Here is a 57,671-nt window from a genome sequence, read left to right on the forward strand (position 1 = left end):
CTGTCTTGCCGGGTGATTTCCGCATTCCCGGCTTTTCCGGTCGCCACGACGATGAACGCGTCGTTGGTCGAGGTGTCACCGTCCACCGTGATGCGGTTGAACGAATGATCCGCTGCGTATTTCACCAACTCTTGCAACAAAGGCTGGCTGATGACCGCATCGGTCGCGACATACCCCAGCATCGTCGCCATATTTGGGTGGATCATGCCGGAGCCTTTGGCGATGCCGGTCACCGTGACCGTCTTGCCGCCGATCTGCACTTGCTTTGAGGCCGCCTTCGGCACGATGTCCGTGGTCATGATCGCGTGCGCGGCGTTAAACCAGTTATCCGCTTTGCAATTCGCCACTGCGGCGGGCAATCCTTGAACAATCTTATCGACCGGCAACGGCTCCATGATCACGCCGGTCGAAAACGGCAGCACCTGCTGTGTGGCGCAACCCAACAACCGGCCAGCTTCGGCACAGGTTGCCAGGGCATGCTGAATGCCTACCTCGCCGGTTCCGGCATTGGCGTTGCCGGTGTTGACCACCAAGACGCGGATGGCAGCGTGCGCCAAATGCTGCTTGGCCACGGTCACCGGCGCGGCGCAAAAACGGTTCTGCGTAAACACCCCGGCCGCTTGCGTGCCTTCGTCCAGCACCATCACCAGCAAATCCTTGCGGTTGGCCTTTTTGATCCCGGCCTCGGTGGTGCCGAGCTCGACACCCGCAACAGGCAGCAATTGTTCAGGGGTTAGAGGAGGAATATTGACAGGCATAGTTAGTAATCAGCTTGATTGAAAGCCGCTATGCTACCTCATCTGCTGTGATATTTGCCATAAATTGCGACATCATTTTTCCCGCAATGTACCCAATTTTCGCTATGACTAATTCAAGCATTTGGCACTAAAACTTCACATGGATAAAAATTTCGTGGACAGGATTTATCGAGCATGGCCGAACTGGGTGAGCAATACGGTAAGCTGCTGATAAAGGTGATGGCTTGGTTTTAAGCCGATACTAGCCGCGTAGCGAAGCAGGGATAACGATTTTAAGGAAAGAAATGTTTATTGGATTTCGGGATCTCGCCCATAAAAAACCCCGGATTACCGGGGCTTTTTATTTAAGCTTTAAGCTCGTTTACTGCGGCACAATGTTCGATGCTTGCTTGCCTTTAGGGCCTGTCGTTACATCGAAAGTAACACGTTGTGCTTCACGCAATGATTTGAAACCGTTACTGTTGATTGCAGAGAAGTGTGCAAACAAATCTTCTCCACCGTTATCTGGGGTAATAAAGCCAAAACCTTTAGCGTCATTGAACCATTTAACTACACCTGTTGCCATGTTTATTTCCTTAATAATTAATGAATTTACTTCTTCTACAGTGATCCGTAGTGGCCATCGAATATCAAGGAAAAAGCTCAACTATAAGCATCACATTTCACAACTTGAATCCAAAAGACTCTTCTAAGATACACGTTTCCTGACAAAGTTCAAGCATTTATTAATAATGCTGGAGTGATGATTCAAGAATTAAAAACTAACGGTGGCTCTAGCGGATTGATTCGATAGTTTAAAAATAAGCAGTAACTCAGATTGAAAATATTCCAGTTGATATGTTGTGGATTGCAACCATTTCGTTTTTTGCTCGAATCTTGCGCTCGTAAACATGCTACTGGGAAAATTTTTATCGCATTTGTAGCTTATTCTATTTCATCGCATTACTGCCTGTTTGTTCATGCCTAGAAGGAGAATGCCATGACTGATGAGAGGAAATTGAACGCGGCGCAGATGGTACCGGGCGTGATATCCGCAGCGTACCCAGACAACTCGGCAACTTTTGTAATTGAGTGCATTTTGCCCTTCATACTCGATTCAAGAAATGCCTTGAATTCCCGATTACCAATCCAGCCGGTTGCTGCGCATGGAAGGGTGTGCGCTACCCGGACTGAAAGAAACCGGATATCCAATATAATCAATCTTGTATAAATTCATCAGTCTATGCGTTTAGGAATACTTGAAGACGAGCCCACTCAGGTAGCCATCTATGAGCTACTGCTTTCGCCCGATCGCTACCAATGTGAATTTTTTGGAACCATAGCATCCTTTCTCGATGCGCTGCGGGATGAAAGATTTGATCTGCTCGTGATCGATTGGATATTGCCGGATGGTACTGCCGGGGAAGCGCTGAAATGGATCCGAGGAAATATGGATTGGCATATTCCGATTATTTGTGTGACTTCGCGTAACAGTGAATCGGATGTCGTTAATGTTTTGCATATGGGCGCGGATGATTATTTCGTGAAATCTTCCCGGCATTTTGAGTTGCTCGCCAGAATTGAGACGTTGGCGCGTCGTAGCCGCGAAAAGCCGCCCGCAATGTTGCAATTCGGTCCCTATAAGATTGATTCAGAAAATCAAGCAATCTGTGTCGATGGCAAAAATGCCGGACTTACCCAGAAAGAATTCGTGCTGGCCTGCTATCTGTTTCAGAATATGAATAAACTGCTGTCGAGAATTCACTTGTTGGAAAAAATATGGGGATTGTCGGCAGAAATCGATACCCGTACCGTGGACACGCACATCAGCCGGATCCGGAATAAGCTCAATCTCGCCACGCGAAGTGAATGGGATATTTTGACAATCTACGGTTATGGTTACCGCTTGCAACATGCCAAAACTGTTGAGCCGGTTAGATAACTGGCTTTATTCCGGCTGGTTGCCGGGTTTTTATCCGCACACAGTAAAACGGGAGCCTCGGCTCCCGTTTTCAATCCAGAATGAAGCGGAATTAAACAGCCACTGCTTTTCTACGGCGAATGGCAAAACCAACTAAACCTAAACCGGCTAGTAACATCGCATAAGTTTCGGGTTCCGGAACCGATGTGACATTAAACTCGACTTCGCTCAGGAAAACCCATGCATTACTTCTATGGATTGTCACAGCGAGATCGTTACCCGTGAACGATAAGCCATTTGCTACAAAAGCGAATGGCGCAGAACCGGCAGGATCCGAAATGGGGAAATTGATCCCGTTCACATCCACGCTTGCTGGCGCGCTGACGCCACCGGAGCCATTTGAATCATCAAAATGAAAAGTGACGGAGCTGATATTGACAGGCGCATTCCAGTGAAAGGTAATGGTCGGATCCAGAGTCCAGCCGACATAAGAGCCATTGCCGGCAGGTGCTTCAGTGACAAACCAGTTGTCAGTTGCAATGATTCCATCGGTCAGATCGCCACGGCCGCCCGTCAAAGCTGCGTTGTCACAGGTTACACAACCGGCTCCGCTGTAGGTTTCATCCCAGTAGTTATAACTGCCGGTATTGCCGTTCAGCATGTTGTAACTGTCCGGCGTGAGAGCGGCATATGCGCTGCTTGCCGCACCCAGAATCACCAGTGCGGTGATATTAGCCAATATTTTCTTGTTCATTTCACAATCTCCATCGTGTATAAAAAATTGTATCGTTTTGTTTTATTAAATTGTTCAGTTTTTACTTCTGCAATTTAAGACAGCAGGTCCTCTGAGTACATAGGTATCAACTCCTCTTTTTCTGGTACATCTGTACTAGAAATAAAGAGATGCTACGCTGATATTCTTATCCGCTGTTTTTGCTATCATGCGAGTGAGTACAGTATCCGTGGGAGCTTTTTTATGACTGATGCAGTTGCGGTTTCAAATAATAGAAAACAGGATCGACGTCAGGATATGCCATTCTTCTGCGCGTACCATGTAGGGATCAAAATGGGCAGGCGGATCGGGGAACGCAGAGTGTCGGAGAAAGGGAAACCGGTGTACGTCGATCGTTACACGGGAAATGTGCTGTTTTGCGTTATTGCTATTTTATTGCTGAGCGCGTTGGACGCTTACCTGACGCTCAACATCCTTGCCAATGGCGGAGAGGAGATCAACTGGTTTATGGCGGTGCTGATCGAGGAAAGTACAGAAAAGTTTGTTGCTGTAAAACTGGCGCTTACCGCGATGGCACTCATTCTGCTGGTAATTCATCATAACGTCCGGCTGATTGAGTCCCTGCGTGTCAGGCATCTCAAGTACGCAATCCTCGCTGGATATGGCACATTGATCGGATACGAATGCTATCTGTTGGGATTGGCGGCTGCGCTTTGAGCCGAGAGCTGTTCAAGCGGAAAAGAATGCGGTGACCTCATTGGCAAATGCACGATCACAGCAAAAACCTTTTTAACGCAAGCCAGTTTTGAAATAGCTGGCTATATTTCTTAAATCATCCAGTACCAGTGTGCCTGCTGCTAACTGCAAGCGCAGATAGGCCAGCAGATAATCAAATCGCGCCCGTGAAAGATCGCGTTGTGCGGTATATAGTTGTTGTTGCGCATCCAAAAGATTTAAATTGATGCGGATACCGCCACGGATACTTTTTTCTGTCGCATCGACGAGCAACTCAGCAGACTTGACTGCCAGCTCCAGCGATTCAATTTTTTTGACGCCGCTTTTTAGCAGATTGTATTGTTTTTTCAATTCGACGAGGACCTTATCGGTTACCGCATCGAGATCCGCTTCCGCGCGTGCGTGATTCGCTTTAGCCTGAGCCGTGAGGGCATTTACACGGCCACCGGCATACAGAGGGAAATTAACTTCAACCCCAATGGTGGCAAGTTCGGCATCCTGACTCCGTGTGATAAATGACCCTCTATTATTTTTAGAGAGACTGGCGACTAAATCGACGCGCGGTGTATGTCCGGCAAAACTCTTTCTGATTTCTTCCTTACCGGATGTTACTGCATGGCGTTGTGTTACCAGCTCGGCATTGCGTTCCAGCGCCAAGGAATACCAACTGTCATAATCTTGCAACTGAATGGCACGCGTATTAAACGCATCGGACAGTCGGTCTAGCTGGTTTGTTTTTTGTCCTATGATGGCTTCAAGTTTGAGCCGGGCTCCTTCCAGCTCATCATTGGCTTCAATAACACGTGCTTGTGCAATGGCGTGTTTCGATTGTGTTTCCAAGACATCGGTCGTTGTTCCCTCGCCCTTGATTAACATACGTTCATTGACACGTTTGAGTTCTTCAAGGGAAGTCAGTTGCGCTTCGGAGAGCTTGACGTGATCCTGTGCCAGTAAGGTTTCCACGTAAGCCTCTACCAGCCTTACAACCAGCTGTTGGCTGCGGCCGGTGAATTTTGCCCGGCTGGAATCGGCTTGCGCTTTTCCGATGCGGTAACTGGCTACCGCTTCCAAATTGATCAATGGCTGACGCAAAGTCAATGCGCTGATCTGGCTATCAAAATGCGTATTGTCTGAAACTTCGATGACCCTGTTTGGCGCGACTTGTTGCGGGGCTGTGATAGTTCCCGTGCTTCTGCTTTGATTATGCGTGAGCGAGAGATTGGGCAGTAAGCTAGCCAGGCCGATGGCCTCGGCTTGTTGCCCGGCTTCATTTTCATGATAAGCGGAACGATAAGTCGGGTCATGCAGCAATGCAGCTTCATAAGCCTCTAAGAGGCTCATTGCATGGCCATAGCTGATCGGGCTCAAGAAAAACCCGGCTAAGACTAAAATTTTACGGATATCTATCATTACCGTTATTCTTCACTCAAGGCCGAATGAACACGATCCAGGATCGGTTTGAAGAGGTAGCTCATCAACGAGCGTTCACCGGTTTTAATGAATATTTCCACCGGCATGCCGGCGCGTATTTGTTGATCGGTCAACTTTTTCATGCCTTCCGGTGTAACCTTGGCCTTGATATTATAAAACGGAAGCCCGCTGCGTTCATCCATAAGACGATCCGCCGATACCTGAGTGACGGTGCCCGGTATGTTAGGGGTTTGCTTTTGATTCAGCGCGGAAAAAATAAGATCGACAGGAAGGTCGACGTGCACCCGGTCAATCAGATGAACCGGCACTTGCCCGGTAATGATCAGCATATCATCGCTCGGAACGATATCCATGAGCTTAAATCCCGGGCTGATCACACCGCCTTCGGTAAAAACGTTCATACCGACCACAAAACCGTCCACAGGTGCTTTGACTTCCACGTTGGCCAGTTCAAAATCCTGTCCGCTCAGGCGGCTGCTTAAAGAATCAATTTCCCGTTTGATATCGGATAACTGTTGCCGCACTTCTTTCTGGTATTCCTGCTGGCGGTGGATGCGCCGTTGTTCCAGTTCGGCTATTTGGCGCTGGATGCGGCCGATATTGCCGGTTTCCGCAGAAATCTCCCCGGTCAATTGGGTATAGGTGCGTTCGAGTTCCAACACGCGATTGCGCGGGACGAAACCATCCTGTGCCAAGTCGCGCAGATTGACAAGCTGCTCTTCCAGAAACTTCAATTGCGCATTTTTACTGCTCCGCGAAGCTTCCAGTCCACGCAATTGCATTCTTGAGCCTGCAATATTTTCTTCCAGTGCCGCGATTTCATGATGCAAGGCTAACTGGCGCGATGTGAATAATTGGTTCTGAGTGATGATGTTATTGGCAATGCGCGGATCATGCTGGAATGTCAGCAAGTCTTGCGGAAAAGTGATTTCCTTGCTGCCATCGCGCTCCGCCAATAGACGCGCTTCCACTGCGCGCGCGGTATACAGTTGACTGCGGGTGATTTCAGCTTGCGCTTTGAGCTGAACATCATTCATCCGGACTAAAACTTGGCCAACCGCGACATGCTCTCCTTCCTTCACCAGAATGCTGTCGATAATGCCACCGATTTGATGCTGGACCGCTTGCAGATGACTGGCGACCGTGACTGTGCCAGGAACCGGCACGCCTTTATCCAATGGTGCGAAAGATGCCCATAGGATAAATCCGCCAAAGCCTGCCAAAACGATCCACCAGCCCAATTTGGTATGGAGCGTCTCATCGGTGTCAACCTGATGGGATAAATCGGCGGGAACATTTTCAATAACGGTCTTTTTTTCTTCAGCTGCAAGCTTCATTATTCTTCCTGTCCGGTAATCTGTATGTGCTCAAGGTAAGGTTGAAAGGCGCGGTAAAAATTAGCCGGTTTGAGAGTCGACCGCAGGAGTGGTTGGAGGTGCTGGGGGTGCTGGATTTTGCGCAGCTTGCTGCCCGGCTTTCTTTTGCGCCAGCTGTGCCTGATGCGCTTGTTGTTGTTTTGCGAGCGCCTCCACCACTTGATTGGTCGGCCCGAATATTTTTGCTGCGCCGTCCTGCAATAGCAGCAATTTAGTGGTTACACTGAGAATACTGGTGCGGTGTGTGATCAACACGATGGTTTTGCCGCGTATGCGCAGATCGGTGATGGCGGCCAGAAGTGCTTGTTCACCCACATCGTCCAGGTTTGAATTGGGTTCATCGAGAACAATCAGGGATGGATCGTCATACATGGCGCGCGCCAAACCGATGCGTTGTTTTTGTCCGCCGGAAAGACCGGCGCCACCTTCACCCAGATGCGTGTCGTAACCTTCCGGCATATTCAAGATCATGTCGTGAACCCCGGCACGTCTGGCTGCCAGAATAACTTTTTCCGCGTTGATTTCGCCAAAACGGGCGATATTTTCCGAAACCGTGCCAGCGAAGAGCTCGATATCCTGCGGCAGATAACCGATATGCGGGCCCAATTCATCCTTGTTCCACAGATAAACATCAGCGCCATCCAATCTGACTTTCCCCGCCGCTGCCGGCCACACGCCGACCAATAAGCGCGCCAGAGTTGATTTCCCCGATCCGCTCGGGCCAATAATACCGAGCACTTCACCGGCAGCGAGGGAAAAATTCAATCCCTTGATGACGGGAACTTTACTGCCGGGCGGCGCTGCCGTGACATTTTCCACCGCAATCACGCCGAGCGGTTTAGGCAGTGCCATGCCAGCCGTTCGTTCCGGATTCTGTTCAAGCAATTGCGTCAGACGCTCATAAGCGCTGCGGGTGCCGCCAATCTGCTTCCACACACTGATGAGTAACTGTACCGGTGCGATGGCTCTGCCCAACAGGATTGAACCGGCGATCATCATGCCCGGCGTGATGCTGTTATCCAGCACCAATAAAGCACCTAATCCCAGCATCAGCGACTGCAATGCGACGGTACAAGATTTTGACAGCGCGGTGACGATGCCGGATTTCTCGCTGGCCTCGGCTTGCAAATTGAGAAAACGGCGATGCAGCTTATACCAGCGTGCTTGGAGATTAGGCAGCATACCCATCGCTTCGATGACTTCGGCATTGCGCAAATTGTTGGAGGCGATATTGCTGGACGCAATCGACATCGAATTGGCTTCGGCTAGCGGTTTATGCGAGATTTTCTCATTGATGTACGCTAATGCAATCAGTATGACTGTGCCGCATAAAGCGAAAACCCCCAGAATGGGATGAAACATGAATATCACGAACAAATAAATCGGAAACCACGGCGCGTCAAAGAAAGCGAACAAGGCATTGCCGGTCAGGAATTGCCGTAGATTGGTCAGATCTTTTAAAGCTTGCCCGGCGTTGCTATCGCTTTTTTTGAGACTTTCCTCAAAGGCGGCGGTGTAAACGCGCTTGTTCAACTTCATGTCGAGTTGCGCGCCGACACGGATCAATACAAAGCTGCGGACGAATTCCAGCGCACCCATGAAAATGTAGGCGCCTAACATGATCAATGTCAGCATCAATAAAGTCATTTCATTGCGGCTGGTTAGCACGCTGTCATACAGTTGCAGCATGTAAATGGCCGGCATGAGCATCAGCATGTTGATGACTGCACTAAAAACACCAATGTTTCTAAAGGTCTTCTTAAAGCCGGTCAGTACCTGCGCAATTTCATTCTGAGGCGCTTTAAATTTAAACTTCATTGGGATATTAACGCCATGGTGTTGAATAATTCATCAGTGAATACGTGATCCATTGAAATGATTATAGTTGTCGATTGTGATTGTTAGTGTTGATCGGGTAAGTCTTGTACCGTCAGTTTGAATGATCGAGGGAGAAAATCTAACTCCCGTGTGGCTTCGGAACAGTCAAATTTCAAGTCCTGATTCATTCTTTCCGCCATTGCCGTGGTCCAATTGCGGTACTTCGGCAGCCATCGCAGTCCCCATGTTGCGATCCGGAAAAGCCATAGTGGCACTGTCAACATGCGTGGAGTACGGTGCATCGCCGCGAATACGCGCTCAACCATTGCGCGATAGGTCAAAGTTTCCTCGCCGCTGAGGTTGTAAGTCCGGTGGCTTAAATTTTCCCTGCTCAGCGCGGCATAGCATGCAGCGGCCACATCTTCCACATGGATAGGCTGCCGCAAACCGCTCGCTGAGCCGAACAAGGGAAAGAACCCAAACCGGCGGATAAATTGTGCAATTTCAGCAATATTTTTGTCACGCCCGTATCCATAAATCAGCGTCGGACGCAAAATGACGCATTCTACCTCATGTGCGGCAGCCCATGTTTGCAGTAACTCTTCGCTTTTAATCAATTGTTGTGCAATTTTCCTTTCGCCGGGATCGGATGAAGTATTTTTGGTGAAACGGCTGGTGGAGGATAATACGATGATTCGTCGAGCGCCATAAGCCGATAACAGATCGAAATGCCCGGGTAACACCCAAATGGGCGCCACACATAACCAAGCGCGGATTTTATCGCCTTCATTGCAAACCTTTGCGCTATCCATTGTAGCAAATTGCTGCCACGTGATCTGTGGGTGCAGTGTTTTGTTTGTGATGGAATGGCGAGAGAATGCGGTGACATGCCAGCCATACTCAATCAGTTTCCTGATTAAACATTCTCCTGTCAGGCTCGTTGCTCCCAGTAATCCGACGTGTTGCTCATTCATGCTTGAATTTTAACGTCCGGTAACAATTTTGTGCTGTATAGACTAGCACTGTGGCGCTGAAGCGCAGCCATACACCTAATGTAATCAATCCCATTAATATACCGGGATAGCGCTGACGGAAAAATTTCCGGTAGAAACGCAGCATGCCCTTATGTTTATGCCAAGAAACGAAGTACGGCCGGGCGCGGCTGCAGGTTCCCTGGAAATGAACAACCGGCGCATCCGGTACAAAAACAATTTTCCAGTTTTTTTGTTTGAACCGCATGCACCAATCCAAGTCCTCGCAATGCAGGAAATAGTGCTCGTCCCAGGGGCCGGCATCGTCGATGGCTTGACGCCTCACCAGCATCAATGCGCCGGATATCGCTTCAACTTCGATGGGGGCTTGGGGTAAAGGCTGTTTATCCAGATGAAAATCAAAAAACAACCGCGGCCAGTATTTTTCCAGACGATGCAAACCGAAGGCGCGCACGAAAGCCCGCCATGGCGTAGGTATGGCGCGCCGTCCGCCGCCTTGCTCGGAGCCATCCGGGTTAACGAGATAGCCGCCAATCATACCGATCCGGGGATCCGATTCCATTACGTGCAGCATACGCTGCAGTGAATTTTCCTGCAGAATGCAATCCGGATTCAAGAAAAGCATATAGGGTTGCGTTGCTGCGCTAAGGCCAGTGTTGCAACCGGCGGCAAAACCGGCATTACTATTGAGGCGGACTATCTGGAGGTGATTGTCTGCGGAAAAACTGGATTCAAGTTCTGACAGACTGGAATCAGATGAAGCATTGTCAATGACTAAGACTTGCTGAACTTGTTGCAAAACTGCCTGAACACACTGGGTTAATATTCGTCCGGCATTATAGTTGACGATTATTACCGTTATGGGTTGTGTGCACCGTTCTTTTATGTCGTGGCAGATTTGTTGTGGAGCGTGCATTGTCTATCTTCAAATAAAGCCGCTATGAGGTGAAATAACTGCTGCTCAGTATTATCGGTAATTATCTCACAGTGTCAATGGGTTGTATTTTCTAGTTTAGCCGGTGCTTTAATAGGAGCTCTACGCGGCAGCCAAGCCATCAATTGCAGCAAGCTTAAGCTAGAACAGACCCGCTTACTCTGAATTTTTTTTCTTTGCTTCAATAATGATCCGATATGCTTAAAGGCATCGATTTTAGCTTGCCAATAAAGCCTAAGACGGCCAGAAGCAGCATAAAAAAATCCCACGTAAAGAATCATGGCTAGATGAACCGGCAAGAGGATAAAAATGAGCGGACTGGGCATATTCTTGATAAATGTCCAAGTTAAGTTACGATGCCCATGATAAACAGAGAAGTCGCTCGAGCTTCCTGTGATACCTGAACCGACGTGATGAACTTTAGCATCGGGTAGTAACAAGCTTTTACCACCGGTAAGCCGCAGACGAAAACCAAGATCGACATCTTCAGAGTAAGCAAAATAAGCTTCATCGAAGCCGCCTAACCGGCGATATGTTTCGGTGCGGTATATTGCCGCGGCTGCACATGCTGAAAAAATCTCTACCGGCTGCTTGGGTGTGATATCGCAAGGGTATCCATGGCCGTTGCGCCAATGTAATCCGGATATGTGGTAAGCATCGCCCAGTCCATCCAAATGTGATGGTTTATTTGCGTCAATTAGTGCACAGGCAAAACAATCGACGTCCGTAATCCGATTAATATTTTTTACAATTACTTCTAGGCATTCCGGCTCAGGATAAGCATCGGGGTTCAGAAAAAAAATCCAATCACTGTGAATATAATCCGCCACAGCGAGGTTATTTGCAGCTGCGAAACCGGTATTTTCATTTAGGCGGACAAGGCGGCATGGGAAGTTTGTTTTCTCGGCCGCTTGCCAGGAATTATCCACGCTGTGGTTATCTATTACGATAACCTCGAAATTTGAGTAGGTTTGCTCCGCTAACGCAGACAAAGCTTTGGACAGCATCTCTCCGGAATTGTAATTGACGACGATGACAGAAATAAAAGGGTTCTGCGCGCGAGTCATTCGTTTTGCAGAGCATGATCAGGTTGCATGATTAAGTATGATTTACTCAAGCATTAATTGCTTGATTGGCCGTATTCTTGGAATTCCGGCCATCTTGCAGAATAGTGCGCAGTTGGCGTTCGGCAACAGCAAATGAGAAATGCTCCTCGATATTAACTTTCCCAGAATTGGACAAACTTGTCCATAATTGCTCATCATCGTAGACACGGACAATTTGCCTGGCGAAGTCTTCCGGAGTGTCTGCAACCAGGATGTCTTTGCCGTGCACGAGATTCATTCCTTCGGCTGCGATTGTGGTGGCAATTACCGGCACACCGTAAGTCATGCTGGTGTTGATTTTGCCTTTAACGCCAGCGCCATAACGAATGGGGGCGATAGATAGTCTGATACGATCAAAAATTGGTTTTATGTCTGATACAAAGCCTTTAATAATGATATGCGAGGAAGCGTGAGCAGCAATTTTGGGAGGAATATTGGAGCCGATAATCAAAAGTTTTAAATCCGTTTTTAATGAATGGAGTATCGGGAAAATTTCGTGAATAAAAAATTCCATTGCATCAACATTAGGCCGGTGTTCAAAGCCGCCGATAAACAGAATATCCTTTCTTTCTTGATATCCGTAAACGGTTTCCTGGTTTTGATGAATATTCGATAACAGCACTACCGGCACATCGGGAGCTTCTTGTTTAAATAATTCAATTTCTACCGGGCTGACTAATAATGTTTTATCCGCTTTACGTGCAGTGCTCAATTCCTGCAGTTTTAGCCTCTCGGCTGCAGCCAATTGCTGTTTGTCCTGATTGATCAATGCTTGCCGCTGTTCACGCAAGAAATGTAGATCCACGGTATCGAACAGTATCATTGCATTGGTGCAGTATTCTTTTGCGGTGTCTATGAATTGCTCGGCAACATTTACCCGGCTGAGTAATACAACATCATATAGATGCCCATGTGCCATCAAATGCGAATGAATCGAGTCCAGATAAGGCAAATAAAAGCATTCGATACCGATAGATTGCATTTTTCGCGTATAAACCGGATGGTATGCAAGCGTTTTTGCGATAAAACTGACTTTGTATCCTAGTTTTTTGAAAATATGCAACAAATTAAACATGCGTAATGAGCCGGAATCATTGTCGGGCATTAGAACCAGATCATCCAGGACCAGCACACGCTTGCTGACGTCGCGTTCTTTCTCAAGATGGGGCATATCTCCGTTGGTCCGGTGAGATTGCAGCGTTTCACGCCAGCGCCGGTAAAACTTTTCATGGTTAACCGTCTGATAACGTTTGGTGCCTTGCGTGACATCTGTTCCGGAAGACACGCCTTCAAAATGAATGACCGTAACGGCGGGCTGATAGTACACTTTCTTTCCAGCCTTCCTGACCCGGAAAGCGAGATCGGTGTCTTCATAATAAGCCGGGGTATAGTAGTCATCCAATAGTCCGAGATCGATAAGATCTTGCCGTTTAATCATTAAGCAAGCGCCTGAACAATAATCAACTGCTCTGCAATAGGAATATTCCGGCTTTTCCGGATCATCGCTGCGCCCATAATTCCAGGCTGAAGCATCCTGCCACACGATACCTCCGGCTTCTTGCAACTTGCCATCGGGATAAACCAGTTTGACTCCCACCAAGCCGGCATCGGGAAAATCCGAGAATGTGTTTGTTAACCCGTTCAACCAGCCGCGAGTGACAATAGTATCGTTGTTCAACAGTACGATAAAACGCCCTTTTGCGGCATTAACCCCGGCATTGCAAGAATAGATGAACCCCTTGTTCTCTATATTGTGGATGACTGTAATTCCTTTGATGTCATTGAGCATCTTGGCGGTTTCATCGGTTGATGCGTCATCCACGACAATCACTTCATAGGTGCTTTCTGCGCTGTTTTCATAAATCGATTTAAGGCAGGTGAAAGTGTACAAATGTTTGTTGTGAACCGGGATGATAATGGAAATATCGGGATGAGCGGTCTCTGGAAAACTAAGCGGGTGATAGCGGGTTGCTATTGCATAATCATTTTTCTGTGGAAGGGCTATCTGAGGCGTAGAAAAGCACTTTTTGTAGATTCGAGTGAGTAAGGCACGTAATCCTTGTGTTCTTAGAATGTTTATTGCGGCTGGAACGTATTTAAATAGATTGGTCATTTGTAGGCTTGCTTTTGTTGGTATTGATGTATTTCGAAAACCAATTGAAATACAAAGGTTTCTTATTGATATTTGGTGGAACGACAATTGGACGGCATTTTATAGCACGCGATGATCGTTTGTTAACGCACCAGACCGTGGCCATAATAATAATCATCCAATACTAATGTGCGCAGCAAATCAGTTTCTGATCCGGAGGGGTTTTTAATAAACTGCAAGAAAAGATCTTCTGCAACTTCTCCGGGGACTTCAAAATCAGTTAATAAGTTATCTCTGAGATGGATGGATTGGTTAACAAAATCCAGAATACCTCGGCGGATTTCCGCGCGTGTTGCCGCAGTTTGGCGTTCTTCATGTGATTGCTCGCGGAATTCGGGTGTTATATCGGTTGAATTGGTTTTTCTGTAGCACACTACTTGCGCGTCATCGGCGCTTAGAAATTTTTCAATTGTAAAACTTTTTCTATATATGATTGGTTCAGTAGCAGTCGGTTTAGCATAATGACAATAGTAACCCTGTGCAATGACTTGATGTTTCAAAGCAACCTGTTCTGCCGAGTCAAGTGTCATCAAATAATAGCCATGTATTTTTTGTCCCAGAAGCTGATTGAGGCGTTTTTGTGTTGTCGCCGCATAACCAATATCGACAATGGCGGCAGCCGAGTCTTTGTGTAATCCAAGATGATGCAAATAGGCCATTAATCCGGGGCGTTCTTGTTCAGCTTGATTCAGGATTCGCGCTTCGAGTGCTTGCAACAGCGGTTTCAGATGATCGATATTTTCTTCTTCAACCGCAACCATTTTTTTCATTGGCCATATTTTGCGGTGCGCCAATTCCTGATACTCCTCGTCTGATAGTCTTAATCCATACCGCTCAAAAATAAAATCCGGCATTGGGTTGGGCGCATAGTGAGTACACGCGATTTTGAAAATATCGTCCAGATTCGAAATCATCGGCACCGTGATTGCGCGGCGTGAGAGCAACAGATATTCAGATGTAACAGCATCCGCTTTGCCGGATACCCACAAATCGTAAACTATTTTGAGTATTTGACCTTCTCGTGCGAGAAAATATAACCGTTTCATGCCATCGGTTGCCGCTTTTTTAACTAACCATTGCACGAAAGAGAGTACCAGGGGACCCGCGATGGTGAATCCAATCGCCCAAGGTGAAGCGGGAACAAAGTTGGCCGGATCGAAGCGGGGATAGAACACGGGGTGGAAGTTGCCTTGTGTGATGACTCCGAGTGTAAGCTGCTTATTCAGATCATTTCGGGCATCCCGATAGAGAGCTCGTTCGATAACCGGTTCAAAACGCGGAGTTGCCCGCGCAAGTTCGACGGGGCGCATAATATGCATGGTTCTGAATCCCATATCGACCGGTATTTGCACATCAGAATGTTCGTTATCACCGATGACCAGGATTTCATGGGGCAATACATTTTCATCGGCCAGGAGTTGGCGGTAAAAATGACCGGTATCTTTTCTCAATCGATTGTCGGAAGATAGGTGAAACTTATGCCATCCCTCGATTCCACAGCGCGTCAGCATGGTTTCAATGACGGACCGGGGTAGATACATGTCGCTGGCAAGAACGACGCGTTTGCCGAGATTGATGGCGAGTTTGAATAAGGCGATTGTTTCGGGGCGGGGCGACACGATTGCCAGCTCGATGGTTTTCTCAAGTTCGCAGATTTCTTCAACGGCATCTGCTGAAAGACCAGACAAGGCCGCGAATTGTTTGAAAATGGCATCCAAACCGACATCGTATCCTGCGATCCGGCGCGCCTCGTTTTCTGCCGCGGCGCGGAATTCAAGATAAAGCTGACCTGCTTGGCCACCGGTACGCCGGGCGACGATGTGCTTGATACTTTCAGGATCCAGCAGCGGGCGCGTGATCAATGTATCGAATATATCGAATACTACCAGGTGTATGGCGGGGTTTCTGAGTTGAGCGTGGATGTCTTCCGGTTTGTGCGACAGGTACTGATCAATGCGCCAGCGAGACCAGTGATTGGATGGCTTATCCCAGAGAATAACCGCATTTTGGCCGGATTTCCGGGTAACCAAGACGAATAATCGTTCAATGCAATGTGCCAGTGTTGCATCGGTTTGTCCGGTTTCTTCGGGAAAATCTTCGATTCTAAGATGAGCGTCGAATAAAGGTTGTAATGCTTTCGAATGCGCCCAGAACATCGATCCGGCCGGAAAGTCAAAATAGCCTATTGGAAAATCGGCGATGCCCAGTTTTTTACACAGAATATATCCGTTAGTTTTATTGGAGAGCCAAGTATTGGCCCAATAAGGCAGAACAGTTGAATTATGCGGATAAATAAAGCCGGTATTTTTGTAACTGGTTAATAATGAAAAGATTTTCTGGATTTGTAACGAACTGCCCAATAAATGGGTCAACAAATATTCGCGCCAGCCGTCGGCTGCGCCATTGGTATATAGCGATTTTTTGCTATGAATATGCGCTATATAATCATATCCTTGTAATGCTGTGTCAAAAGTACAAAACATGGGGGCAATATCGCGTCCGCGGTTGGGCACGATAGTGACGATTAGTTGCCCTAGATGCGGCAAACGAGAAAAAGCATGCTGGCATATTTGGCGTGCTGCCTCATCGGGCGTTGAAACAAACAAGTCATACGGAAAAGGCATGTTACCCAGATAGCTTGCAAATTCTGCTGCCAGATCCGCGTAAAAAATATGTGCGTGGATCGCAATGCGTCCGGCTGGCGGTGTTGCTAGCGGTGCAATCGTGGAAAGATCGACCATGCCTGCCAGAGAGCCATAGGAATCCACAGTCCCTGGAGTCGAATGACCGGCCTTGCTTGCACGCCATGTCTCATAATGCCCCATCCCGGAAAATAGCGGACCGGCGACGCGATAGGCGATATTCAATGCATTTTTGCGCCATCGCACCGGAAATTGCCAGTAGATAGCTTTGAGTAACGGGAAAATTCTGCGCCGCACCCCATCCCAAGCGGCGTGATGCTGTCCACGGATTATCCGAACAAGGAACCGGAAAGGGGCCGTGATTTTCCATGAGGTTGAGTGAAATATGTCATGAATTGTTTTTTGCAGATCACTGATTATTGTTTGCAGGGATTGCTCACGCTGAGTACTTGCAATTGTGTTTTGATTCAGTTGACTGTGTAGCGAAGCAAGCAAGTGTTCATTACTAGCTAATTGGCTGCGAAGACTGGATATCAAGTGTTCACTTTCCGTTAACTGATTGCGAAGGCCGGATATCAAATGCTCGCTATCAGCTAACTGGTTGCGAAGATTGAATCCCAAATGTTCACTATGCGCTAATTGGCTGCGAAAACTGGATATCAAATCTTCACGGTATTCAATTAAATCCTCCAATTGCTTACCGGTTAGCAGCATTTTCCATTTATCGTAAACTTTGCTTCTCGATTCCTTTAGAAAAGTTTCATCTTGCTGGAGCCCTAAGCCGGAGTATCCATAATTGTGGTAAATAGCGGTAATGTTGTCGATGTGCAATATTTCGCTGTGCTGTGCGACTTGAATCCAGAAATCCCAATCTTCAAAAACTTGCAGGTTTTCATCAAAACCGCAATGATCTTGCGTGACTAAAGACTGCTCAAACAGCATGGCATGAATCGGGATAAAATTTCTGCCCCAAAGCCGGCGTTGATCGTAAGGTTCGTTAAATGCAGTGACTTCCTGAAGTTGCCAATCCACATAGTGCTCAACGCGTACGCCAGAGTATACGCATCGAACGCCGGGATGATTTTGTAGCGCAGTAACTAGGTTTGTAATGTGTTCCGGATAAAATAAATCATCGTCATCAAGGAAAATCAGATAGTTTCCTTTCACCGAATGCAGCCCGATGTTGGCTGCCCGGCTTCGATCCAATGGTTCGCCATTCTCAATGGTTCTGAGTGGAAAGCGCCCGCACCATTCACCTAGTTTTCGATGGTCTTCCCCCTTTGCGTCCACCACCACCACTTCGATATTCTGATAAGTCTGCAAAGCCACGGAGTCCAATGCATCGGATAACGTGGGCCGATCCATGCTGCGGATAATGACGCTGACCAGTGGCAGATCGCTGCTATCCAGCGGAAGTCCCAGTAGTTTTTGGCGGGTGTGCTCGGATTGATAGAGTTTGAGCGGATCGTTCGCTAACTCTTCCGAGGAAAGGAGTATATAGGCTTCTGCCGCGATGACATCGGCCGGCAGTGTATAGGTGCGGTAGTGATTCAGTGATGCAATATGCTGATCGTAGCGCTGCTTTGTATTTTGTGAAATAAAACAGGCCATCGCGGCTGCCTTACGTGCAACCAAATCGCTGATATCGAGTAACTGATTGGGGGGCAATGGAATGCCCACTTCGTACAATGCAATGTTGACCATAGCACCGATGCGTCTGACAGCCTCAACAGCTGCCATACTCAACGCGCGATGGTCCGGATGCATTTCAAAAACCGATGGAACATACACCAGATCAGCGCCGGTTTCGCGGATGGCGGTCAAAATTTCCTGAATCAGTTTCTCGCCATAGCAGACTTGCCGATCCTGGTGTTGCCAGAAAACCGGTGTGCCATAGCCAAGTATCTCAGCTGCGGCCGCGCTTTCCTGTTGACGCTGCTGAATGTATTCAGCTTTTGTTTCTTCGCTTGCGCCATAAGCGCCATCGGATACTACGATAACGTGAACAGGAATGCCTTGTTCAACGTGGCGCATAATGGCTCCGCCACAACCGAATACTTCATCGTCGGGATGGGGAGCAAATACAAGTGCGCAATTACCAGGGATTGTTCTAACAGCTTGGTAGGGAATGAGTGTGTTTTCCAATATTTCTCGCTAAAAGTTCTTACTTTAGATTATCGATCCGGCTCTCAAGTGGTGCGGATATTCATGTCTTGAAAGTCTATGGTGGCAATGTTCGCATTTATTGTTTTAACTTGCAATTCTCCATGACGGCCGTGCGGATTGCGCTTTGACATCGATACAGCGCGCCATTTCCGGTCTTCTGTTTTTATTCTCGCAATGCTGTCAGGCAACGTGCAACCAATGCGGTGACTGGCGTCGGTAGTGCTTCTTAGAGGTAATTTCTTGCATTTAATTTTGGTAAGGAAGCCTTTCTTATATTCTAAAAGAATATAAGAATATATTTATATATTATTTCTCTTATATAGAAACTCAATCTTATAATGCGCGCAAGTGATCGGATTGGATTGGTCACGAGAGTCAAGTATCACTATGAATATGGTATTTGCAATGCACCATTAATGCTCTGCGGGGCTGGTTGTATAGCCACTGAGCATCAAGCCCTTATTCTCATCTTATTGTTACAGTAAGGATTACACCATGAAAATAAACAAACTAAAAAGTCTTGCGGCAGCACTGTCTCTGCTAGCTGGCTCGAATATGGCGCATGCGTTGACGCCATGGAATGACGGTCCGCCTGACATCGTGATTTATACATCCGGCGGCGCGGCGCAAGATAGAGCGATTGATTTGGCGGTCGTGAGTTCCCTGGTTGAGCCGGGAACCGATGACTGGTTTAGTGATAAAACTTCAACCGGTTCTATCGGTGGCCGTTGGCGCGCTTATTACTTCATTGGCAAATCAACGTTAGGTGAAGGTCTGGCGGGACGGAAAATTCTGTTTGAGAAACGGTCTTACGGTGCGGCCGGTTACGGGGTTATCCCACTGGTCGCCAATGATGGCCGGGGTATTCCTCTCGAACATTTGAATATCCAGGGCTTGCCGCAAACTGCCTGGACAGCGGACGGAGCCAAACGTTGGGTTGCAACCATCACCGGCGCCAATGCCAGCACCTACCTAGCTAAGGTACCTTCGGATGCTGGTTTTCTTGGCGTCGATCCCGACATTCTGTTGAAACCGGGCACCGAGAACTATCCCGAACAAGTTAAAGAGCTGATTTCCGGTCAGTTTGAGTCCGGTTGGCCGACCAATATCGATCGTTTCCCGGATACCTTTGCAGCACTATCGACCGGCGGTCTGGTGTACGGCATCAGTGTCACCGAAGATCTATACCGTGTGTTACAGGCTGCGCAAATCCGATCCGGAGAATTGCCGAGCGACACAGTCATCGGCCGTTATGACGATAAAAGCCTGCCATCGCTGAACCGTACTTTCCTGGCTTCGTTATTTGCAGGAAAAATATCGGCGTGGGATCACGTGAAGATTGTGGATAAGCTCAATGGTAATCAAGTCAGAAGCTTGACCGATTCAGAGATTCTTTCCGATGCGGGTGTCGATGCGCCAACCAAAGAATCGGTAACGGGCGGTCAATTAACCCCGGTCGCCATCAGCCGCCGTAACAGGGGTGCGGCCATCGGAGCTGTGGGTCATGCCAAGTTGCTCAATTATCCGTTTGCCAAGGGATCAAATCCACCCGCAACGGTCACTCCCGACGGGGAATTTGAAGAAGAATCGACGTTACCTATTGTCAAGGCTCCGGGTGGTGCAAGACCGACCGACGATTTGCTGAAAGATTGGCAAAATGGCACAAACAGCACTGGATGGAATAATGTCTCGGATGGCGCCGGTTTTGCCAAACGCTGGGGAATAGCATTCCAGTCCGGTGACCGCAACGCGGGAGCAACGGTTGAAGGTACCGGCGGTCAAGGCTGGCGTTATATCAAAATCGATGGCTATGCACCGACCATCGCTAACGTAGCTGCCGGCACCTATCCCTATTGGGCGGAAGGCGTGGTCCTGGGGAAAATCGAGAAACCATGGGATCCTGATTGGGCGATTAAAGCGCGTGCACTGATCGCTTTCGCACAAGATTTGGGTAGCCCGACTGTGGCTGCTGCAGCGAATGCGAATTCCAATCTGACCTTCGGCCGCTCCGGAATTTTTGCTACCACGAAAGATCCTCGCGGTTTCAGAGGAGCAGTTCCTTTCAACGAAAACAACCCTGTTGTTCCTTATACACATTTGAGTGTGGGAGGCGCGCCTAAAGCGTTCCCCTATCCAAGTCTGGAGGTTGCACCGGTTGCGGATCCCAGTGTGACGGAGTTCGAGTTGAAATAAATTCCAGAACATTTGATAAGTTGACTCGCTGTGCCTCTTTTGGGGCATGGCGAGTTCATTTGAAGAATCTGGTTATTTTCTTTTACTAATCAATCAATAAAGAAGGGCGGATGAGGATTGTGCATTGAGCACAGGCACTTTCTTTGCCTAAATAATGCTTAGTTATTTTGTTAAGTTTTTTCATTACTTTTAATTAATTACTGATTACATGTTCCAAATGATACTGCCTCTGTTCATTTCACTGCTTGCGTCTTGTCTATCCATGCCTGCGTGGGGAGATCAAAAATCATCGGAACAGGTGCATGCCGGGCAATCGCAGCCAAAATTCGATTTGCTGGTGCTGCAAGTAGATGGAAATACCATCCTGGAACAACAATTAATTGAAAAAACGGTATATCCATTTCTGGGTTACGACAAATCCATCGACGATGTTGAAAGCGCCCGCCAAGCCCTGGAAGCGGTTTATAAAGAGCAAGGTTATCCTACCGTGCTGGTGGAAATCCCCGAACAGGATGTGGTGGAAGGGCAGGTTCGTTTGCAAGTCATGGAAGGTACCATCGAACGTCTGAAGATTACCGGGTCGCGCTATTTTTCTCTGGGGAAAATCCGTGAACAAGTACCCGCATTGGCTGCGGGACAAGTGCCGCATATGCCGGACGTTCAAGAACAGGTGGCCGCATTGGGCAAACAATCGGGTGATCGCCAAGTCACGCCGATATTCCGCGCTGGTTCCACACCCGGTAAAACCGAAGTCGAACTGCGGGTTGCCGATACGTTTCCATTGCACGGCAGTTTGGAAATCCACGGCAATAATCCGGAAGGGACAACGCGTCCGCGCCTTGTAGGCACATTACGTTACGACAACTTATGGCAGCGTTTCCATAGCGCGTCTTTTCAATATCAAGTAACACCGGAAAATCCCAGCGAGATTCAGGTGTGGTCAGGCACTTATGTCATGCCGACCGGTTTTTCCGATACCCGTCTGGCGATGTATGGTATCGGCATTGACTCGAATACCAAATTGGGAACACCCATCGGCGGATTGACGGTTGTCGGCGCCGGTACCATCTATGGCGCGCGTTTGACCAAACCTTTGGCTACCCGGGAAACCTACAACCATAATCTGGTTCTCGGTTTTGACTACAAAAATTTTAACCAAGCCATTACCGTTCAGGGACAGGACGAGAATTCCACGCCCATTTCTTACACGGCATTTCAGCTGGGCTACGACGGAAATTGGCGTTACAACAAGGCTGTGACATCTATTAATGCTGCCGCCAATTTTGCGGTACGCGGCTTGGGAAATGAAACGCAGGAGTTTGAAGACCGGCGCTTTAAGGCGCAAGCCAATTATGCTTATCTGACTTTAGGGGCCAGGCATTTGCAAGAACTGCCGGGCGACTTCAGAGTGGCCGTGCGGACAAGAGGTCAAATCACGAATACACCGCTCATCAGTAATGAGCAATTTTCTGTCGGCGGTCATCAAAGCGTGCGCGGTTACCACATGACGCAGCAATTGGGCGATCACGGCGTTAATTTTTCGGTTGAGTTGCAGAGCCCGATGCTTCAACCGACTAGCTGGGAAATCATCCGCAGTTTCCGTCCGCACATATTTTTCGATTACGCGGCTTTATGGATTAAAGAGCCGCTCCCCCGTAATCCCGATTTCTACAAACTGGCAGGTGCTGGTGCAGGTTTCAGAATGCAATTGCACAAATTCTTAAGCGGTGAGTTTGACTGGGCTTACCCGCTGTACCGGCAAGGAAAGGTCGATGTGGGCGATCAGCGCTTTGACTTCCGGCTGAATTACGAATTTTAGATTTTGCTTCGCGCCTATCAAATAGAGGTTGAGTATGAATAAGAACAAACAATCAACATACGCGAATGATAGTTTCCAGCTGAAACCATTGTTTCTGGCGATACGCACACTTTTGGCCGGTAGCATCACCCTGATGAGCAACAGTTATGATGTCCGCGCCGAATTGCCGGTGCCGGTTGATCCTGCCGCGCTCGCATCGCATGGGCAAGCTGCCGCCAGTATTTCCGGTGACAGTATGATTATTAAACAGATCTCGGATCGGGCGACGCTGGAGTGGCAGAGCTTCAATATCGGTGAACATAATAGTGTCAAATTCGATCAGCCTTCCGCAACGGCCATTTCATTAAACAATATTCACCAGGCTGATCCTAGCCGTATTCTCGGCTCCTTGACGGCCAATGGCCAAGTCTATCTGGTCAATCAAAACGGCTTTCTTTTCGGTAAGGACTCGCAAGTCAATGTGAATGCTTTGGTAGCCACGACCTTGGGTATCAGCGAAGAGACGTTCCAGCGCGGTATTACCAAGGTTTTCGATATCAATAATGCCGCAGCCTTGCAAGGCAATAGTGAGATTTATCTGAAGAACGAGCAGGGTCAGTTCATCCTGGATCCGAATGGCGAAAAAATAAAGATTCAGATTTTTGTCGAAGCCGGCGCGCAGATTAAAACCAGCGGCGACAATGGCCGTGTGATACTGGCGGCGCCTGTGGTTACCAATGCAGGCACGATTCAAACACCAGGCGGCCAGACCATTCTTGCTGGGGCGCAAGATAAAGTGTATTTGCAAGAGGCTGGTACCAAATCCGATATTCGCGGGCTTTTGGTCGAAGTCGGAACCGGCGGTGAAGTCAATAATATCGGCAAGATTCTGGCGGAACGCGGCAATGCGAGTCTAATCGGCTTTGCCGTGAATCAGGAAGGCATTGCGTCGGCGACTACTTCGGTGCAATTGGACGGATCGGTCCGGCTGCTGGCGCGTGAAGGTATTCAAGATCCGAGCGGCACGGGCGGAAAATTAACAGGCAGCGTTACAACACGCAGAACCGAAAAGGATGATGGTTTAGGTAAAAGCGCTACCGTGACGCTGGCCGAAGGCAGCCGCACCAGCGTCGATCTGGATGCCGACAAAACGGCGAAGGCCATCGATGCGCAGCCGCAGGAATCCTCAAAAATTGAAATCAGCGCACACGAAGTTCATTTGAAAGAACGCTCCGTGCTCGAAGCAAAATCGGGGATTATCGATGTCAAGGCACTGGATAATCTGGCCGATGCGTCCATTAAAGGAAGCGCCCGCATCTATCTTGAAACCGGCAGCACAATCGATGCATCCGGAGTCAAGAACGTCGTGTTGCCGATGGAACGTAATGTTGTGCAAGTCGAGTTGCGCAAGAACGAATTGCGCGATGCGCCTTTTCAACGTAATGGCGTTTTATTTGCCGAGAAAGTATCGGTTGATTTGCGCGATGCGACGCTGGTCTATGACCCGAATACCGGTTTACTGACCAGCGCTACCATCCCGATCGCGGATATCAAGGGCGCGGTTGATCGCATTGAGCGGAATATTGATGAGCGCAGCACAGCGGGCGGTTCCATCAATTTGACTTCCAGCGGCGATGTGATTACGCAAGCGGGCAGCAAGATAGATTTCTCCGGTGGTACGGTTGCCTATCGCGATGGCTATATCGAAACCACTTTAGTGGTTTCCGGCGGCTTTGTTTCCGATATTGCGCACGCCGATCCCAACCGTCCTTATGACGCCATACTGAATCATTTCACAAAAGTTCATCCGAAATGGGGCATCACCGAAAGCTGGGCGATTTCCGGCATGGCGCTCAAGCACTTTGAACGCGGTTATATCGAAGGTAAAGCGGGCGGCAATCTGACGATTAATGCCTATGAGGCGATGCTGAATGGTGTTCTGGACGGCACGACTGTTGATGGTTCCTTGCAGAGACAACAAGCTCAGCGCGCCGATGGCAGCAATTTCTCGATCGATTTAAGCCGGAACAACCTGTTCGGTAAACAAAATGTAGTGTTCAGCCAGAACATGGATCCGCCGGTACCGGCACTGAAACCGAATGCGCCAATACCGCGAGAGGCTAATAAAAAAGAACCCATCGCACTGAATATCGATGCGGAAAATCTCAAAAAATCCGGCGTACGGAACGTCAGTGTCACGACCAACGGTTCGGTTACCATCGGCCCGGATGTGCAACTTGAATTGCCCATAGGCGGCAAGTTGACGGTAGCGGCGAGCGGTAGCGACATTCAAGGATCGCTGACAGCACCGTCTGGCGATATCACTTTCAAGCCGGTGGTCGTCAATAGCGATCAGTTGCTGCCGAACCCGATAACCTTGGGCGCGTATTCACAAATCGATGTCAGCGGGCGCTGGGTTAATGATCTGCAGAACATTCGTTCGGGCCTGCCATTGGATCCGGTATCGGTTGACGGCGGTTCGGTCACGTTGATCAGCGAACAGGGAGATTTGCGGTTAAATGATGGCAGTCTGATCAACGCCAATGGCGGCGCTTGGTTGCAAATCATCGGCGGCACCTGGGGTGGGCGCGGCGGATCGATTCATCTTGAAGCGGCTACTGTCGAGCCGGGCGGTAAATCGTCCAGCTTGATACTCGATGGCGAGTTATCGGCTTTCGCGCTCAATCAAGGCGGTCAGCTGCATCTGGCTTCCAATGAAGTGATTATTGGCAGCGCTGCGGATGTGCCTGCACGTTCCACTTCGACTGTTCAGCCTTTGGTGCTGGCGCCGGAGTTTTTCCAGAAGGGCGGTTTCTCCGATTTTAGTTTGAGCGCCAATCTCTACGGTCTGAAAGTGGCCGATAATGTCAGCGTCCATCCTATTCAGCAGAATTTTTATTTATCGGCTAATGCCGCCAGCCAGCTCACCGGCGCTGATTTGCAAGCATTCAGTTCGATCGTGACATTACCGGAAGCTATCCGCCAGCCCGCCAATCTGCATCTCTCCGTTGCACCATCGATCGCGCAGAATCGCCAGGAGCAATTGACAATCGGCGCAGGCGCATCGATTAAAACCGATATTGGCGGCCGGGTTGAGATGAATTCGGCAACTTCTATCCTGATCGAAGGCAGTATCGATGCACCCGCCGGGACAATCAGCACAACCATCGATCCGCCAGCGCGTGGCGACACCGGTTTTTATAACGCGCAAGGCATCTGGCTGGGTGCAAACAGCAGCCTGAATGCACGGGGTGTTTTCAAAGAACAGTTGAATCCTTATGGCTTGCACATGGGCGATGTTTTGCCGGGCGGGCATATCGATCTCATCGCCAATAGAGGTTACATCGTCAGCTATGCCGGTTCTTTAATCGATGTGAGCGGTACGCGCGAACGCGTTGATTTTCGTGAGCCGGATCAAAGCGGCAATGCATTTGTGCCGGTCTCACGCGATATTCCTTCGTTTGGCGGTCAAGTCACTTTGAAAGCGGGCGAAGGGATGCTAATCGACGGTACCTTCAAAGCGGATGGCGGCACGGCTTCCGGCGGCGGCACACTGTCCGCCGAAATCAACAAAGGGCTGCGCGATAAACCGGAATTCCCCGTGGGCGGCGGCTTTTTCCCGGACGATGTGGCCGCGCTTACCAATAGACCGCGCAGCATCGTTATTTCAGCCGCATCAGATCCTGTGATACCGGGCGATTTATCGCTGGGCGGTAATATCAATACGGAACGTTACAATGGCTTGGCTTTTTTCAATAATGATCAATTAAGCCACTCCGGATTCAACGCATTACAGCTTAAAACCGATGTGCTTGGCGGCGATGGCCAGTACCGCGGAAGCATTCGTTTCAATGGCGATATGCAGCTGGCAGCGCATAAGGAAATCATTCTGGATACACCCAGTATCGAGACTTCCAGCAACCAGGTCAGTTTGAACACAACCTATGCCGCGCTGGGATCCACGCAAAGCCGTATCGATACGCAATTATCGCAAGGCTTATTCGATACCCGGCTGGCGCCAAATGCAGCGGGCGGCGCAGGGCGGTTTTCGGTTGCGGCGAAAGGAATTGATTTGGTTGGTGGCCTGAGTTTTAACGGTTTTGGCCAGGCTGAATTATTCAGCGAAGGCGATGTGCGCGCCGTGGGCATTCAGATAAGACCGGACACGAAAAACTTTCTCGGCACATTCAAATTTGCGGGTGATTTGGCGATAACCGCCTCGCAGTTGTATACCGCGACATTGACCGATTATACGTTTGCGCTCGGCGGTACTGGGCAGGAAACGCTGACTATTCTGCAAGGCTCCGGTGCACAAACACCGGTGCTCTCCGCAGGTGGCAGTCTGACGATTAACGCGCCGAACATTAAGCAACATGGCACCATCGAGGTTCCATTCGGCAGCATTAATCTGAATGCCGGTAATCATTTGGTATTGGCGCACGGTAGTTATACTTCGGTATCGGGCAACAGCTTAACCGTACCGTTTGGCCGCGGTGCGGCGGGTATTAATTGGTTGTACCCGATGACAGCCGATGGCGCAATTAACCGGCTGATTTCGTCGCCGCCGGAAAAACGGCTGGCGCTGACGGGTACCAACGTTGAATTGCAAGAAGGCGCCAAGCTTGATCTGTCGGGCGGTGGCGATTTGTATGCCTACGAATTCATTCCGGGTCCGGGCGGGTCACGCGATATTCTGGATCCGCGCGCTGCCGGTTATGTTCCTAAATTCGCGGTAATGCCGGGTTTCAATCCGGCCCTGACGCCGATTGATCCGCTGGAATTTTCATCAGCGAATTTGCATGCCGGCGATAGCGTTTATCTGAGCGCCGGTTCCGCCTTGAAAGAGGGCTGGTATACCTTACTGCCTGCACACTACGCCTTGTTACCCGGCGCGTATCTGATCACACCAAGACCGGATATTCCGGATATTACACCGAGTCAGCGCTTTACTGATTTTACCGGCGCAACGATTGTTTCCGGGCACTACGGCACGGCGGCCGCCGATATTCAAAATCCCCGCACGCAAGGTTTCTCGGTGGCGCCGGGAACACAGGCGAGACTCTTCTCCGAATATACCAATTATTCCGCCAATCAGTTTTTTGCCAAAGCGGCAGAACAAAAGGGCATCGCCCGTCCACAGTTGCCCGAGGATGCGGGCAGTCTGGCAATCACCACGCGTGAGCATCTGACGCTGGCAGCGGATCTGGCGGCGGCTCCCGCCAAAAACGGCAGGGGCGGGCAAGTGGATATCAGTGCCGACCGCTTAGCCATTGTAGGCCGCCAGGAAGATTTGCTGGCGCCGGTTCCCGGTACAGTCAAATTACTGGCTGACGATCTGAACCACTTAAATGCTCCCAGCTTGCTGCTCGGCGGGGTGCGTGGAAAAGATACGAGGGGTCAACGGGTAACGGTAACCGCACAAAACCTGAATATCGATGGAAATAGTCATTTGCAGGGCCAGGAAATCATTTTGGCGGCACGTGATGAAGTGAGAGTTTCTTCCGGTGCGCTGATCGAAAGCAAAAAAGATGGCAGTGGCACGGCGGCGGATTTGTTTATCGAAAACAGCGGCGCAACCAATAGCGATGGCGCACTGTTGCGGGTTTCTTCCTTCAATCAAGTGGGACTGAACCGTGACCGCAGTGTTACTGGCAGTACCGGTGTTTTGACCATTGAAGAAGGCGCGCGGCTGAAAGCGGACGCTTCCATGGCGCTCGATTCCACCAGAAATACGGTATTTGACGGTCTTATCGATATGAATGGCGGTTCGCTGGCATTGAAATCCAGCCGCATCAGCGCGGGCGCCGCGCCGCTTGGCACGGAAGGGCTGGTGCTGAAGAATATTCCCTTGAATCTCACTGAGCTGAAGTTAATCAGTACATCCGATTTCGATTTGTACGGCGATGTCGTTTTGCAATCGAAGCAGCTTGAAATCAACGCAGCGCGAATCAATGGCTTCAATAATGCGGGTCTCGGTGCGCAGATCAATGCGGATAGCGTTACTTTCAGAAATCCGGGCTTCAATTCCGCCCGGACCGGCACGGGTACAGGCGCGTTAACGCTGAATGCGAAAAATATCCTGCTGGCGGAAGGCGACTATGCCATTTCCGGTTTCGGTAACACCACCTTCAATGTGTCCAATGCGATTACCGGATTGGGGTTAATGCAGGATGCGCAAACCGGCAATAGCACTTTGGCCAAGCCAGGTTCGTTAAGCGTAGCCGGAGACCTGAATTTGAATGCCGCTTATTTTGCCGGTAATTCCGGTTCCACTACGCGTATTGATGCCAGTGGTCACCAAATCAACTTTAACCGGCTGGGCAGCACTGTGCCGGGAAGATCCGCAGGGCTGGGATCGGCATGGTCGGTAACAGCCAATGCAATTGCCGGTAATGGTTTCTTTGATCTGCCGGGAGGTATTCTTGAGTTACATGCGTTAGCCGGTGATATTAATCTGAATAGCGGTGCACAGATCGATGTTTCAGGCCGTGCCGTGCCATTCGCAGAACTGACTCGATATGCGCCAGCGGGGCGCGTTGTATTGTCGGCCGATGCTGGGAATATTAATTTTGAAAGCGACGCGAACATCCGGCTTGCCGGTGCGGCGGGCAGCGAAGCCAGTCAGATTGAGCATGCCAGCAAGGCTGGCATGCTGCACGTTCAAGTTCCCAAAGGTCAGTTCAATTGGCACGGTGACATAGACGCATCGGCTTCTGCAAACACCCAAGGCGGAAGCATCCGCTTGGACGCGGATAATTTTGGCGCGGATGGTTTGTCCGCGTTGAACGCCAAATTAGCGAAGGCGGGATTTAATCAGGAATTAAGCCTGCGCCAGCGTCATGGCGATATCGCAATCGCTGCGGCCGATACGATCAAAGCCGATCAATTCAATCTGACTGCCGATCAAGGAAAAGTGACTATCGTAGGCCGGATCGATGTAGGGGGTAATGCTGCCGGTTCAGTCAATATCTACGGCGCTAATGGTGTCGCGCTGGGTTCCACCGGTGCAATTACGGCTAAATCTACTGCGAATGGTGCAAAAGGCGGCAGCGTGATCTTGGATACCGTGCACCGGCAGGACGCCGGTAGCGGCTTGCTGGATTTGTCGGCTTCCGGCGGAGTGATCGATGTTTCCGGCGGCAGTGGCGGTGCTGGCGGGGATGTCCATTTACGCACCGGCAGGGATTCGAATCATGCCGTTGCCGTTACAGCGATCAATACGCGCATTACCGGCGCTGATCCGAATCATGCGGTGCTCGAAGCGGCACGGGTTTATTCCGGTCAATCGGTCATTACGAGCGATGCCATCCAAGCGTGGAAAGCCGACACCGCTGCATTCATGGCGAACAGGCCGTTGCTGGCGAATCTTTCCGGAACGGCACTGCAATTTTTGCCGGGCATAGAAATACAAAGCAAAGGTGATTTGACGCTGCAAGATCGCTGGGATTTCATGGAAGGCGCATGGAATGAAAAAACGCTGAGCTGGGATTCCAACTGGCGCTACTCGGCCTCGGACGGACAAAAAACATTGCCGGGCTTTCTCACTCTGAGAGCCAATAACAATCTCAATATCAATGCCTCATTAACCGACGCCTTTGCGAGAACCCCCATCGTTGGCCAGAAACCGGAAAACCGTTTCCCTGACATGATACAGCCGGGTTTATCCTGGAGTTATGGTTTATATGCAGGCGGCGATATCAATCTGGCAGCAACCGATAATCGATCAAGCCCGGCCCAGGTGGTGGTCCGGACGGGTACCGGCAGTATTGATGTGGAAGCCGGAGATGATGTGCGCTACCTGAGTAATCCCGGCGATGCAAAAGCCGCGGCCGCGATTTATACCATGGGCACACCCGCACAGTACACGCGCGGTCAGTTATTGGCGGGCAGTATTCCCGGCGCGCCTGCGCGTTTTTCCGGCGAATCTGACACCAATTATTTGAACCGTCTCGATCCGGCGTGGTTAAACAGTGTGTTGCGGTATGGTTTTGCCAATGAGGTTTTGCTGGGCACGCAGTTTGTTGTGGCGGATTATCCGACGCAAGGCGGCGACATCTCGATCCATGCCGGGGGAGACATACAAGGCATTGCAACCGGCCAAAAAATCAGTGACTGGCTGGTGCGCAGCGGCGTTTGGGACGTGAATCACCGGCCCACAGCTTGGGGTATCAATATCAGTGGCGATACTTTCAGTAGCCGCGGTGTTAGAACGTTTAATCAGAATGTCGGTGCGTTGGGCGGCGGTGAGGTTACGATTGAAGCCGGCGGGGATATCCGCAATTTATCCGCAATGCTGCCCACCACGGGTAAACCGCTCGGGACGATTAGTGCCATTTCCGGCTTTGCCACCACCTGGAGTGCTAACGGTACCCAGATTAATGGCGGTGGCGCATTGTCGGTTACGGCTGGTAATAACATCGCCGGTGGCGAATATTATGTCGGCGAGGGACAGGCCAATATAACCGCAGGCGGCAGTTACTCCGCATCGGCGGAAGCAGGAAACGCGCTGCATCTAGGTGATGCGCAGGTCAATGTCAGTGCGCGCAATGACCTGGTTCTGGCATCCGTGGGCAATCCCACGATACGCGGTCAGGATTCTTTACCGGTTGGTTCCGGCGGTACCGATTCGCGCTTTTTTACTTACAGTGATCGCAGTGCCATTTCACTTGCAACAACCGGCGGCAGCGTGGTCCTGAATAACAGCCCCGAATCGGGGTTCGGTTTCAGCGTGTACCCGGGCACTTTGAAAACGGTTGCGTACTCCGGCGACATCCGTGTCAATAATTCGATGACCTTGTTTCCGTCATCCCAAGGTCAATTTGAGCTGCTGGCGCAGAGAAATATATCCGCAGATAGAAGTGCCGCGCAGTTCTTCAATATCGGCATGTCCAATACGGATATTTCATTGTTGCCAGGTATCGCTTCACCCGCGCAGCAAGTCGAAGGCAATTTGGTCAGCGGTATTATCCGCGCGCGCGAACGTCTGAATCTGACCACGCCTGATCCGCTCCTTATCAATGCGCCGGTCCCGGTACATTTGGGCAACGCCAGCAAACCTGCGGTCATTGCGCATTTGGGTGACATCGCATTCGCCACTGATAAGGAAGCGACCTTTTATTTGCCTAAGGCTGCCGAATTTGTTGCAGGCCGGGACATCAAGAATCTGACCCTGAAAGGCCAGAATCTGGCGGCTGACGATATTACTCGCGTACAAGCGGGACGAAATATCCTGTACGACACGATCATCAATAACGATGGAAATATTCTTTCCAATATCAGAAAGCTGGAGCTTGGCGGGCAGGGTCAATTGCAAGTGCTGGCTGGGGAAAGCATCAATCTCGGCAGCTCTAACGGCATTCAAACCATCGGCAATTTATTCAACCGCACGTTGAGCGACGAAGGTGGAGCGGCGATTACGATTCTGACCGGTTTGGCCGGGAAAATGGATTTGGCCGGTTTTATCAAGCGTTATGAGAATACCGACAAATATCGAAAAATCCTGCAAGGGCTTGCCGATTTGCCGGAAGCTGAACAGCGCCAGCATCTGGGTACGTTGTTGAATGTTTTTTACAATGAAATCAAAGAATCCGCATCGGCTGCGGCGGCTGCGCCCGAATCAAAACGCAAGGATCTTTACGAGCGCGGCTTCGAAGCGATCAAAACGCTTTTTCCGGATGAATCCTATAGCGGAAATCTCGGTTTGGTATTCAGTCAGATTAAAACGTTGGACGGTGGCGACATCAATCTGGCGGTTCCCGGGGGTAATGTCGATGTCGGCCTGGCCGGACAATTGGCGGGGATTCGTAAAACCCCGGAACAACTGGGTCTGGTCGTACAGCAGAAGGGTAATCTCAGTGCTGTAGTCAATGACAATTTCAATGTCAATCAATCGCGCGTCTTTACTTTACTCGGTGGCAACATTCTCGTGTGGTCGTCCGAAGGCAGCATCGATGCCGGTAAAGGCGCTAAGTCAGCGATCTCCGCACCGCCGCCAGTCAGCGTGGTGGATGAGCGCGGCAATATCGTCACCATTTTCCCGCCGATCGTGTCCGGCAGCGGCATACAAGCGGTCGGGAAGGGAAATGTGGTATTGGCCGCGCCGGTGGGGGTGGTGGATGCCGGTGAAGCGGGTATCAGCGGCAGTCAAATTGTGATTGCGGCAACGGCGGTGATTGGCGCTTCCAATATTCAAGCTTCGGGCGGCACGGTGGGTGTGCCCACCAGTGTTGTCGCGCCGACCGGCGTGGCCGGTGCGGATGGCGCTGCTGCCAGCGCGGCGCAATCGGCATCGCAATCCGCGTCGCGTGGAGGTTCAGGGCGCGATCAGGATGACAAGAATAAACAGAAGGGAGTCAGCATGTTGAGCACTGATGTGGTGAGTTATGGCGATTGCAGTGTGAAAGACATCAAGGAAGGAAAGAAAGGTTGCGGTGATTAAACGCACGGTATTTATTTTTGATATGGGAATCGTTGGTTAATGAAGAAATTTTTGTTTATGCATCGTTTTATATTGCTGTTGATACTGACATTAGTATCTGTGGAGGGCCGCGCCTGGTGGAACGATGCATGGCCTTCACGCAAACAATTGACGGTTGATGCCAGCATCACCGGGGCTGATATACAAGGTACCGTGCAGGATTTTCCGGTACTGGTGCGTTTGCACAGCGGTAATTTTGGTTTTTTTCTCGATCTGGCGGAAAACGGTAAAGATCTGCGCTTTATGCAGCAGGATAAAACCGCGCTGAAGCATGATGTGGAGAAGATCGATTCACTGGTAGAGCTTGGATTGGTCTGGGTCAAATTACCCGTGGTTCGTGGCGGTATCAGTAGTGGTAGTGACAATTTCACGATGTATTACGGCAATGCCAATGCGGCAAACGGTTCCGATCCCCAAGGCATTTACGATGTCAATCAAGTGCTGACCTACCATTTCAAGGAGGGCGAAGCGCTGCCTCAAGATGCGACGGCCTATTTACTGCACGCAAACGATTCCAAAGCCATTATCGATCCGAATGGATATATCGCCGCTGCTGCGCGCTTTGAGGGGCAAGGCGGAATTAAAACAGGGGCGCAACCGGCGCTGGAGATCGATCCGGAAAATGGCTGGACATTCAGCACCTGGATTAGAACCGAGCAGGAGCAGAATGCCACGATTCTGCAGGCCAAGGATGCCACTGCGCAGCTTGAAATCAAGTTACAGGGCGCATTTGTACAAGCCAGTTATCAAAACGGCAGCGGTAGTGCGAACCAAACCGGTGCAATCAGCTTGACTCCGGGACAGTGGCAGCATCTGGCGCTGGTGGTTGAGAAAAACAATTTGCTGCTTTATCTCGATGGCGTACAGGTGGCTAACGCGCCGATTGCATTGAAACCATTTTCACCGGCGCTTTTAATCGGCTCATCCGAAGCAGGAGCGCATCTGACCGGTTGGCTGGATGAAGTGCAAATCGCCAAGATTGCGCGCAGTCCGGATTGGATTAAATTGCAATTCCGTAGCCAAAGCCCCGATTTTACCGTGATCAATTTCGGTTCCGACGAATCGGCGGAAGGCGGCGCCAGTGTCAATTATGGCCGGATTATTCTGGAGAACCTGACGGTCGACGGTTGGGTCGTGATTGCTTTGTGCGGCGTGATGCTGGTTATCGGTCTGATGGTCATGATTAGCAAGGGTGTCACTCTGAAGCAGGCGAGAAAGGAGAATGCTGCGTTTTTACATCAATACCGCAATATTAATGTATCCAACTTGGACTCATTGGATCACGACGAAAAAGACGAGGATCAACCGGCTGAAGATTCCGATTTTCTGGCGATGTTTGGCAAGCACGACCACTTCCAGGGTTCTCCGATCTATCGTGTTTATCATGTCGGCGTACAAGAATTACGTAAGCGGATCAATGGCAATCAGACAACACTGAGTTCCGAAGCATTGAACGTGATTCGTGCCCGGTTGGATGCCGCGGTTGTCCGGGAGCATCAGAAGCTCAACAAAAATATGGTGTTGCTGACAATCTCGATTTCCGGCGGCCCATTCCTCGGGCTGCTGGGTACGGTCATGGGCGTGATGATTACCTTTGCAGTGATCGCCGCAACCGGCGACGTTAATATCAATTCAATCGCCCCCGGTATTTCCGCGGCATTGGCCGCTACCGTTGCCGGTCTTGCCGTCGCCATTCCGACCTTGTTTGCCTACAACTATTTGCTGGTGCAAATCAAAGATATCACGGCTGATATGCATGTATTCACCGATGAGTTTCTGGCCGTGGTTTCCGAACGTATCGCCGAAAGACAAAAAAGGAGCGAGTCATGAAAGTTGGAGAGGACGACAAAATTTATGACGATATAAACATTACTCCGATGCTGGACGTGGCTTATGTATTGGTGATTGTTTTCATCATCATGACGACCGCGTCAGTGGAAGGGATTGCGGTCAACTTGCCGAAGGCCAGCAGCACACCGTCATTAAGCAAACCCAAAACCAAGGCCATTTCGATTACTCAGGACGGCACCATTTATTTGGATACTTATCCGGTATCGATTGCCGACCTGGAAACCCGGCTGGGGCAATACAAAGCAGCCAATCCGGATTTGCCGGTGATACTCAAGGCGGATGCTACGATTCAATACGAGAAGGTCATTGAAGTGCTCGATGTGGTGTCGCGGCTTGAGATTAGCCAGCTGGGCTTGGTTACACAGAAACTGGTGAAGTAGGGTTCGTCCGAAGTGAAAAAAAACGAGCACTGGCTACGCCGTCTGCCCATCATTATCGGAGTGTCACTGGCGCTCAGTATTGTGGCGGTCATTTATTACATTCAAAGCCAGTTCGATAAACCGGTACAAACTAAAAAGCCAGTCCAGCAGATTACGGTTATCCAGCCGCCTCCGCCTCCGCCACCTCCTCCACCCGAGGAAAAGATTCCGGAACCGGAGCCGCAGCCCATTGAGGAGCCCGAACCTGAAAGTGAGCCGGAACCGTCGCCGGACGATACGGATGCGGACGCACCCGCCGGTGATGAGTTAGGACTCGATGCGGAAGGCGCTGCCGGAAGCGATAGTTTCGGTTTGCTCGGTAAAAAAGGCGGGCGCGGTTTGCTGGGCGGGGGCGGTGGAAATGCCATTTTGTGGTATGGCAACCAGGTCAAGCAAAGTTTAGAAGAAGAATTACAAACGCTGCTGGCTGACAGTGGCGCCCGAAAAGAAAGATATAGCGTGTTGCTGAATATCTGGATCAATCCCGATGGGCGTATTGGCCGCGCGGAACTGATCGGCTCCAGTGGTAAGAAAGATGTCGACCAGAGCATCCAGGCGGCACTGCCCAAGCTGCGCATCGCGATCGGTAAAGCGCCGCCGCAAAATATGCCGCAACCGCTAAAAATAAAATTGATATCAAGGATTTAACGTGACGAAGCAAATGATGACTGTATTTACCGCTAGCCTGAGACCTATTATTTTCAGGAGAAATGTAATGATTTCGAGAATGATCATCGCCGTTTTACTGGCCAGCATGATACCGGTGCCGGTCATGGCCGATGAAAAGAGCGAATTGCTCAAGCTCAAGGAAAAAATCGCTAACGAACGCGAGGAGCTTCTGGAACTCAAGAATACCACTACCAATTTGATCGAATTGTTTGTTGAGCAAGGGTTGTTGGACAAAGAGAAAGCCAAGGTGCTGGTGAATGCGGCGAAAAAGAAAGCAGCGCAAGAAGCTAAAGATCAAATAGCGAAAGAACGCGCCGAAGAAAAACAGGTGGCGGAGCCGAAAGTTGTGAAAAGCACGGTGCCGGATAAACCGGCTGGCGAGAAAGAAAAGGTAAAAGGAAAAGGGCCGGTTTTCGTCGGCTATGTGCCGGAATTCGTCAAGGATGAGATACGCCAGCAGGTCCGCGCGGATCTTAAAGATGAAGTTGTTCAAGAAGTGAAGGCCAATGCGAAGAAAGAGGCATGGGGTGTTCCCGCTGCTTTGCCGGAATGGCTTAACAGAACAAGGTTAACCTTTGATATGCGCTTACGGGGTTCAAATGATTTTTTTGGAAATGATAATGCCCCATTTCTCGATTATTTATCTATTAATCGGGATGGAGGTCATATTCCGGCTTTTCAAAGAAACGAAGAATTTCAAAATACGGAGTTTGATCGTTTGCGTTTCAGCCAGCGTTTTCGTGCCGGTATTGAGATGGATATTACCGATAGCCTCAAAGCGGGCGTCCGCTTGGCGACCAGCAATATGCGCAACCCGGTGTCCAACGATCAAAGCCTAGGGGTTACCGGACAGAGTTATGAATTGGCAATCGATCGAGGTTTCTTGCAATACGATTACCGCGATGCAAAGGGTAAGGACCGGTTCAGTGTTTACGGCGGCCGTTTCCGCAATCCATTCTTCTCTACCGACGTCGTCTACGATTCCGATTTAAGTTTTGAGGGATTTGCAGCAACATTCCGGCAACGCTTTAACGAAGATGCCCCCAATGTTAAAAACTATAAACCGCCCGCATTGGTCGATCTCGGCGGCCGTTTCGGTATTAATATGGGGCCGCAAACACCGAATACAATGTTTGCCACGGTCGGCGTTTTTCCGATTCAGGAAGTCAATCTGTCGGAAAGGGATAAATGGCTGTTCGGTGGCCAGGCCGGTGTGGATTGGTTAGTTCACGACCAATCCCGCTTCAAAGCGGCGGTTAGTTTCTATCATTTTCATAATACACGCGCTCGTGCCAATGCCCCTAATAGCTTTGCCAACGATTGGACAGCGCCGCAATTTGTGCAATGGGGCAATACCATGGTGCCGATTAACGTGAATGAGGGTAACGAGCTTGACGGCACACCGATCAATAGCCGATGCAACAGCACGCAAAGCTTTGTAGGTCAAGGTTGCTTGTATGGTTTGGCATCCGATTTCAATATCTTTAACTTTACTGCGTTGTATGACTACGCCGGATTTGCGCCAATCAATGTCATGTTTACTTTTGATTTTACAAAGAACTTTGGCTATAACGCGAACCGGATACAGCGTGAATTCGCTGGCCGTTTGCTCGATAATCGAGACAAGACCACTGCGTACCAATTCCGTATGGATGTGGGCGATCGTGATGCGCTGAAGTTTAAGAACTGGAATGCATTTATTGCTTACCGGTATATCGAACGTGATGCAGTGCTGGATGCCTTTACGGATTCGGTATTTCATCTGGGCGGAACCAATGCGCAAGGCTGGTGGATCGGGGGTAATTATGGCATTGCCAATAACACTTGGGTTAACCTCCGCTGGATGAGCGCTTCCGCTATTCATGGACCGACACTCAACGTAGATTCGCTGTTGCTGGATCTGAATGTGCGTTTTTAGATGAGAGGTTTGGATCAATGAGAATAAAAGGAACGGCTGTTTTAACATCTTGGCTGCTATGTGTGTTGGCATTGAACGCGCCAGCCATTCATGCACAAGCGACTAAGCAGAGTAATGCCGGAGATCAGGCGTTAAGAAAAGCGCAAGGCATGCTGCGGCAATTGGGTCAGGAGAAAGCGGCGTTGGAAGCGGAGAAATCCGAACTATTGCAACAGGTTAAAAATCTGGAAGCGGAAGTCAAACGATTGCAGCCGTTGCAACAAGAGATTGATCGTTATCGCACCAACACGGAAAATCTTCAGGGTATTAAAGGTAAGCTGGAGTCGGATTTGGAAAAAGCGCAGAAACGAGCGCAAACACAGTTAAAGAAACAACAGAAAATTATTGACCAGGCCCGTCAAATTCAAAACGATAATCAGCTATTGGCAGCTGCGGTGCAGGAGCGTGAGCAATGGATCAGTGTATGTACTGCGAATAATACCAATCTGGTTGAAATTAATCAGGAATTGTTGAATAAGTATCAGAAGAAAGGTTTCTTTCAAAAGCTGGGCGAGCTGGAGTTGCTGACGGGTATTTCCAATGTAACGACAGAAAATTTAGTCGAGAGTTACCAGTATCGATTGGAAGATTTGACTGTCACCCGGATTCAAAAGGCTGTTGAGAGTAATTGACTGAATTTTTTGCTGCGGTTTGAAACGGCGGTTGGCTGCGATGGCAGCCAATTGAAGCACGCGGTTATTTCAGTAATCCAGTACAAGGTACTGCTGTTTTTTTTCGCTTTGCCGGGTTTTCCGGTTCAGCGGAAATCTTTATCGCCGCTCATCAGCCACCAACGATCTTTCAGTGTTTCCGGGGAAGGGCCATCGCTCCAGGTGTTTGCGGGTATATGGATGTTCACGGCATGTTGAGTACCGCCTGTAACGGCAAAGTGGCGGGCGAAATTCTCAGTAATCCGACAAAACACTTTTGCGGCCCCCTGTAGACCAGCCAGCCTTCTGGCATGCGTGATCAACAGCGGAATTTCAGCCAAGGGCGCAATCAAATCAAGGATTTCACAACCTTCAGGATCGAAGCGCAGTACCAAGATGCCGCGTGCGCGCGGGCTGAAGCGGCTTTTTACCAATATCACCTGATAGCGTTGCTGCGGATGATTAAGGTATCGGTGCAGCACATATTCCCAATCGCGCACGCCGACAATCGCGCCGTGCAGATCTTTGGCCATACGTTGCCAGCATTGATTGACCGTGGCTTTTGTAAGGCTGGTTTGATCGTGGCTAAGCAAGTGCAAACGTGTTCCCCACAATGGGAAACGTGATCGTGTGCTCCAAGAGAATTCGGTCATGCGCCCGACTGCTGCATATAATCCATGCCGCTCCGCAATTTTCATGTGACGTTCATTCGGGAAGCCAAAACCGACCAGATAGGGTTTGCCATAGCCGATGAAGCGTTCCAGAAAAGTCGCCGTCGTCAGGAAAAATGGCCCCTTGCGAGTGAGTATGCCGCGTTCACTCGTATCAACCATGACATCGCAAATCTGCACAGCCATTTGCGGCTGGCCGAAGAGCAGAATTTTCCGGCCTACGCCGCCATAATGGGCGATTAGTTTATCGCCCCGCCACGCGCCCACTTGATGACTTAAATTGGAGCCGTATTTCCACTGCCAGGTAGCTGGCGTCATGTCATGATGAAAGGTATCTTTGAACAATCCGAGCATTGCCGGGATATGGTTTTTGCCCAGAAGCTGCAAGCGCCATTTAGGGAGCGATTTTTTTCTGAAATGCAGCAGAGCGTAGCCATGATGTCCGCTCGCATATTGATTGCGATGGTTCCGGTTTGATTCGTCCAGCTGTTGCAGTTGCTCGGTGTTCAAAGCAAGGTCTTGCAACAGATTTCTCCGGTGGATCGTGGTCATTCGCAGCAGGTGATCCAATGTGGGCGCAGCCATCGTGGATAGATCCAAGTGTTCAAGCAGCTCGAATCCAAATCGCCCGGCCAGCTCTATCATGTCCTGTAATAAATGGAGACTGCTGATTCCAACGCGATCATACTTAAGCGCGAATTCATCGATAATAATTAAGTCACCCGACAGGGTGAGCAGATTCATCGCTTTCTTGAACATCAACAGCGGTTCAGTGTGTTGCGCCGATTCCTGGAATAATACGGCATCAAAGCTGCCAGGCTCGGCTGCAAATGTTTCCAGAGAATGGTGGCTGATGGAAGCTTCCGGCCCCAATGATTTCTGGATATATTTTAATTGTTGTATATCGGCAGTGATGCCATGCACATCATAACCGTGCTGGCGAAGTAAAGAAAAGGTGGTGCCAAGGCCGACGTCTACCTGCAGAATGCGGCAAGGAGGAAGCGGCAGCCGTGCCATCAGCAGATTGGTGGAAAATTGCTGTGCGGCGGTTAAGCTGGTTTTGTCATTCTCAAATAATCCATAATGCAGATAGACGGCTTTATCTTCCTGCAATGACAGTGCGTGGGCATAGACATTCGCCGGAAATGTCAAATCTCTAAAAGGAGAAGATGGTGTAGACATGCCCGCAGCGGCAAAAGTGTCGGCCTGCCGGTAGTGCTGGGTGTCTGGTATCAGATGATGATTAATGGACTTAGTCATTATGGGGAATCGCGTTATTTTCCCATTGATGAGGAATTGAAAAATATCCTTGTAAGCGCCCTTCTTGTTTGACTTGCAAGTTTGCTACAGCTTCGGCTGCATCATAAAGATGCAACCCGCGTTCACACAGCAAATATACATTAATCAGATATTCGCCTTTAAGCAGCGGCAACTGATCCAATCCGAGGCGAACCTGGCCTGCACCGGATGGCGCCCGCTGCAGAGCAAATTGGTCCTCCCATGTTGCCGCACTGGTGATCGTGCGTCCATCCTTTGCTTGTATGGTCATGGCGATCGTGGGACAGGGCAGTGCGGGATCGGAAGTAAACGCCACTTCCAGCATCATGCGAGACTCGCCGCTTGTGATTATAGCCTGTTGAACAGGCATATCATTGACGTGTAGTTTGATTCTTTCCAGGCGCGCGCTACCGGATCCATGTTGTGTATTGGATACCGGTTCAGTGCGAGCGGCGGCGGGAGTTTCCAGCGTTGCATCCCGAGCGTTTTTATCCAGAAATGTCTGGTAAGCGGATACCACTTGCGCTGATTCACCATCCAATACGATCTCGCCTTTATTGATCCAAATGGCGCGCGCGCATAAAGATTCAACTTGAAAGAGCGAATGTGAACAAAACAATATCGTTTTCCCGGCATCGCGCATTCGCATGATGCGATCAAATGATTTACGGGCAAAAGCGCCATCGCCGACGGACAAAGCCTCGTCGATCACCAGAATATCCGGATCTACATTAATCGCAACGGAAAATGCTAGACGCACATACATGCCGCTGGAATAAGTTTTGACCGGTTGATCAATGAAGTCACGAACACCGGAGAAATCAATAATGTGTTCAATGCGATCAGCAATTTCAGATTGACTGAGCCCCATGATCGCTGCACTCATGAGAACATTCTCGCGTCCGGTGAACTCGGGATTGAATCCGGCGCCGAGTTCCAGCAGGGCGGCTATCCGGCCATTGACTCGAACATCGCCGTGTGTTGGTGTTAAGGTGCCACAAACCAATTGCAGCAGGGTCGATTTTCCGGAACCATTTTGGCCTACGATGCCGACTACTTCCCCGGGCATGATCGTCAAATTGATATCGTGTAACGCCCACAGTTCACGATAGTATTGCCGCGCACCTAACCAGCGGTGTGGCCACAAGAATTGTTTGAGGCGATCCGCCGGATGTTCGTACAGCTGATAGCATTTGGAGAGGTTTAGCGCTGCAATAGCGGATTCAGAATTCGCGGTACTAAAGAACATCGGCAAACCCTTTGCGCGTTTTGTTAAACCACAGCAGACCAGTCCAGGCAATCAGTAAAGCGAATAGATAGTACAGAATCAAGCTGCTCCAGTCCGGTAATTGCCCGTAAAGAATGACTGCTCGCGCTTGCTCGATGACTAGAGTCAGCGGGTTAAGGAACAGATAATCACGAATAGACTCCGGCAACGCGGAAGCAGGATAAAAAATAGGGCTAAGAAATAGCAGCATAGTTAAGACCAGGCCAATAAATTGGCCGATATCACGAACAAAAACTCCGATTGAAGCCAGTATCCAGGATAATCCCAAGGTAAGCAAAACGAGCGGCAGCAAAATCACCGGGAGAAAAATGATTGTCCATTCAATAGGATGACTGGTGATCAATAAAAAAGAAAATAATACTAAAAAACTAATCCCGGCATGAAATAGTGCAGAACATAAAGAAATCAAAGGCAGAATCTCAAGCGGGAAAATGATTTTCTTGACGTAATTAATATTGGCCAATATCAATCCGGGGGCGCGAGCGAGACATTCGGAAAATAAATTGAATAGAATCAATCCGGTAAATAGCAGCAAGGCAAATGCAAATTTATCATCATGAATAGCGGGGCCGTTGTGCGAATCCAGCCGTACCTTAAACACCACGCTAAAAACAAATGTATAGATAGACAGCATTAAAATGGGATTGATGAATGTCCATAGCAAACCGAGAAATGAACCGCGATACCGGCTAATTACCTCCCGTTTGGTCATTTGCAGGATGAGTGGATAGTGCTGCCGTAAGGTATGAAAGCTATTAAAAAAAGTAGTATTGAGCAAATGCAAGAATTTGGATAGACAACAGTGAAATTGACGGGCGTATTATCGCAGAAAAATTAACAAAAATATCGGATAGAAATGGGATGATTTAACCTGGTTAATCTCTTCAAGTCATTCTGAAGCGGATTACATCCAAATTCGCTAATAATTTAAGCGCTTATTTGTCAGAATCGGATGCTCCGCTCCGCATTGAGCGTTTTAATAGCTGCATGCGCCATATTACGTTGCAGCTATTTTTACAAGTAATATGTCAGTTGTTGTGAAAAGAAGCACATTTTTCCGCCTATTTTAAATTTAAAACGTCAAGGTATTCTGTTAAGGTATTAAATACTCAGTATTGTTGCAAATAAGCAACATATTCAATGTAAACTTCAGCCGCATACTTGCAAAGCAGTTTTGTTTTCGGCAGAATGCGCTTTAACTTGGCTTTTGTGGTATCTTCTGGTAGATATATTATTAGCTGCATAGAAGCTGCTTAGAGACAAAGTGAAAAGTGAAAAACTTGCAAGTAATTTACTTTCGTAACTATTTTAATTTTTATATCGAGGAGCTCCCATGGCAATAACGATTCCACAGCAAACTGAAATTTTGAAGGTAGTTGCAGGTTTGTTCAATGCAGCGCCTGGAGGCAGTAATTTAACTGAATTGGCAAAACTAGTTGAAGGCGGTGCCAGCGTTAGCCAATTGGCTGATGCTTTGGCTGCCAACACATTATTTACAAATGGAATTTTGGCCGGTAAAGTCACTGTTGAATCACAAGTTTCAGTCTTGATGAATAACTTTGGTGTGGTGGCTGATGATAGCGATCCATCAAGTGCGGGATCTCTGGCGCATGAGTATTTTCATCAGCAGATTGAAGCAAATGTTGGCTTTGGTCAAATTGTTTACAATGCAGTAACCTTTTTGTCAAGTACGACAGATCCTGCATTTTTGATTCCTAAGACACTGTTGAGCAATAAAGCTCTGGTTGCCGAAGCTTATTCTTCAAGAACCTCTTCCAGCGATCTGAGCACATTGCAAAAGGTTTTAAGCAATGTTACCGGAACAGCGGCCTATACACCGGCTGATGTGGAAGCGATATTGGTCGGATTAACTCCTACAGGAGGCGAGACTTTTACGCTGACTACGGGTGTGGATAGTGGTTCAGCCTTCACTGGCGGTTCTGGTAATGACACTTTCAACGGTACCACGGGTTCGACTACCCTGACCGCTCTGGATAACTTGGATGGCGGTGCTGGCACCGATACGCTGAATTACATTCAAACAGCGGCCATTGCGGTTCCTTCCTCCGTTTCCCTTAAAAATATCGAAGCGCTCAATTTTACCAGCGGTGCTGACATCGCTTTGGATGCTTCTGCGTGGACAGGTGTTACGTCGCTAAATGCATCGTCGACTGGTGGTAGCGATATCACAGTTGCCACCGGTGCAAATGTAACAGTTACCGATACAAACCAAGCCGCTGGTACGATTAATGTGGATGGCGCCAAGGATGTGACAATCGATACTGCCAAGGTAACGACTGGCGATGTGACTGTTGGTACCAATACAGCGGTTACCGGTGTTGTCGGTATCACTACTCAATTGATTAATGGTGCTGCTGGTGGCGGTATTCAAGTTGTAGGTGGCACTGCTGTTACAGCAACGCAAAATGTCAAAGCTGGCGCTACAGCAACCACTTCGGCAGTTGACGTGACCAACGATGGCGCGTTGACTAGCGTAACGTCTGCCGCAAACAAAGGTACCGGTGCTACCGTCACCTACAATAGCGTCAGCGTGACTGGCGTTGCCGATGCGGATAGCGATGACACGATCACCTCCGTCAGTGTGACTGGTGCGACTACTGTTGGTCTTTCCCATCTCAACAAGCTGACCAGCCTGAGTCTTAATACAACTTCGGGTAACGTTATTCTCGACAACAGTGATACCGGTGCAACCGATGCAGCTACTACGCTGGCTTTAGCTGTAAACGGCGTGACCGGCGGTACTTTGGACGATGCTGATATTATCGAAACCTTAAATGTCACCAGCAGCGGTACGGCATCCACGTTAGCCAATATTACCTATGGCGCGCTGAAAAACCTCACATTGTCGGGCGATAAGAAACTGACTCTGACTTCTATTGCTGGTGCTGCTGCGCTGGAATCCATTGATGCGGCTGCAGCAACCGGTGGTATGACTATCAGCAGTACTCTGTTGACCACGACTAATTTTGCGGGCGGTTCTGGCGCTGATACCATTACTCTTGGTGCAACTACCAAAGCAATTACCACTGGCGCAGGCGATGACGTGGTGACTCTGGCTGCTGGTACTACCGCTTTGGGTACAGGTGGTACTATCGATGCTGGCGACGGCACCGGTGACGTTCTGTCCTTTGCGGATGCTGATGATGCAACAACAGCTTCAAGCGGCACCACTTTTGAAACCAAAATTTCCGGTTTCGAAGCGGTGAATCTGGCTGGCGCTGCTGGTGCAGGTGTAACGGTTAACGTTGCCAATCTGGACGACGTCAACAAGGTCAATGTAGCAGTGGACTTGGGTCAAACGCTGGCTGTCTCTAACATAGCATCGGGTGGCACGGTAACCTATGAAGCAGCCCAAACAGCGGCTTCCACCATTACTGTAGCTAATGCAGCGACTGGTACAGCGGATACTTTCAACGTCGGCATTACTTCTGCTGCTGCTCGCAACATCAACACCTTGACGATTTCAAATGTTGAAACCATCAACTTTGCAACGGACGACACCGCCGACACTTCTACCGGTATCGAACACACAGCGTCATTGACAGCTGCTGCTGCTACGACCGTCAACGTGTCTGGTGATGCTGGTCTGACGCTGACCTTTACCGGTACGGCGCTGACTACATTCGACGCTTCCGGTGTGACCGATGGTGACGTGACATGGACGGCAGGTGCATTAGCAGCTGCTGCTTCCATCAAGGGCGGTGCAACCAGTGATGCCAACGTTATTGTGCTGAGCGCAGCGCTTGATGACATTACCTACGTCGGCGGATCCGGTACAGATACCATTACGATGAATCATGCTACCAACCACGATGCAACAACCAACAGCTTCACATTGGGTGATGGCACCAACACACTGACCGCTGGCAATAACGACGGTGACAACACCGTAACCGGCGGAACGGGCACGGATACCATCACGTTGGGTAATGGTACCAACACTATCACAACGGGCGACGGCAATGACGTGATCACCGTCGGTACAGGTGCTAACACCATCAGTGCTGGCGCAGGTAACGATACCATTACCATCGGTGCTTCGGCCGGTACAAGTACAGTGGACGTGGGAACGGGTACTGACGCTATCGTGTTCACCGGCGTGCAAACAGCGGCTGGTTTCTACACATCCGTCACCGGATTGGGTGCTGGCGATACTATCGACTTCAGTGCTACGGCCAATGACGGTGGTGGTTTGAGTGCTGGTGTTCTGGGCGCCAAGATTACCTTGGGTGGTGCTTCCAGCTTCGCCAACTATCTGGATGCAGCGACTGCTGGCGATGGTTCAACCGATTCAGCATTCCACTGGTTCCAGTTCAACGGTAACACTTATATCACACTGGATAACAGCAATAATGCAACCTTCCAGGACGGTGGTGACCAAGTAGTTGAAATAACCGGTCTGGTCAACTTGGCTACTTCGACTCAAGACGGTTCTTACGTTGTTACTTTAGTATAATCTTTCACTAAAAAGCATCTGCTTTCAAGCAGATGCTTTAGGTTAAAGTTTAAAAACCCCTGCACTTTCGGTGCAGGGGTTTTTTATGAGCGTATTCAGGGTATAGATTCGCAAACATCAAATGTCTTATGATGGCATGCAAGAACCAAAGCAGTTACTGAGTTATGTCCGCAAGAAATATCGCTATATGAATCATCAATCTTCAGTGGCGAATTGAATTAAACACAAGCGACAGAAGCGAGGAAAGTGAAAGATTGTGATGTGTGATCGCGAGTTCGATCGGTTTGATGCGAGCGTGTTTAGAGCCAGTCTTATGACGACAGTTTATGCAGGTTAATGCTTGCCGATTTCCAGATGCAATCCGGCTATGGCTGTGAGAATTTTCGAGTTTAATTGCTGGCACATCAAAAGCGGATCGCTCGCTTGTGTGATCGGCCTGCCGATAACCAAATAGCTAGCGCCATTAAGGATGGCTTGCTGTGGTGTGGTAATTCTTTTTTGATCGTTCACGTGACCGTCGGCTGGACGAATACCGGGTGTAACTAAGCAGAATTCGGTACCGAAATGTTGCCGCAACTGAGCGGCCTCCAGTGCTGAGCAGACAACACCGTCCAAGCCACAATCATTTGTTAACTGTGCAAGGCGCAGTACAATTTGTTCCGGAGATCCTTGTAATCCGATATCGGTAATATCACTTTGATCCATACTGGTCAGTAAAGTGACCGCGATAAGCTTGGTGGCGGATCCTTGCGGGATAGCATCCCGCGCTGCCGTTAGCATTTTCCGGCCACCCAATGCATGAACATTGATCATCCATACGCCCAGATTAGCTGCTGCTTTGCAAGCACTGGCGACAGTATTGGGGATATCGTGAAACTTGAGGTCCAGGAAAACTTCAAATCCTTGATGCGTGAGCTTCTCAATGAGTTGTGGTCCAGCCGCAGTAAAAAGCTCCTTACCTACCTTCAGGCGGCATAAATCAGGATTTAATTTTCTTACGAGGAGGAGCGCATCTTCGGCACTGGGAAAATCCAGTGCCACAATAATGCGAGGATCATGCATAGGGGTTATTATTGATTATGGCAGCGGCATCGAACAAACACAGCAGTGATGAGTACACCCACTGCAAAGAAAATCAACAGTGCTACGCTCAAGGGAAGCTCAATGGATTGAGATTGATCCAGATAATATTGCAGCACAATAGGCTGGGAGTTTTTTGAAGCAAATACGGCGAGAATAACAAAGACTGCAATACGAAAAAGCCAGGTAATTAGATTGATCATGATGAGTTTGCCTACGAGTTGATAGATGTCTTAATATTAAACTGACAAAAAAGCTGAATAACAACTTGCCAGAAGAAATTCTAGCGCTTTTTTCTTGGAGAGCGCTTTAAAAATTCAGCAGCGCTCTCCATGCTATCTTTTATTTCTTTTCGTTGTAATCAACACGTTCTCGCATTTCTTTTCCTGCCTTGAAATGCGGAACATATTTCTCTGGTACCTTAACTTTCTCACCCGATTTCGGATTCCGCCCAATCCGAGGCGGCCTGTAATTCAGGTCAAAGCTGCCAAAGCCGCGAATCTCAATGCGCTGACCTTTTGCCAGGCTTTTTGCCATGGCATCAATAATCATTTTGACTGAGAGCTCGGCATCCTTGGTAACCAATTGCGGAAATCGTGCCGCAAGTCGAGTAATTAATTCAGATTTTGTCATGAATTTTCCTTATTGCTCTGTATTCTTGCTATCCATTTTAGCTTTCAGCAAAGCACCCAGGCTGGTAGTTCCAGCATTAGCCGGGGTTTTGATTTTTTGCATAGCAGTGGATTCATCCGATTTATCTTTCGCTTTGATTGAAAGATTGATGGTGCGATTTTTGCGGTCGACATTGATAATCATCGTCTCGACCTTATCGCCTTCTTTCAAGTGTGTGCGAATATCTTCAACGCGGTCACGCGACACTTCGGAAGCGCGCAAATAACCTTCCACATCGTTTGTCAGGGCTATGACAGCACCTTTCGCGTCGATGGCTTTTACAGTGCCTTCGATGATACTGTTTTTATCATGTTCAGCGACAAAACTGGTGAAAGGATCGCCTTCCATTTGTTTGATGCCGAGTGAAATACGTTCGCGTTCGACATCGATAGAGAGAATCATGGCTTCAACTTCATCGCCTTTTTTGTAATTCAGAACCGCTTCTTCACCGGGCTGGTTCCAGGACAGATCGGATAGATGCACAAGTCCGTCAATGTTGCCTGGCAAGCCGATAAATACGCCAAAGTCGGTGATGGATTTGATTTGACCGTTAACTTTGTCGCCTTTTTCATGGGTTGCTGCGAATTCTTCCCATGGATTGGTCTGGCATTGCTTCATACCGAGTGATATGCGGCGGCGTTCTTCATCGATCTCAAGAATCATGACTTCAACTTCATCGCCTAACTGCACAATCTTGGAAGGATAAACATTTTTGTTGGTCCAATCCATTTCCGAGACATGCACCAATCCTTCTATGCCTTGTTCGATTTCAATGAATGCGCCGTAATCGGTTAAGTTGGTGACTTTGCCGAATAGACGGGTACGTGCCGGATAACGCCGTGACAAACCAACCCACGGATCTTCGCTCAGTTGTTTCATACCCAGTGAAACACGATTTTTTTCCTGATCGAATTTGAGAACCTTGGCAGTAACTTCATCACCGATATTGACGACTTCGGAAGGATGTTTGACGCGGCGCCATGCCAGGTCGGTAATATGCAGCAGACCATCTATGCCGCCCAGATCGACGAATGCGCCGTAGTCGGTAATATTTTTAACGATACCATGAACAACCGAACCTTCCTGCAGATTGGATAACAAGGTTTCGCGATCGGCGCCTTGTGTCGCTTCCAATACCGCGCGGCGTGATACCACCACGTTATTGCGTTTGCGGTCTAGTTTGATGACTTTGAATTCCATTTCCTTATTTTCATAAGGCGTAGTGTCTTTGACGGGACGGATATCCACCAGAGAGCCGGGCAGAAAGGCACGGATACCGTTGATCATGGCCGTCAGACCACCTTTCACTTTACCATTGACCATGCCGGTCACTATCTTACCGCTTTCCATGGCTTCTTCCAGATCATGCCAAGCAGTCAGGCGTTTGGCTTTGTCACGGGAAAGCCGTGTTTCTCCATAACCGTCTTCTAGAGACTCGATGGCAACACTGATAAAATCGCCCGGTTTAACTTCGATTTCGCCGCGGTCGTTTTTAAATTCTTCGACCGGGATAAAACTTTCGGATTTGAGACCGGCGTTAACAACGACGATGTTATAGTCAACACGGACTACTTCGGCGGTGATTACTTCGCCGATGCGCATTTCCTGGCGCGAGAGGCTTTCTTCAAAAAGCGCGGCGAAACTATCGGGAGATTGCTGGGTTGCAGTAGAAGCTTTAGTCATTATAAAAATACCTGATTTATCATTCCGGCGGGACGGGTATCCTGCGGATTGGGTTGGTTAATAAAAATGTTTGAAACAATCACTCCATTTCTTTTCTGCACGGGAATGTTAGGAAAAGCGGCTTTATTTCGTGTTCAAACGCGGGTTTTTGCAAGGACGTCATTATACCAGGAGAGCACTGCATCTTGCGCCTGGGATATGGTCAATGAAGTCGTATCCAGCAATTTGGCATCAATCCCTTGTTGCAAAGGCGCGATACTGCGATTGCTATCGCGTTCATCCCGTTTTTGGATATCCTGCAATAAGTCGGCGATATTAGCACTCATTCCTTTCTCTATCAACTGCTTATGCCGTCTTTGCGCACGTACTTCCGCACTGGCGGTTAAATAAATTTTGAGAACGGCATCGGGAAAGATAACGGAACCCATATCACGTCCATCCGCCACCAGCCCGGGCAGCTGGCGAAATGCGCGCTGCCGTTCGGTAAGCGCGGCGCGAACCTGCGGATAAGCCGCCAGCTGGGAAGCCACGATGCCGCATTGCTCGGTACGAATAGCATTCGTGACAATTATATCGTCCAGGTAGATGTGCTCATCCTTAAAAAAGACATTCAGATGGCTGGCAATTTCCGCGACTGCATTGGGATCTTGGGTATCCGTATTCAACTGTATCGTTTTCAATGCGACCAGACGGTAAAGCGCCCCGCTGTCGAGGTAATGGAAATCAAGCTTGCGAGCAACCAGCTGCGCGACAGTGCCTTTACCGGATGCAGATGGGCCATCGATGGCGATGACGGGAATCTTATTCGTATTCATGCAACAGTTTTGTTATGAATTAAATGAGCGGGTTGCAGATTATTTCATTTCAGGGTGAATTATTTGTGAAAATTTCTCAAAATAATCAGGAAATGTTTTGGCAACGCAGCCGGGATCGTTAATCCGCACCGGTGCTCCCAAGGACGCCAAAGCAAAGCACATGGCCATGCGGTGATCGTCATAGGTATCGATTGCCGCATGGGGAGTTAAGCCATGTACGGGCGGTGTGATGCGCAGATAATCCGCGCCTTCTTCCACAATCGCGCCTAGTTTACGCAATTCTGTTGACATGGCGGCGAGACGATCCGTTTCTTTCAAACGCCAGCTGGCAATATTGCGTAACGTGCTGGTACCTTCAGCGAATAACGCTGTGACAGCCAGTGTCATAGCCGCATCGGGAATATGGTTGCAATCCAGATCGATAGCGCGAAGAGATTTTCCCTTGTTGCTGACTTCAAGCCAATTTTCTCCCATCGATATGTCTGCACCCATCCGTTCGAGTGCTGCAGCAAACCGGATATCCCCTTGCGTACTGTCGCGGCCCACGCCTTGGACGCGAACCGGACCATGCCCGATCGCACCGGCTGCCAGGAAATATGAAGCGGACGATGCATCGCCTTCGACAAAAATGTGGCCGGGGCTACGGTATTTTTGTTGCGCCGGTATGATGAATTGCTGCCAGCCGGAATGCTCGACCTGAACGCCGAAATGCTGCATTTGCGCCAGTGTTAATTCAATATAGGGTTGGGAAATAAGCGTGCCGGATACATTGATGATGGATTTTTTTCCGCTTAATGGCAGTGCCATGAGCAATCCGGTAAGAAACTGACTGGAAACATCGCCTTTGACTGTCACGGTTTGAGTGTCAGTCTGGTCAAGCGGCGCAGCCGGTCTGATCTCTACGGGAGGAAAGCCGGGATTGCCCAGGTAATGGATGTCTGCGCCCAATTGCCGCAAAGCATCGACCAAGTCCGCAATCGGCCGTTCATGCATACGCGGCACGCCGGATAAACGATAATGCCCATGCACCAAAGATAATACCGCCACCAGAGGGCGGAAAGCAGTACCGGCATTGCCGAGAAATAGGTCGGCATCTTTGACCGGGAATACGCCTTCTCCTCCAGCGATTGTGTAATCATTATTGCCTGTGTGCGTGATGGGCACACCCAAGCGGGTAAGTGCATCCAGCATGCGGGCGGTGTCGTCGGAAGCCAATAAGTCATGAATTTCCGTGGCGCCTTCCGCCAATGCAGCAAGCAAAAGAATGCGATTCGAGATACTCTTTGATCCGGGTAATTGCACGGTGCCTTGAGCATTCTTGGCAAATGGGAGGTCAAGCCATTCCATGGTCGTATACGGTAGTAAAAAGTGTTAGATGATATCCCATAAAGATAGCCGGAACGTAATTTTATTGATTCTTGGGGAGTGTCTGCTCAATGGAAATTGTTTGGATAGATTTATTGCATTTGGAAAAATCTTTATTAAACTATCGCGTTTGAGGTAATCTATCTTTTTTACAAAAAAGACACTTTATATAAAAGAGGTTGATGAATGGAAGATGCAGAAATTGTTTTAATGTTTTCTTTGCTAATGATCCCCGTGGCTATCTGGTTGCAGTTGTGGGTAAAGAATCGTAGAGAGAGACGCAGAAATGAAATGGGTGAGGAAGAGTTTGAGAATACGGCACGAGCATTCGGATCGATTATTCTTGAGGGTACGGCGATTGTAGGCGGACTCATCATGATTATCATGGGTTCCAGCGGTGTACTCAAATACGTCCTTAACTTTTATAGCGCATAAAAACCGTATTGGAAGTATTAATTGTCCGGGTCATTAGCGCATGCTGATGCCCGGAAATTTTTTGTCACTTACTTTCCGATGGGCTGGCGGGCGGATATTAAACCAACGCTGCACGCCCTATACATCATGAGGTTGTACTGTCGGCCGCTGGGGTTTCCGCTTGCTTCGTTTTAGATTTTGTTCCAGTTGCTTTCTTGGGCGCTTTCTGCTCAAACTCGAAACCTATTTTTCCATCCGTATTTCTGACCAAATAGGCTGAGAAAGGCTTACCTTTCTTGGAGATGAATTTGGTCAGCAGATCAGTTCTTCCGGTTTCCAGCAGTTTGGTGATTTGTTCCTGCTCTATCGGGCGTTCAAGGATGATTTTGCCGGTTTTAAAGTCGCAGGTACGGTTAGCGCCGGTAGATTTTTCGCAAACATACTGTAAGCCGTGTTCATACACTGCATGACTGCATTTTGGACACTTGCCCAAGGGTGTTTGGCCGCTGAAATCGACTTCTTCATGATTGTCATTATTGTTGCCAAAATCAAATTTCATCTCAAATGTGTCGGTGAGTTTGATCATGGCATTGAACAGCTGACCCATTTTGCTCCGGAAGCCCTGTAGTGGCCCGACTTCCCGCTGGGTAATGAGCGTTTCCATCTCTTCTACTTCAAACTGACGGCCCGCCAGAATTTTCCATAGCGCGAAGTCGCATTTCTGGCATTGAAACTTTTTATAGGTTTCATGCACGGTTCCGCCACATTTGGGGCATGGGGATTGGAGGGTTGCGAAGTCTCCCGCAATGGTTTCGCCGCGATGCGTTTTGGCTTGTTCCACGATATGCCGTGTCATTTCGGCAATTTTTTCCATGAATGCGGTGCGTTTAAGATTGCCCTGCTCAATTTGGCGCAGCTGGGATTCCCAGTTGCCGGTTAACTCAGGTGAAATCAATTCAGGGATCTTGAGGCCGCGCAATAGCGTGATCAAGGAAAAAGCTTTCGCTGTCGGGTGCAGTTCCCGGCCCATGCGCTGGATATAATTTTCAAATACCAATCCCTCGATAATCGCTGCCCGTGTTGCCGGAGTTCCTAAACCCTTGGCGTTCATCGCCGCACGCAGTTCTTCATCTTCTACCAGTTTGCCTGCACCTTCCATCGCGGAAAGCAGTGTCGCTTCATTGAAGCGTGCCGGTGGCCGGGTCTGATTGGCGATCATTTCGATCGCTTGGGTAGTAATGGATTCACCGGGCGTAATGGCCACGAGTGTTGTATCTTCTTCTTGATCATCCGGTTTGACAGACTTGCCGTAAACCGCTTGCCAGCCCGGATTGACCATGACCTTGCCTTCCGTTTTGAAGGGTTCATTTTCAACCCGGGTAATGCGGGTAGTGACCAGAAATTCAGCGGCAGGAAAGAAAATGGCCAAGAAACGCTTGGTGACCAAATCGTACAGCTTGGCTTCGATTTCGTTTAACTTGGTCGGATTTAACGAGGTCGGAATGATGGCAAAGTGATCCGAGATCTTGGCGTTATTGAAGATGCGTTTGTTCGGAACAACCCAGCCGGATGCCAGAACTTGCCGGGCAAATTTGCCATAATCCGTATTTTCCAGACTGAGCAAAGTGTCTTTGACGGTGGCGATATAATCTTCCGGCAGGGCGCGTGAATCCGTACGTGGATAAGTCAGCACTTTGTGTTTCTCATACAAGGCTTGCGCTAGCCCCAGAGTCGTTTTGGCGGAAAAACCGAAACGGCTGTTGGCATCGCGTTGCAAGCTGGTCAGGTCGTAGAGTAACGGACAGATTTCTTTGCTGGGTTTGCTTTCTTCGCTAACGTGCCCCGGTTTTCCTTGGCATTTGTCGCGAATGGCCTCAGCTTGTTTTTGTTCCCATAACCGTTCAGGCTTTGCTTCCTGGGTAGCTTTATCCTTGTTGAATTTGTCATCAAACCATCGGCCGGTGTAAATGCCACTACTGGCTTCGAACGTGCCGTGAATCTCCCAATAATTCTGCGGACGGAATTTTTTAATTTTTTCTTCGCGCTCGACCAGAATCGCCAGTGTGGGTGTTTGTACCCGTCCCACAGTGGTTTTGTGGAACCCGCCTTCCTGCGAGTTAAACGCAGTCATGGCGCGCGTACCGTTAATACCGACCAGCCAATCCGATTCCGACCGGCTGACCGCCGCTTCAGCCAATGATTGCACAGCTGAGTTATCCAGTAACCGGGTGAATCCATCGCGTATGGCATCGGGGGTCATCGATTGAAGCCAGAGGCGCTTTACCGGCTTACTTGTGCCGACATGGCGCAGAATATAGTAAAAGATCAATTCGCCTTCGCGTCCCGCGTCACAGGCATTGATGAGCGTTTCGATATCCTTGCGTTTGATGAGCTTGCTGAGAAGTTTCAGCCGCGCGGAAGTTTTCTCGATCGGATTCAAATCAAAATGCGGCGGAATGACCGGCAAATTGGCAAAACTCCATTTGCCGCGCTTGACTTCATATTCTTCCGGAATGACAAGCTCAAGCAAATGACCCACCGCGGAAGAGACCACGTATTGATCGCTCTCAAAGTAATCGGTGTGTTTGGTAAAGCCGCCCAATGCTCGCGCGATATCCGCTGCAACAGAAGGTTTTTCTGCAATGATCAGAGATTTACTCATTGATTTCCCGAAAGAAATCATTCGCCGGTACTGTGTTTCCCAGCCTTTGGGTTATTTGATGTATCAGGGTTGCAAACATGGTCAGAATTTAATGAGTGTATTGGAGGTATTCACTCCGGCAGCCATTGCGTTAGATGCGGCTTAATATGAAATGGATTTTTTCTTAGTGCCGGTAATGCGAATCGCTGACAATCAGCAATTTCTCAAGAACAGCATCATCAGTCAGCTGATTTTGAATCCAAAGTTCGGTTAAAACAATCAGTTTGATTTTTTCCAAACTGGAGGAATTTTCATCCATGGCTAATACACGGTCGATTAACAATTCCCGTTGTAACGGGTTAATGATGCGAGCTTGCTCCAGGAAGAAAATAAATCCCCGCCCTTCGGTGTCGATTCTTTCCATTTCATAGTCGGTATAGCAGCGGAAAGAGTCGTTTTCGGCGAAGCTGGCAGGATAACTGCCAATATCATGGCGTTCGAGTTCCGAGAGCCAGTTCAGGGTCTCATGAATATCCTCGTCGGCGAATCCGGCCATAGTCAGTTTGCGCGTCAATGTCGCAGAATCCGGATAGCTGCCCGAGTCAAAGAAATTTTCAAATAAATAAACGAGTATGTCGAACATAATTGTGTCTAAAAAAGCGAGTATGTTTACAGATCAGTGCTTCCGGTTAATGCCATCACATCGATTGAATCCGCTGGTAACATCCTCCCGGCAAACTGCTGATCTGACCGTCAAGCTCGAGCGTTAATAGCATGGCTGATACAACCTCAGCCGTCAAGCCACTGCGCGAACAGAGCGTATCAATATCAACGACATCATAACCTAGGTGTTTGAGTAATACCGTGTTTTCAGCTGGCTTTGCGGCAGAAAATTCTTTCACTGTAACGCTATTCTCATGCCGGGTTAAGGGTAAATGATTCAATTCATCCAGAATATCCTGGGTATTTTCAACCAATTTGGCGCCTTGTTTAATCAATGCATGGCAGCCTTTTGACAGGGGTGAATGTATCGAACCCGGGATTGCCATGACTTCACGCCCTTGCTCCAATGCTTGCCGGGCTGTAATCAATGACCCGCTTTGTAATGCTGCTTCCACTACCAGACAGCCGTGACTCATACCGCTGATGATACGATTTCTGCGCGGAAAATTCCTGCCGATGGCAGGGGTACCCAGCGGAAATTCGGAGATTAATGCACCTTCTTTGGCCAGCTTGTGCGCGAGTGGATGATTCTTTGCCGGATAAACGATATCCAAGCCAGTGCCGACAACGGCAATGCTGGAGGCTAAGCCGCGCAAACCGCCCTGGTGCGCGGCGGTATCGATGCCTAGCGCCATGCCGCTGATGATGCATAATCCGGCGTTGCTGGCGGCTTCAGAAAAAGCTTCCGCATTCGATAAGCCCTGCGGTGTGGCGTTGCGGCTGCCGACCACGGCCAGCGCCTGGTGTTGCAGCAGCTCCCGACGGCCTTTGAAATACAGTAGCGGGGGCGGGGCGTCAATATTGAGTAACTGCGCCGGGTAATCGGAATCGGCCAAAGTGATGACCGCGTTGACAGGGTCCTCCAGCCAGCGGAACACGGCGGCGATTTTGTGTTGCTCGGCACCTTGCGAGATGCGCTGCGCGACGGTTTTTTTTACGATGCGCTCCAATGCGCTCATATGCGCGGACAGGATGGCTGCAGGACTGCCAAAAGCGATCAGAAGTCTGCGGATGGACTCGCCACCCAGGCCGTCGATCAGATTAAGACTTAGCCATGCTTCAAGATCCGGTGCATGTTTCATGACGATACGAATTAATTTCAGGGTGTTTTGACAGCGTCCAATACTTTGATGGATTGTGTGCTTTGTACCACCAGTGCGTAGGCTATTTTCTCAAAGACGCGGAAAACGAATACCAATCCGGTTCTTTCATCAGGTAATTGCACCATTTGCCCTTTGAGCGACTTGGCTTGACTTCTCCGGTAGATAGCCAGAACATGCCCCATTTCCAGGCCATCCAACCCACCTTTGTTGAGTGTGACAATATCGCCTCGGCCGATCTCGGAGACGCCGCCATACACCGAAATAATTCTGCCATTGAGCGAAAAATCCGGTGCATGCGGAGCGTAGTTATTGAAGATAGTATCGGGCGCCGGAACTAAACGATCGCCTTTCAGGATTTCTTCCGAAGCGTGCGTGATGATGACCGTGCTGACATCCGAGAAAGCATTCACTTTGGCATTGCCCAGGTAGGTTGCTTCAAAACCGAGAACAGCGCCTTTTTGATCGGGGTCCTTCAGTGCTTTGCCAGGACGGAAAACTTGCCATGCCGAACCTTTATCTTTAGGCAGTTCGCTGACATAAGCGATATTGCCTGTGCTCAAAGCTACCCGGCCCTCGCTTGAGCCTAATATATACGGTGCATTGTCGAGGCCGTCTTTTTCGATGACGAGCGGCTGGCTCAGGAAAGGTTCGATTGCCGCTGCCGGGATGCTAGGAATTGCCGCAGTGCCGGATTGTTCCGTACG

The 57,671-nt window shown here is 49.3% G+C and carries 36 protein-coding genes (2 of these 36 only partly in view); 12 read left to right on the forward strand and 24 right to left on the reverse strand.

Going from position 1 to position 57,671, the window contains the following annotated elements; all coding sequences use genetic code 11:
- Both argJ and R2103_RS01325 read right to left on the reverse strand, forming a co-directional pair.
- A protein-coding gene (argJ, locus tag R2103_RS01320; protein WP_317529773.1) for a bifunctional glutamate N-acetyltransferase/amino-acid acetyltransferase ArgJ crosses the window boundary here: on the reverse strand, positions 1 to 758 show its 5' portion. Its footprint begins 469 nt before the window's first position; only the first 758 of its 1,227 coding nucleotides appear in the window; it begins with the start codon at positions 756 to 758; its stop codon lies off the left edge, out of view.
- A gap of 361 nt (positions 759 to 1,119) precedes the next feature.
- A complete protein-coding gene (locus R2103_RS01325; RefSeq protein ID WP_090317641.1) occupies positions 1,120 to 1,323 on the reverse strand; it encodes a cold-shock protein in 204 nt (67 codons plus the stop codon).
- 657 nt (positions 1,324 to 1,980) lie between these two features.
- Here R2103_RS01325 and R2103_RS01330 point away from each other — a divergent pair.
- A complete protein-coding gene (locus R2103_RS01330) occupies positions 1,981 to 2,679 on the forward strand; it encodes a response regulator transcription factor (protein ID WP_317529774.1) in 699 nt (232 codons plus the stop codon).
- A 91-nt stretch (positions 2,680 to 2,770) separates the two neighbouring features.
- Here R2103_RS01330 and R2103_RS01335 read toward each other — a convergent pair whose 3' ends face one another.
- A complete protein-coding gene (locus tag R2103_RS01335) occupies positions 2,771 to 3,412 on the reverse strand; it encodes an FxDxF family PEP-CTERM protein (RefSeq protein WP_317529775.1) in 642 nt (213 codons plus the stop codon).
- Between the two features lie 222 nt (positions 3,413 to 3,634).
- Between R2103_RS01335 and R2103_RS01340 the strand changes: the two genes are divergently transcribed.
- Positions 3,635 to 4,108, forward strand: a complete 474-nt coding sequence (locus R2103_RS01340) for a DUF5658 family protein (RefSeq protein WP_317529776.1) — start codon at positions 3,635 to 3,637, stop codon at positions 4,106 to 4,108.
- 72 nt (positions 4,109 to 4,180) lie between these two features.
- On the opposite strand, the gene R2103_RS01345 is transcribed toward R2103_RS01340, so the two are convergent.
- The 8 genes from R2103_RS01345 to R2103_RS01380 form a co-directional block, all read right to left on the reverse strand.
- The gene (locus R2103_RS01345) at positions 4,181 to 5,467 is read right to left on the reverse strand and encodes a TolC family outer membrane protein (RefSeq protein ID WP_317529777.1); all 1,287 of its coding nucleotides are present in this window, start codon (positions 5,465 to 5,467) and stop codon (positions 4,181 to 4,183) included.
- A 74-nt stretch (positions 5,468 to 5,541) separates the two neighbouring features.
- Positions 5,542 to 6,894, reverse strand: coding sequence for an HlyD family type I secretion periplasmic adaptor subunit (locus tag R2103_RS01350; RefSeq protein ID WP_132427236.1), 1,353 nt, complete (start codon positions 6,892 to 6,894; stop codon positions 5,542 to 5,544).
- Between the two features lie 60 nt (positions 6,895 to 6,954).
- Positions 6,955 to 8,751 carry a type I secretion system permease/ATPase gene (locus R2103_RS01355; RefSeq protein ID WP_317529778.1) on the reverse strand — a complete coding sequence of 599 codons (1,797 nt, stop codon included), beginning with the start codon at positions 8,749 to 8,751 and terminating at the stop codon, positions 6,955 to 6,957.
- Positions 8,752 to 8,834: 83 nt separating this feature from the next.
- Complete coding sequence (locus R2103_RS01360) at positions 8,835 to 9,725, reverse strand: NAD-dependent epimerase/dehydratase family protein (protein ID WP_317529779.1); 891 nt, start codon at positions 9,723 to 9,725, stop codon at positions 8,835 to 8,837.
- Positions 9,718 to 10,659, reverse strand: coding sequence for a glycosyltransferase family 2 protein (locus tag R2103_RS01365; RefSeq protein WP_317529780.1), 942 nt, complete (start codon positions 10,657 to 10,659; stop codon positions 9,718 to 9,720). The genes R2103_RS01360 and R2103_RS01365 overlap by 8 nt, the downstream gene beginning before the upstream one ends.
- A 74-nt stretch (positions 10,660 to 10,733) precedes the next feature.
- Positions 10,734 to 11,744, reverse strand: coding sequence for a glycosyltransferase family 2 protein (locus R2103_RS01370; protein ID WP_317529781.1), 1,011 nt, complete (start codon positions 11,742 to 11,744; stop codon positions 10,734 to 10,736).
- 46 nt (positions 11,745 to 11,790) lie between these two features.
- Positions 11,791 to 13,896, reverse strand: coding sequence for a glycosyltransferase (locus R2103_RS01375; protein ID WP_317529782.1), 2,106 nt, complete (start codon positions 13,894 to 13,896; stop codon positions 11,791 to 11,793).
- A 122-nt stretch (positions 13,897 to 14,018) separates the two neighbouring features.
- Positions 14,019 to 18,722, reverse strand: a complete 4,704-nt coding sequence (locus R2103_RS01380; protein ID WP_317529783.1) for a rhamnan synthesis F family protein — start codon at positions 18,720 to 18,722, stop codon at positions 14,019 to 14,021.
- Between the two features lie 516 nt (positions 18,723 to 19,238).
- Here R2103_RS01380 and R2103_RS01385 point away from each other — a divergent pair.
- The 8 genes from R2103_RS01385 (at position 19,239) to R2103_RS01420 (ending at position 38,739) form a co-directional block, all read left to right on the forward strand.
- On the forward strand, positions 19,239 to 20,936 hold the full coding sequence (locus tag R2103_RS01385; protein ID WP_317529784.1) for a hypothetical protein: 1,698 nt from the start codon (positions 19,239 to 19,241) through the stop codon (positions 20,934 to 20,936).
- A 262-nt stretch (positions 20,937 to 21,198) separates the two neighbouring features.
- Positions 21,199 to 22,755 carry a ShlB/FhaC/HecB family hemolysin secretion/activation protein gene (locus tag R2103_RS01390; RefSeq protein WP_317529785.1) on the forward strand — a complete coding sequence of 519 codons (1,557 nt, stop codon included), beginning with the start codon at positions 21,199 to 21,201 and terminating at the stop codon, positions 22,753 to 22,755.
- 34 nt (positions 22,756 to 22,789) lie between these two features.
- Entirely contained in the window at positions 22,790 to 33,172 is a 10,383-nt protein-coding gene (locus R2103_RS01395) for a filamentous haemagglutinin family protein (RefSeq protein ID WP_317529786.1), read from the forward strand.
- Between the two features lie 39 nt (positions 33,173 to 33,211).
- A complete protein-coding gene (locus tag R2103_RS01400) occupies positions 33,212 to 35,041 on the forward strand; it encodes a DUF2341 domain-containing protein (RefSeq protein ID WP_317529787.1) in 1,830 nt (609 codons plus the stop codon).
- A complete protein-coding gene (locus tag R2103_RS01405) occupies positions 35,038 to 35,442 on the forward strand; it encodes an ExbD/TolR family protein (RefSeq protein WP_132427258.1) in 405 nt (134 codons plus the stop codon). Before R2103_RS01400 ends, R2103_RS01405 begins: the two co-directional genes overlap by 4 nt.
- 12 nt (positions 35,443 to 35,454) lie before the next feature.
- Complete coding sequence (locus tag R2103_RS01410) at positions 35,455 to 36,129, forward strand: energy transducer TonB (RefSeq protein ID WP_132427260.1); 675 nt, start codon at positions 35,455 to 35,457, stop codon at positions 36,127 to 36,129.
- Between the two features lie 67 nt (positions 36,130 to 36,196).
- Positions 36,197 to 38,068: a putative porin gene (locus R2103_RS01415; protein WP_317529788.1), complete on the forward strand. Its 1,872-nt coding sequence runs from the start codon at positions 36,197 to 36,199 to the stop codon at positions 38,066 to 38,068.
- A gap of 17 nt (positions 38,069 to 38,085) precedes the next feature.
- Positions 38,086 to 38,739 (forward strand): hypothetical protein, encoded by a 654-nt coding sequence (locus R2103_RS01420; RefSeq protein ID WP_317529789.1) that lies wholly within the window; start codon positions 38,086 to 38,088, stop codon positions 38,737 to 38,739.
- Positions 38,740 to 38,864: 125 nt separating this feature from the next.
- Here the strand turns inward: R2103_RS01420 and R2103_RS01425 are convergent, their stop codons facing one another.
- Genes R2103_RS01425 through R2103_RS01435 form a run of 3 tightly spaced genes read right to left on the reverse strand, consistent with a single transcriptional unit; the run spans position 38,865 to position 42,706 of the window.
- Positions 38,865 to 40,688 (reverse strand): bifunctional class I SAM-dependent methyltransferase/GNAT family N-acetyltransferase, encoded by a 1,824-nt coding sequence (locus R2103_RS01425; RefSeq protein ID WP_317529790.1) that lies wholly within the window; start codon positions 40,686 to 40,688, stop codon positions 38,865 to 38,867.
- Positions 40,681 to 41,955 (reverse strand): ABC transporter ATP-binding protein, encoded by a 1,275-nt coding sequence (locus tag R2103_RS01430; protein WP_317529791.1) that lies wholly within the window; start codon positions 41,953 to 41,955, stop codon positions 40,681 to 40,683. Before R2103_RS01430 ends, R2103_RS01425 begins: the two co-directional genes overlap by 8 nt.
- Positions 41,945 to 42,706 (reverse strand): ABC transporter permease, encoded by a 762-nt coding sequence (locus R2103_RS01435; protein WP_317529792.1) that lies wholly within the window; start codon positions 42,704 to 42,706, stop codon positions 41,945 to 41,947. Before R2103_RS01435 ends, R2103_RS01430 begins: the two co-directional genes overlap by 11 nt.
- Positions 42,707 to 43,327: 621 nt before the next feature.
- On the opposite strand from R2103_RS01435, the gene R2103_RS01440 reads away from it, so the two are divergent.
- The gene (locus R2103_RS01440) at positions 43,328 to 46,471 is read left to right on the forward strand and encodes a hypothetical protein (protein WP_317529793.1); all 3,144 of its coding nucleotides are present in this window, start codon (positions 43,328 to 43,330) and stop codon (positions 46,469 to 46,471) included.
- A gap of 333 nt (positions 46,472 to 46,804) precedes the next feature.
- On the opposite strand, the gene pyrF is transcribed toward R2103_RS01440, so the two are convergent.
- The 6 genes from pyrF to aroA all read right to left on the reverse strand — a co-directional run bounded on the left by pyrF (position 46,805) and on the right by aroA (position 52,068).
- Positions 46,805 to 47,533, reverse strand: a complete 729-nt coding sequence (gene pyrF / locus R2103_RS01445; RefSeq protein WP_317529794.1) for an orotidine-5'-phosphate decarboxylase — start codon at positions 47,531 to 47,533, stop codon at positions 46,805 to 46,807.
- An 8-nt stretch (positions 47,534 to 47,541) separates the two neighbouring features.
- Positions 47,542 to 47,754 (reverse strand): LapA family protein, encoded by a 213-nt coding sequence (locus tag R2103_RS01450; RefSeq protein WP_317529795.1) that lies wholly within the window; start codon positions 47,752 to 47,754, stop codon positions 47,542 to 47,544.
- Positions 47,755 to 47,893: 139 nt separating this feature from the next.
- Positions 47,894 to 48,184: an integration host factor subunit beta gene (locus tag R2103_RS01455; RefSeq protein ID WP_317529796.1), complete on the reverse strand. Its 291-nt coding sequence runs from the start codon at positions 48,182 to 48,184 to the stop codon at positions 47,894 to 47,896.
- A 9-nt stretch (positions 48,185 to 48,193) separates the two neighbouring features.
- Positions 48,194 to 49,906 carry a 30S ribosomal protein S1 gene (gene rpsA / locus R2103_RS01460; RefSeq protein WP_317529797.1) on the reverse strand — a complete coding sequence of 571 codons (1,713 nt, stop codon included), beginning with the start codon at positions 49,904 to 49,906 and terminating at the stop codon, positions 48,194 to 48,196.
- 134 nt (positions 49,907 to 50,040) lie between these two features.
- On the reverse strand, positions 50,041 to 50,721 hold the full coding sequence (gene cmk / locus R2103_RS01465; protein WP_317529798.1) for a (d)CMP kinase: 681 nt from the start codon (positions 50,719 to 50,721) through the stop codon (positions 50,041 to 50,043).
- A gap of 39 nt (positions 50,722 to 50,760) precedes the next feature.
- Positions 50,761 to 52,068 (reverse strand): 3-phosphoshikimate 1-carboxyvinyltransferase, encoded by a 1,308-nt coding sequence (gene aroA / locus R2103_RS01470; RefSeq protein ID WP_317529799.1) that lies wholly within the window; start codon positions 52,066 to 52,068, stop codon positions 50,761 to 50,763.
- 204 nt (positions 52,069 to 52,272) lie between these two features.
- Here aroA and R2103_RS01475 point away from each other — a divergent pair, with 204 nt between their 5' ends.
- Positions 52,273 to 52,521: a hypothetical protein gene (locus R2103_RS01475; protein WP_317529800.1), complete on the forward strand. Its 249-nt coding sequence runs from the start codon at positions 52,273 to 52,275 to the stop codon at positions 52,519 to 52,521.
- A gap of 124 nt (positions 52,522 to 52,645) precedes the next feature.
- Here the strand turns inward: R2103_RS01475 and R2103_RS01480 are convergent, their stop codons facing one another.
- From R2103_RS01480 to R2103_RS01495, 4 genes are all read right to left on the reverse strand, one after another.
- On the reverse strand, positions 52,646 to 55,162 hold the full coding sequence (locus tag R2103_RS01480) for a DNA topoisomerase III (RefSeq protein ID WP_317529801.1): 2,517 nt from the start codon (positions 55,160 to 55,162) through the stop codon (positions 52,646 to 52,648).
- 163 nt (positions 55,163 to 55,325) lie between these two features.
- A complete protein-coding gene (locus R2103_RS01485) occupies positions 55,326 to 55,784 on the reverse strand; it encodes a DUF494 domain-containing protein (RefSeq protein ID WP_317529802.1) in 459 nt (152 codons plus the stop codon).
- Positions 55,785 to 55,839: 55 nt separating this feature from the next.
- Positions 55,840 to 56,946: a DNA-processing protein DprA gene (gene dprA, locus R2103_RS01490; RefSeq protein WP_317529803.1), complete on the reverse strand. Its 1,107-nt coding sequence runs from the start codon at positions 56,944 to 56,946 to the stop codon at positions 55,840 to 55,842.
- 17 nt (positions 56,947 to 56,963) lie between these two features.
- Positions 56,964 to 57,671 carry the 3' portion of a LysM peptidoglycan-binding domain-containing protein gene (locus R2103_RS01495; RefSeq protein ID WP_411172371.1) on the reverse strand. 330 nt of this gene lie beyond the right edge of the window, so the window shows 708 of its 1,038 coding nt (coding positions 331–1,038); its start codon lies off the right edge, out of view — the gene reads right to left on this strand; it ends in the stop codon at positions 56,964 to 56,966.

Origin of the sequence: Nitrosomonas sp. Is24 (assembly GCF_033063335.1) — a bacterium.
GTDB lineage: Bacteria > Pseudomonadota > Gammaproteobacteria > Burkholderiales > Nitrosomonadaceae > Nitrosomonas.

Bases quoted from the DNA above. Each gene is read 5' to 3' on its own strand.
- R2103_RS01325 (WP_090317641.1), bottom strand. From the start codon at position 1,323: ATGGCAACAGGTGTAGTTAAATGGTTCAATGACGCTAAAGGTTTTGGC.
- R2103_RS01330 (WP_317529774.1), top strand. From the start codon at position 1,981: ATGCGTTTAGGAATACTTGAAGACGAGCCCACTCAGGTAGCCATCTAT.
- R2103_RS01335 (WP_317529775.1), bottom strand. From the start codon at position 3,412: ATGAACAAGAAAATATTGGCTAATATCACCGCACTGGTGATTCTGGGT.
- R2103_RS01340 (WP_317529776.1), top strand. From the start codon at position 3,635: ATGACTGATGCAGTTGCGGTTTCAAATAATAGAAAACAGGATCGACGT.
- R2103_RS01345 (WP_317529777.1), bottom strand. From the start codon at position 5,467: ATGAGCCTCTTAGAGGCTTATGAAGCTGCATTGCTGCATGACCCGACT.
- R2103_RS01350 (WP_132427236.1), bottom strand. From the start codon at position 6,894: ATGAAGCTTGCAGCTGAAGAAAAAAAGACCGTTATTGAAAATGTTCCC.
- R2103_RS01355 (WP_317529778.1), bottom strand. From the start codon at position 8,751: ATGAAGTTTAAATTTAAAGCGCCTCAGAATGAAATTGCGCAGGTACTG.
- R2103_RS01360 (WP_317529779.1), bottom strand. From the start codon at position 9,725: ATGAATGAGCAACACGTCGGATTACTGGGAGCAACGAGCCTGACAGGA.
- R2103_RS01365 (WP_317529780.1), bottom strand. From the start codon at position 10,659: ATGCACGCTCCACAACAAATCTGCCACGACATAAAAGAACGGTGCACA.
- R2103_RS01370 (WP_317529781.1), bottom strand. From the start codon at position 11,744: ATGACTCGCGCGCAGAACCCTTTTATTTCTGTCATCGTCGTCAATTAC.
- R2103_RS01375 (WP_317529782.1), bottom strand. From the start codon at position 13,896: ATGACCAATCTATTTAAATACGTTCCAGCCGCAATAAACATTCTAAGA.
- R2103_RS01385 (WP_317529784.1), top strand. From the start codon at position 19,239: ATGAAAATAAACAAACTAAAAAGTCTTGCGGCAGCACTGTCTCTGCTA.
- R2103_RS01390 (WP_317529785.1), top strand. From the start codon at position 21,199: ATGCCTGCGTGGGGAGATCAAAAATCATCGGAACAGGTGCATGCCGGG.
- R2103_RS01395 (WP_317529786.1), top strand. From the start codon at position 22,790: ATGAATAAGAACAAACAATCAACATACGCGAATGATAGTTTCCAGCTG.
- R2103_RS01400 (WP_317529787.1), top strand. From the start codon at position 33,212: ATGAAGAAATTTTTGTTTATGCATCGTTTTATATTGCTGTTGATACTG.
- R2103_RS01405 (WP_132427258.1), top strand. From the start codon at position 35,038: ATGAAAGTTGGAGAGGACGACAAAATTTATGACGATATAAACATTACT.
- R2103_RS01415 (WP_317529788.1), top strand. From the start codon at position 36,197: ATGATTTCGAGAATGATCATCGCCGTTTTACTGGCCAGCATGATACCG.
- R2103_RS01420 (WP_317529789.1), top strand. From the start codon at position 38,086: ATGAGAATAAAAGGAACGGCTGTTTTAACATCTTGGCTGCTATGTGTG.
- R2103_RS01425 (WP_317529790.1), bottom strand. From the start codon at position 40,688: ATGACTAAGTCCATTAATCATCATCTGATACCAGACACCCAGCACTAC.
- R2103_RS01430 (WP_317529791.1), bottom strand. From the start codon at position 41,955: ATGTTCTTTAGTACCGCGAATTCTGAATCCGCTATTGCAGCGCTAAAC.
- R2103_RS01435 (WP_317529792.1), bottom strand. From the start codon at position 42,706: ATGACCAAACGGGAGGTAATTAGCCGGTATCGCGGTTCATTTCTCGGT.
- R2103_RS01440 (WP_317529793.1), top strand. From the start codon at position 43,328: ATGGCAATAACGATTCCACAGCAAACTGAAATTTTGAAGGTAGTTGCA.
- pyrF (WP_317529794.1), bottom strand. From the start codon at position 47,533: ATGCATGATCCTCGCATTATTGTGGCACTGGATTTTCCCAGTGCCGAA.
- R2103_RS01450 (WP_317529795.1), bottom strand. From the start codon at position 47,754: ATGATCAATCTAATTACCTGGCTTTTTCGTATTGCAGTCTTTGTTATT.
- R2103_RS01455 (WP_317529796.1), bottom strand. From the start codon at position 48,184: ATGACAAAATCTGAATTAATTACTCGACTTGCGGCACGATTTCCGCAA.
- rpsA (WP_317529797.1), bottom strand. From the start codon at position 49,906: ATGACTAAAGCTTCTACTGCAACCCAGCAATCTCCCGATAGTTTCGCC.
- cmk (WP_317529798.1), bottom strand. From the start codon at position 50,721: ATGAATACGAATAAGATTCCCGTCATCGCCATCGATGGCCCATCTGCA.
- aroA (WP_317529799.1), bottom strand. From the start codon at position 52,068: ATGGAATGGCTTGACCTCCCATTTGCCAAGAATGCTCAAGGCACCGTG.
- R2103_RS01475 (WP_317529800.1), top strand. From the start codon at position 52,273: ATGGAAGATGCAGAAATTGTTTTAATGTTTTCTTTGCTAATGATCCCC.
- R2103_RS01480 (WP_317529801.1), bottom strand. From the start codon at position 55,162: ATGAGTAAATCTCTGATCATTGCAGAAAAACCTTCTGTTGCAGCGGAT.
- R2103_RS01485 (WP_317529802.1), bottom strand. From the start codon at position 55,784: ATGTTCGACATACTCGTTTATTTATTTGAAAATTTCTTTGACTCGGGC.
- dprA (WP_317529803.1), bottom strand. From the start codon at position 56,946: ATGAAACATGCACCGGATCTTGAAGCATGGCTAAGTCTTAATCTGATC.